51 protein-coding genes (1 of these 51 cut by a window edge) are annotated in these 56,722 nt (G+C 62.7%); 23 read left to right on the forward strand and 28 right to left on the reverse strand.

Translation table 11 applies throughout. The features are described from left to right. Positions 1–180: hypothetical protein (locus tag AC5ZGW_RS25685; RefSeq protein ID WP_496113979.1), on the forward strand; the 180-nt coding region annotated here is incomplete at its 5' end. 326 nt (positions 181–506) lie between these two features. Here the strand turns inward: AC5ZGW_RS25685 and AC5ZGW_RS25690 are convergent. Next, a complete protein-coding gene (locus tag AC5ZGW_RS25690; protein WP_349645145.1) occupies positions 507–1,241 on the reverse strand; it encodes a hypothetical protein in 735 nt (244 codons plus the stop codon). A 430-nt stretch (positions 1,242–1,671) separates the two neighbouring features. Here AC5ZGW_RS25690 and AC5ZGW_RS25695 point away from each other — a divergent pair, with 430 nt between their 5' ends. The 3 genes from AC5ZGW_RS25695 (at position 1,672) to AC5ZGW_RS25705 (ending at position 4,879) form a co-directional block, all read left to right on the forward strand. Then, a complete protein-coding gene (locus tag AC5ZGW_RS25695) occupies positions 1,672–2,493 on the forward strand; it encodes a CHAD domain-containing protein (protein WP_130231628.1) in 822 nt (273 codons plus the stop codon). 122 nt (positions 2,494–2,615) lie between these two features. Beyond that, the gene (locus AC5ZGW_RS25700; protein WP_130231626.1) at positions 2,616–3,896 is read left to right on the forward strand and encodes a SulP family inorganic anion transporter; all 1,281 of its coding nucleotides are present in this window, start codon (positions 2,616–2,618) and stop codon (positions 3,894–3,896) included. Between the two features lie 224 nt (positions 3,897–4,120). Next, positions 4,121–4,879, forward strand: a complete 759-nt coding sequence (locus AC5ZGW_RS25705) for an SDR family NAD(P)-dependent oxidoreductase (protein ID WP_496113980.1) — start codon at positions 4,121–4,123, stop codon at positions 4,877–4,879. 78 nt (positions 4,880–4,957) lie between these two features. Here AC5ZGW_RS25705 and AC5ZGW_RS25710 read toward each other — a convergent pair whose 3' ends face one another. Further along, a complete protein-coding gene (locus tag AC5ZGW_RS25710) occupies positions 4,958–5,317 on the reverse strand; it encodes a hypothetical protein (RefSeq protein WP_028165689.1) in 360 nt (119 codons plus the stop codon). 107 nt (positions 5,318–5,424) lie between these two features. Then, positions 5,425–6,012 carry a TetR/AcrR family transcriptional regulator gene (locus tag AC5ZGW_RS25715; RefSeq protein ID WP_245474629.1) on the reverse strand — a complete coding sequence of 196 codons (588 nt, stop codon included), beginning with the start codon at positions 6,010–6,012 and terminating at the stop codon, positions 5,425–5,427. Between the two features lie 257 nt (positions 6,013–6,269). On the opposite strand from AC5ZGW_RS25715, the gene AC5ZGW_RS25720 reads away from it, so the two are divergent. Next, positions 6,270–7,472: an HlyD family secretion protein gene (locus AC5ZGW_RS25720; protein ID WP_130225047.1), complete on the forward strand. Its 1,203-nt coding sequence runs from the start codon at positions 6,270–6,272 to the stop codon at positions 7,470–7,472. A gap of 4 nt (positions 7,473–7,476) precedes the next feature. Then, a complete protein-coding gene (locus tag AC5ZGW_RS25725) occupies positions 7,477–9,081 on the forward strand; it encodes a DHA2 family efflux MFS transporter permease subunit (RefSeq protein ID WP_165435127.1) in 1,605 nt (534 codons plus the stop codon). A 48-nt stretch (positions 9,082–9,129) separates the two neighbouring features. Here AC5ZGW_RS25725 and AC5ZGW_RS25730 read toward each other — a convergent pair whose 3' ends face one another. The 4 genes from AC5ZGW_RS25730 to AC5ZGW_RS25745 form a co-directional block, all read right to left on the reverse strand. Then, positions 9,130–9,282: a hypothetical protein gene (locus AC5ZGW_RS25730; protein WP_165435126.1), complete on the reverse strand. Its 153-nt coding sequence runs from the start codon at positions 9,280–9,282 to the stop codon at positions 9,130–9,132. Positions 9,283–9,303: 21 nt separating this feature from the next. Then, on the reverse strand, positions 9,304–9,507 hold the full coding sequence (locus AC5ZGW_RS25735) for a hypothetical protein (RefSeq protein ID WP_130225046.1): 204 nt from the start codon (positions 9,505–9,507) through the stop codon (positions 9,304–9,306). Between the two features lie 317 nt (positions 9,508–9,824). Continuing rightward, positions 9,825–10,508, reverse strand: a complete 684-nt coding sequence (locus AC5ZGW_RS25740) for an endonuclease/exonuclease/phosphatase family protein (RefSeq protein ID WP_028165693.1) — start codon at positions 10,506–10,508, stop codon at positions 9,825–9,827. Continuing rightward, positions 10,505–12,652, reverse strand: a complete 2,148-nt coding sequence (locus AC5ZGW_RS25745; RefSeq protein WP_130225045.1) for a VTT domain-containing protein — start codon at positions 12,650–12,652, stop codon at positions 10,505–10,507. The genes AC5ZGW_RS25740 and AC5ZGW_RS25745 overlap by 4 nt, the downstream gene beginning before the upstream one ends. A 261-nt stretch (positions 12,653–12,913) precedes the next feature. Between AC5ZGW_RS25745 and AC5ZGW_RS25750 the strand changes: the two genes are divergently transcribed. Beyond that, a complete protein-coding gene (locus AC5ZGW_RS25750; RefSeq protein WP_130225044.1) occupies positions 12,914–13,945 on the forward strand; it encodes an LLM class flavin-dependent oxidoreductase in 1,032 nt (343 codons plus the stop codon). Positions 13,946–14,047: 102 nt separating this feature from the next. Here the strand turns inward: AC5ZGW_RS25750 and AC5ZGW_RS25755 are convergent, their stop codons facing one another. The 4 genes from AC5ZGW_RS25755 to AC5ZGW_RS25770 all read right to left on the reverse strand — a co-directional run bounded on the left by AC5ZGW_RS25755 (position 14,048) and on the right by AC5ZGW_RS25770 (position 19,021). Next, positions 14,048–16,633 carry a two-component system VirA-like sensor kinase gene (locus AC5ZGW_RS25755; RefSeq protein WP_130225043.1) on the reverse strand — a complete coding sequence of 862 codons (2,586 nt, stop codon included), beginning with the start codon at positions 16,631–16,633 and terminating at the stop codon, positions 14,048–14,050. Further along, on the reverse strand, positions 16,630–17,673 hold the full coding sequence (locus tag AC5ZGW_RS25760) for a cytochrome-c peroxidase (protein WP_245474628.1): 1,044 nt from the start codon (positions 17,671–17,673) through the stop codon (positions 16,630–16,632). The genes AC5ZGW_RS25755 and AC5ZGW_RS25760 overlap by 4 nt, the downstream gene beginning before the upstream one ends. Beyond that, positions 17,670–18,095: a hypothetical protein gene (locus AC5ZGW_RS25765; RefSeq protein WP_496113981.1), complete on the reverse strand. Its 426-nt coding sequence runs from the start codon at positions 18,093–18,095 to the stop codon at positions 17,670–17,672. The genes AC5ZGW_RS25760 and AC5ZGW_RS25765 overlap by 4 nt, the downstream gene beginning before the upstream one ends. A 179-nt stretch (positions 18,096–18,274) precedes the next feature. Continuing rightward, positions 18,275–19,021, reverse strand: coding sequence for a response regulator (locus AC5ZGW_RS25770; RefSeq protein WP_282531312.1), 747 nt, complete (start codon positions 19,019–19,021; stop codon positions 18,275–18,277). A 706-nt stretch (positions 19,022–19,727) separates the two neighbouring features. On the opposite strand from AC5ZGW_RS25770, the gene AC5ZGW_RS25775 reads away from it, so the two are divergent. Beyond that, complete coding sequence (locus tag AC5ZGW_RS25775; RefSeq protein WP_130225041.1) at positions 19,728–20,594, forward strand: helix-turn-helix domain-containing protein; 867 nt, start codon at positions 19,728–19,730, stop codon at positions 20,592–20,594. A 464-nt stretch (positions 20,595–21,058) separates the two neighbouring features. Here AC5ZGW_RS25775 and AC5ZGW_RS25780 read toward each other — a convergent pair whose 3' ends face one another. From AC5ZGW_RS25780 to AC5ZGW_RS25790, 3 genes are all read right to left on the reverse strand, one after another. Next, positions 21,059–21,724 carry a response regulator transcription factor gene (locus AC5ZGW_RS25780; protein ID WP_130225055.1) on the reverse strand — a complete coding sequence of 222 codons (666 nt, stop codon included), beginning with the start codon at positions 21,722–21,724 and terminating at the stop codon, positions 21,059–21,061. A 16-nt stretch (positions 21,725–21,740) separates the two neighbouring features. Continuing rightward, positions 21,741–22,139 carry a response regulator transcription factor gene (locus AC5ZGW_RS25785; RefSeq protein WP_207230988.1) on the reverse strand — a complete coding sequence of 133 codons (399 nt, stop codon included), beginning with the start codon at positions 22,137–22,139 and terminating at the stop codon, positions 21,741–21,743. A 69-nt stretch (positions 22,140–22,208) separates the two neighbouring features. Beyond that, positions 22,209–24,158, reverse strand: coding sequence for a PAS domain-containing sensor histidine kinase (locus AC5ZGW_RS25790; RefSeq protein WP_130225039.1), 1,950 nt, complete (start codon positions 24,156–24,158; stop codon positions 22,209–22,211). A gap of 317 nt (positions 24,159–24,475) precedes the next feature. Between AC5ZGW_RS25790 and hpnN the strand changes: the two genes are divergently transcribed. From hpnN to AC5ZGW_RS25810, 4 genes are all read left to right on the forward strand, one after another. Next, on the forward strand, positions 24,476–27,103 hold the full coding sequence (hpnN, locus tag AC5ZGW_RS25795; RefSeq protein ID WP_130225038.1) for a hopanoid transporter HpnN: 2,628 nt from the start codon (positions 24,476–24,478) through the stop codon (positions 27,101–27,103). Positions 27,104–27,333: 230 nt separating this feature from the next. Further along, on the forward strand, positions 27,334–27,540 hold the full coding sequence (locus AC5ZGW_RS25800) for a hypothetical protein (RefSeq protein ID WP_165435125.1): 207 nt from the start codon (positions 27,334–27,336) through the stop codon (positions 27,538–27,540). Positions 27,541–27,713: 173 nt separating this feature from the next. After that, positions 27,714–28,733 carry a patatin-like phospholipase family protein gene (locus AC5ZGW_RS25805; RefSeq protein WP_028165709.1) on the forward strand — a complete coding sequence of 340 codons (1,020 nt, stop codon included), beginning with the start codon at positions 27,714–27,716 and terminating at the stop codon, positions 28,731–28,733. A 4-nt stretch (positions 28,734–28,737) separates the two neighbouring features. After that, entirely contained in the window at positions 28,738–30,192 is a 1,455-nt protein-coding gene (locus AC5ZGW_RS25810; protein ID WP_130225037.1) for a GntP family permease, read from the forward strand. 317 nt (positions 30,193–30,509) lie between these two features. Here the strand turns inward: AC5ZGW_RS25810 and AC5ZGW_RS25815 are convergent, their stop codons facing one another. Both AC5ZGW_RS25815 and AC5ZGW_RS25820 read right to left on the reverse strand, forming a co-directional pair. Continuing rightward, entirely contained in the window at positions 30,510–32,261 is a 1,752-nt protein-coding gene (locus AC5ZGW_RS25815; protein WP_130225035.1) for a PQQ-dependent sugar dehydrogenase, read from the reverse strand. Positions 32,262–32,651: 390 nt separating this feature from the next. Beyond that, on the reverse strand, positions 32,652–33,587 hold the full coding sequence (locus AC5ZGW_RS25820; protein WP_130225034.1) for an AEC family transporter: 936 nt from the start codon (positions 33,585–33,587) through the stop codon (positions 32,652–32,654). A 97-nt stretch (positions 33,588–33,684) separates the two neighbouring features. Here AC5ZGW_RS25820 and AC5ZGW_RS25825 point away from each other — a divergent pair, with 97 nt between their 5' ends. The 5 genes from AC5ZGW_RS25825 to blaBJP all read left to right on the forward strand — a co-directional run bounded on the left by AC5ZGW_RS25825 (position 33,685) and on the right by blaBJP (position 39,393). Further along, positions 33,685–34,566, forward strand: a complete 882-nt coding sequence (locus tag AC5ZGW_RS25825) for a LysR substrate-binding domain-containing protein (protein WP_130225033.1) — start codon at positions 33,685–33,687, stop codon at positions 34,564–34,566. Between the two features lie 265 nt (positions 34,567–34,831). Next, the gene (locus tag AC5ZGW_RS25830; RefSeq protein ID WP_496113982.1) at positions 34,832–35,998 is read left to right on the forward strand and encodes a peptidase M15; all 1,167 of its coding nucleotides are present in this window, start codon (positions 34,832–34,834) and stop codon (positions 35,996–35,998) included. A 127-nt stretch (positions 35,999–36,125) separates the two neighbouring features. Then, positions 36,126–37,640, forward strand: coding sequence for a L,D-transpeptidase family protein (locus AC5ZGW_RS25835; RefSeq protein WP_245474630.1), 1,515 nt, complete (start codon positions 36,126–36,128; stop codon positions 37,638–37,640). A gap of 242 nt (positions 37,641–37,882) precedes the next feature. After that, positions 37,883–38,419, forward strand: a complete 537-nt coding sequence (locus AC5ZGW_RS25840) for a hypothetical protein (protein WP_245474626.1) — start codon at positions 37,883–37,885, stop codon at positions 38,417–38,419. Between the two features lie 86 nt (positions 38,420–38,505). Next, a complete protein-coding gene (gene blaBJP, locus AC5ZGW_RS25845) occupies positions 38,506–39,393 on the forward strand; it encodes a BJP family subclass B3 metallo-beta-lactamase (protein WP_130225030.1) in 888 nt (295 codons plus the stop codon). 222 nt (positions 39,394–39,615) lie between these two features. Here blaBJP and AC5ZGW_RS25850 read toward each other — a convergent pair whose 3' ends face one another. Continuing rightward, the gene (locus AC5ZGW_RS25850) at positions 39,616–39,951 is read right to left on the reverse strand and encodes a PDZ domain-containing protein (RefSeq protein WP_245474625.1); all 336 of its coding nucleotides are present in this window, start codon (positions 39,949–39,951) and stop codon (positions 39,616–39,618) included. A gap of 46 nt (positions 39,952–39,997) precedes the next feature. Continuing rightward, a complete protein-coding gene (locus tag AC5ZGW_RS25855) occupies positions 39,998–40,723 on the reverse strand; it encodes a Crp/Fnr family transcriptional regulator (RefSeq protein ID WP_165435124.1) in 726 nt (241 codons plus the stop codon). A gap of 232 nt (positions 40,724–40,955) precedes the next feature. On the opposite strand from AC5ZGW_RS25855, the gene AC5ZGW_RS25860 reads away from it, so the two are divergent. Then, positions 40,956–41,444: a hypothetical protein gene (locus AC5ZGW_RS25860; RefSeq protein WP_130225028.1), complete on the forward strand. Its 489-nt coding sequence runs from the start codon at positions 40,956–40,958 to the stop codon at positions 41,442–41,444. A 12-nt stretch (positions 41,445–41,456) separates the two neighbouring features. Here AC5ZGW_RS25860 and AC5ZGW_RS25865 read toward each other — a convergent pair whose 3' ends face one another. Then, positions 41,457–41,915 (reverse strand): CDP-archaeol synthase, encoded by a 459-nt coding sequence (locus AC5ZGW_RS25865; RefSeq protein ID WP_245474624.1) that lies wholly within the window; start codon positions 41,913–41,915, stop codon positions 41,457–41,459. Positions 41,916–42,184: 269 nt separating this feature from the next. Between AC5ZGW_RS25865 and AC5ZGW_RS25870 the strand changes: the two genes are divergently transcribed. Then, the gene (locus tag AC5ZGW_RS25870; RefSeq protein ID WP_130225027.1) at positions 42,185–42,601 is read left to right on the forward strand and encodes a DUF3775 domain-containing protein; all 417 of its coding nucleotides are present in this window, start codon (positions 42,185–42,187) and stop codon (positions 42,599–42,601) included. 188 nt (positions 42,602–42,789) lie between these two features. On the opposite strand, the gene AC5ZGW_RS25875 is transcribed toward AC5ZGW_RS25870, so the two are convergent. From AC5ZGW_RS25875 to AC5ZGW_RS25890, 4 genes are all read right to left on the reverse strand, one after another. Beyond that, positions 42,790–43,158, reverse strand: coding sequence for a hypothetical protein (locus AC5ZGW_RS25875; RefSeq protein WP_130225026.1), 369 nt, complete (start codon positions 43,156–43,158; stop codon positions 42,790–42,792). Positions 43,159–43,292: 134 nt separating this feature from the next. Beyond that, the gene (locus tag AC5ZGW_RS25880; RefSeq protein WP_130225025.1) at positions 43,293–45,332 is read right to left on the reverse strand and encodes an NAD(+) synthase; all 2,040 of its coding nucleotides are present in this window, start codon (positions 45,330–45,332) and stop codon (positions 43,293–43,295) included. A 150-nt stretch (positions 45,333–45,482) separates the two neighbouring features. Beyond that, the gene (locus AC5ZGW_RS25885; RefSeq protein WP_130225024.1) at positions 45,483–47,138 is read right to left on the reverse strand and encodes a CopD family protein; all 1,656 of its coding nucleotides are present in this window, start codon (positions 47,136–47,138) and stop codon (positions 45,483–45,485) included. A gap of 2 nt (positions 47,139–47,140) precedes the next feature. Then, entirely contained in the window at positions 47,141–47,500 is a 360-nt protein-coding gene (locus AC5ZGW_RS25890; protein WP_130225023.1) for a copper resistance CopC family protein, read from the reverse strand. Positions 47,501–48,006: 506 nt separating this feature from the next. On the opposite strand from AC5ZGW_RS25890, the gene AC5ZGW_RS25895 reads away from it, so the two are divergent. The 4 genes from AC5ZGW_RS25895 (at position 48,007) to AC5ZGW_RS25910 (ending at position 52,593) form a co-directional block, all read left to right on the forward strand. Further along, positions 48,007–48,300 carry a hypothetical protein gene (locus AC5ZGW_RS25895; protein WP_496113983.1) on the forward strand — a complete coding sequence of 98 codons (294 nt, stop codon included), beginning with the start codon at positions 48,007–48,009 and terminating at the stop codon, positions 48,298–48,300. A gap of 488 nt (positions 48,301–48,788) precedes the next feature. Further along, positions 48,789–49,925, forward strand: coding sequence for a serine hydrolase domain-containing protein (locus AC5ZGW_RS25900; RefSeq protein ID WP_130225021.1), 1,137 nt, complete (start codon positions 48,789–48,791; stop codon positions 49,923–49,925). Positions 49,926–49,987: 62 nt separating this feature from the next. Continuing rightward, positions 49,988–51,676 (forward strand): S53 family peptidase, encoded by a 1,689-nt coding sequence (locus AC5ZGW_RS25905; RefSeq protein ID WP_130225020.1) that lies wholly within the window; start codon positions 49,988–49,990, stop codon positions 51,674–51,676. A gap of 86 nt (positions 51,677–51,762) precedes the next feature. After that, positions 51,763–52,593: a C1 family peptidase gene (locus AC5ZGW_RS25910; RefSeq protein WP_165435123.1), complete on the forward strand. Its 831-nt coding sequence runs from the start codon at positions 51,763–51,765 to the stop codon at positions 52,591–52,593. 141 nt (positions 52,594–52,734) lie between these two features. Here the strand turns inward: AC5ZGW_RS25910 and AC5ZGW_RS25915 are convergent, their stop codons facing one another. The 5 genes in view from AC5ZGW_RS25915 to AC5ZGW_RS25935 are tightly spaced (at most 14 nt apart) and all read right to left on the reverse strand, a layout consistent with a single transcriptional unit that may run on beyond the window. Then, positions 52,735–53,880 (reverse strand): acyl-CoA dehydrogenase family protein, encoded by a 1,146-nt coding sequence (locus AC5ZGW_RS25915; RefSeq protein ID WP_130225018.1) that lies wholly within the window; start codon positions 53,878–53,880, stop codon positions 52,735–52,737. A gap of 14 nt (positions 53,881–53,894) precedes the next feature. Next, a complete protein-coding gene (locus AC5ZGW_RS25920) occupies positions 53,895–54,722 on the reverse strand; it encodes an SDR family NAD(P)-dependent oxidoreductase (RefSeq protein WP_130225017.1) in 828 nt (275 codons plus the stop codon). A 13-nt stretch (positions 54,723–54,735) separates the two neighbouring features. Further along, positions 54,736–55,146, reverse strand: coding sequence for a MaoC family dehydratase (locus AC5ZGW_RS25925; protein ID WP_130225016.1), 411 nt, complete (start codon positions 55,144–55,146; stop codon positions 54,736–54,738). Further along, positions 55,143–55,598 carry a MaoC family dehydratase N-terminal domain-containing protein gene (locus AC5ZGW_RS25930; protein WP_130225015.1) on the reverse strand — a complete coding sequence of 152 codons (456 nt, stop codon included), beginning with the start codon at positions 55,596–55,598 and terminating at the stop codon, positions 55,143–55,145. The genes AC5ZGW_RS25925 and AC5ZGW_RS25930 overlap by 4 nt, the downstream gene beginning before the upstream one ends. An 8-nt stretch (positions 55,599–55,606) precedes the next feature. Continuing rightward, positions 55,607–56,722: the 3' portion of a lipid-transfer protein gene (locus tag AC5ZGW_RS25935; RefSeq protein WP_130225014.1), read on the reverse strand. 66 nt of this gene lie beyond the right edge of the window; 1,116 of the gene's 1,182 nt are visible here — the last part of the coding sequence; its start codon lies beyond the right edge, outside the window — the gene reads right to left on this strand; the stop codon is at positions 55,607–55,609.

Consider the following 56,722-nt stretch of genomic DNA (forward strand, 5'->3'; position numbering starts at 1 on the left):
GTGATCTTCGCAATCACCGGACTTACCATGACCGCTCCAGCCTCTCAGCCTTTTGCAGAACCTTCCGCACACTACCTTTCCGCTGTTCAGCCCCATCGCGGTCGGCGACGCCATATTCCAATGGTGAGTTGGCAGCCTTCGAGAATCATAACCGACATGAGCAAACGCGGCGATGACTAAACACCACCCTGCCATCGCACACACCTGCGAACCGCGTCCTTGCCACGCATACGCCGTTGACTCAGGTCCTGCCCGGTAGGTGTGAAAGAGCTGTTCGAGTGTTGTCTCAGCTTCGGGAGCGCTGGTCGATTCTCGGATGAAAGATCAATGGCGGTTGGTCCGTAGAGAGGCGGCTCCAAATAACCGCCTCTCTCGCTGCGTCTATAAACAGCGCTCAACGCGCACAGCGGCCGCCACACCCTCAACCACCCTTGCCTCACCCCAAGGGACTGTCATCCCAGCCTGAGGTGAAGGCAAGACGAAGATGGACGACGAGAGACCAGATGCTATTGATTCACGATGTTACCGGTCGCGTTGAAGTCCTTCTTCTTATCATATCCGGAGTCGCGTAGATTTCGGAAATACAGGTCGCGGTCTTGGCTGCTCATGCCGCCCTGCCAGCCGACCGGATACGGACCCGCAAATGCGTTCCGGTACATCGGACGCGCAGAGTACGGGGCACCGTAAGCGCCTGAATAGTAGGGGCCACCTCCATAGTAGCCTGCCCCTGTGTAGTAAGGGCCGCCTCCCCATCCCCAGGAGGGTGAGGTGGCACCGACCGCCGCAGCCGTTCCGACTGCCGCAGCCGTTCCGACCGCCGCGGCGCCTGCCATACCAGCACCGTATGCGGCCCGGCGCGTTTGCCGACGCGCAACACCCGCAGCGCTCACGGGCGTCAACGGGCGGCCGACCCGTGCCTGGGCGCTCTCAACCGACAGCGTCACGCCGCGCTGTTCAGACCAGTTGAATGAAAGCAGCGCCGCACAGGCGAAGGCCGGGATCGCAATGGCAACTTTTGTCACAGTGGTCTGCGTCATATTGCTTCCTCCATTTTTTCTGCCCCATTTTTTCGACGTCTTGTGGTTGGCACGCATTGGGCGGGTCAGAGAGATTGCCCGCACAGAGTTGAAGCAATGAAAGTTCAACTGGAAAAGGTTGTACTCGACGGGATGAGCCGGCATCGGCGTAAATCTCTGCATGTTGGTACGGCAACAGCAGACTACTTGCAAAACCGCCATCATATGCTTCTGCGCTTCAGAAATCCGGCGAAAAAACTGACAGTGAGACTGTCATACTTCGAGCCTTGTTGAAGTTTCGAGGTACTTCTTCGGCGTGAGCCATCTCAGAACTTTGCCGAAAGACATCCTGAAGTTTGAAGATACCCAAAGACACGTCGTCGTTCCGGATGTTTGTGTCGTCTCGCGCCAATGTGATGCAGGCGGCTAACGCACCGCGCGACACTGTTCGCGGGTGCGACGCATTGCTGCTTGATCTGGCGCAATGTCTATTTGACAGCCTGCCGTCAAAAACCATTTGATCGAGGCAGGAACCGCCGGACGAGGATTCGCGGGTCCTCATCCGGGACGTGAGCCACTTATGAAGCGATCGAAAAGGTCCGCGAAGGAGCGCATTTTCCGCCCCAAGAGGACCCGTGCACGGCTGAGCGGAGAGATGCCCTGCGCGACCGTGTTTCGTCTCGTGGGCTCCGCCTGCCTCGAAGACGTCAAGGCTCATCATCGCGGCGCCCGTAACGGCGATACCGTCGCCGTGCATCAGACGCGTGTGGCGCTGACCCGTTTTCGCGCGGCGATCGCTTTCTTTGAGCCCATGGTGCAGGATTCCGAATGGCCGCGCCTGAAGTCCGAATTGAAATGGCTTAACGGATATCTTGGCGCCACGCGCGACCTTGATGTCGCGATCGGGAACGCTCCCCGCGAACGGCTGTTCAGGACAGCCCGGGCCGAGAGCCAGCGCCAGTTGAGACGGGCGCTGACATCAGATCGCTATCGCCGCTGGTTCAAGGATATGGTCGATTGGGTCAACCATGGCCCATGGTCTCATATGAGCGAGCACCGCCTGGTGCGGCTCCGCGCATCGCCAGCTTCCGAGTACCACGCGCGCCGGCTCGCCGGCTGGCATGAAAAGCTCGTCAAAAAGAGCCGCGGCCTGCAGGAAATGGGCGGGCGCAAGCAGCACCGCGTTCGCCTGGCCAGCAAACGGCTGCGCTATGCGATCGAGTTCTCCGAAGACGTGCTGGCAAAGAAGGACTTCGCCCCATGGCGCGCGATCGTGAAGCAGCTACGCAAGGCGCAGCAGATTCTCGGCGAACTGCACGACGCCGAGGCTGCGCGGGCGCTCGTGGCAGGCCTGCAACAGCGCGTCGGGACCCGCCCTGCGGGCCACCAGCGGAAACCGCTCGAGCTGCTGGACAAGAAGGAAAAACAGCGGCTGCTGCGGCGCGCTGCGGTCGCATATCGGAGGATTGCAGCCTAGGCGGGAAATTGCGGTCAACCCCGTATTTGTCCGGGCAGGATTGTTGATCGAGCGCATTTTCTTGCCCTGCTCGATTCGGCTAGTTTGCATTCAAGAAACTCGCATTTCTCCTGGTTGACACCATGCCCGACGGTTCTTCGACGGCCCATCTCTATCGCCCCAAGCTCATGACCGCCCTGGGCGAGGGCTACAGCCTCGACAAACTCCGCCAGGATGCCGTTGCGGGCCTCACCGTGGCCGTAGTCGCGCTGCCGCTCTCGATGGCGATCGCGGTGGCCTCCGGCGTGACCCCAGAACGGGGGCTTTTCACCGCCATCGTCGGCGGTTTTCTGGTCTCGGCGCTCGGCGGAAGCCGATTTCAGATCGGCGGACCGGCAGGCGCCTTCATCGTGCTGGTGGCGGCGACCGTCGCCCAGCTGGGCGTCAACGGCCTGTTGCTTACCGTGCTGGTGTCCGGCGTGATGCTGACCCTGGTCGGCGCGACCGGTCTCGGCTCGCTGATCCGTTACATGCCGCATCCCGTGACCGTCGGCTTCACCTGCGGAATCGCGGTGACCATTTTTGCGAGCCAGATCACGGACCTGTTCGGACTGACGCTCGCCGGTCCCGAGCCGGGGCCCCTGCTCGCAAAGCTGATTGTGCTTGGCCGTGCGCTTCCGACCCTGAATTGGGCCGCACTCGGCGTTGGTGCCGGGACGGCGGCGATCATCTTCGCGGTGCGGCAGTGGCGGCCGACCTGGCCGGGAATGCTGATCGCCATTGCGATCGCCTCGGTCGTGGCGCTGGTGCTGCAACTGCCGGTCGAGACCATCGGCACCCGTTTCGGTGAAATCCCCCACAGCCTGCCGGCGCCGCAGGTGCCTGATATCTCCTACGACCTTCTGCTGAAGGTCTTGCCGGCGGCGTTCTCGTTCACGTTGCTCGGCGGCGTCGAGAGCCTGCTGTCGGCAAAAGTCGCCGACAGCATGACCGGTCGCAGGCACCGTTCCAACATGGAGTTGGTCGCACAAGGCATTGCCAACATCGCCTCCGCCTTGTTCGGCGGCATCAGCGTCACCGGCACCATCGCGCGCACGGCAACCAATATCCGCGCCGGCGGCCGCAGCCCGCTGTCCGGCATGCTGCATTCCGTCTATCTGCTGCTGTTCATGCTCGTTGCAGCGCCCCTGGCGCGCTACATCCCGCTCGCGGCGCTCTCCGGTGTCCTGGTCGTGGTGTGCTGGTACATGGCGGAGAAGGAGGAGTTCGTCCGCGTGGTGAAGGACTGGCGCAGCGGCGTGGTGCTGGTGCCGACCTTCGCACTGACGATCTTCAAGGATCTCACCTTCGGCATCGTCGCTGGATGCATCCTCGCCGTCGTCTTCGCGCGGCTCGGAAATCCGCAGAAGCCGGAGGACGCGTAGAGCGCGGTTCCGAGCTCCCCGTCATTGCGAGCGAGCGAAGCAATCCACCTCTCCGCTTGTTGCGGCATGGATTGCTTCGTCGCTTCGCTCCTCGCAATGACGGGCAATCAGCCCAAGCGCATGCCAAAAAGATGATCGGCGGTGGGACTTCGCATCGACCGGACGTCCGCCTATATCAGCCCCTCTTGTATTATGCCCGTCATTCAAAGCCAGGGGAACATATCATGGCGAGCCCATCCATTCTCGAACCGACGGCGCCGCAGGGCAGCGTGCTGATCGCGGGCGTCGGCGCGTCCCAGGGGGTGGGCGCGGCGATCGCTCGCCGGTTCGCCGCGGGCGGATACCCGGTCGCAATCGCAGGCCGCAATGCCGAGAAGCTCGCGGCGACCGCGGCGGAGCTTGCGGCCGCCGGCGCCAAGGTTGCCCATGTCGTCGGCGATGTCTCCAAGCCCGGCGATGTCGCCCGCTTCGTGGCAGCGGCGCAACAGCTCGCGCCGCTTGCAATGGCGGTGCACAATGCCGGCTCGAACCGGTGGGCGCCCTTCCTGAAGATAAGCGAAGAGCAGTTCGAGTCACATTGGCGCGAGCATGCGCTCGGCGGCTTTCACCTCGCGCAGGCGGCGATTCCCGCATTGCTGTCGCGCGGCGGCGGCACGCTGGTGTTCACGGGAGCGAGCGGTTCGCTGCGCGGCAAGGCTCATTTCGCGCCCTTTGCCGCCGCCAAGGCGGCGCTGCGCGCGATGGCGCAGAGCATCGCGCGGGAATTCGGACCCCAGGGCATCCATGTCGGCCATGTCGTGATCGACGGCGGCATCGCGGGCGATCGGCTCATGAGCCTGCGGCCGCAATTGAAGGAGGAGCGCGGGCCGGACGGCCTGCTCAACATCGCCGCCATCGCCGACGCCTATTGGGTGCTGCACCATCAGCACCGCAGCGCCTGGACCCTTGAGCTCGACCTCCGCCCCTGGGCGGAGTCGTTTTAGCGGTGTGTAACTCTACGATACCCATGCAGGCGTCCCGGGTTACGCGTTCGCTCCACCCGGGCTACGCGCACAAGACCTCTACGTCATGCTTCCCGGCATGAAGCAGCGGATCGTGATTCCCGTGGTGCCCTTCATCGGCCAGACCATGGTCCGGCCAGCGCGGTTCGGCTCGGTGATCACGGCCTCATCCGGCACCATGATCCATTGTCCCTCCAGACGGACCCGGTAATGCCCATCCTTGGACTCCCAATCCGGATCGGCCACCGCGACGCCGTCGGCGTCCGAGCAGCAAGGGCCGAGTTTGCTCTTCAGACTATCGAACCAGGGTTTGAGTGGCGAGTTGGAATAGCGCCCGTCATCGCGGGCCATCGAGGCTCCCGCTGGAACGACGAGGAGAATTGTCAGGATTGACGTCCGAACCAAATTTTTGCGAGCCATGTCCGTGCCGTGACAAGATGCCCGTCCCCAACTTTGACAAACTGGGAACTCGGCACAAAGTTCCATTTATGGACCCGATTGGGACAGCTCTCCACAGGACAGGCGGGTCAACGCTGGACGGCACAGCCTTCGAGGAACAGAGTCGCGCAGGCCTCAGCGCGGCGCTCGAGTTCGGCACGGTCGGGCGGTGCTTCACGGCCGAACAATACAGCACGCTGCGGCGCGAAGACGACCATGCCAAGCAGCATGCCGGCCGCCGCCTCCGGATCGATCTCCCGAAGCGCGATCAGGCCGCGCTCCTGTTGCGTCCGCAACCAGTTTGCCAGCGTAGTCACCGTTCGCCGCATCGCACTCTTGTAGAAGCTCTCCGCTATATCGGGGAATTTGTCGCTGTCGGCGAGGATCAGGCGCTGCAGCGCGATCACCTCGCCATCCAGGATCAGTTCGGCGCAGGCAAGACAGGCCTCGCGTAACGCACCTTTGATGTTGCTGCCGTCGCAGGCGCGCAGCCGCACGCCCGAAATGAACCGGTCCATCCGGTCCGCGACCATCCCCTCGAACAGGGCCTGCTTGCCGGAAACGAGCCGGTAGAGCGTCTTCGTCGAAACGCCGGCGCGACGCGCCACGTCATCCATGCTGGTCGCCGCGAAGCCGCTGGCGGCGAATTCCCGCCGCGCGGCATCAAAGATCACCATCCGCGTCTCGTCATCGGAACGCAGCGGCGGCCTGCCCCGGCTGCGACGCTCGGGTGCCGCAGCGCCTTTGTCCACTCTGCCCTGTCTTGTCGTGACCGTCATGCCATTGAGCCATGCTTTAAGATGACGCCTGTCATTCCATTGACAGACCCAATATGGCGCCTATTTTGGAAAACATCAAGTTTCCTAATTGTCCCATGCCCGTGACCTGAAATTATCCAGTCCTGGCAAGGGGATAGAAAGTCAGGAGGGCCGTCATGAACCAGCATTCCCCGACGCTAGAGGTCGAACGCCCGCTCTCGGTCGCCGAAGTGCAGCGGCTCGCGCCGACGCCGGAGCCGGTCGTCCCCGCCCCGGTTGCCTCGGCATCGATCAAGGGCAGGCTGCGGCGGATCGCTTTCGCGGGCATCGCCGTCGCCGCGCTGTCGGGCGCCGCCTGGTACGGCTGGGACTACTGGACCATCGGCCGCTTCCTCGTCTCCACCGATGACGCCTATGTCAAAGCCGACAACACCACGATCGCGCCGAAGGTGTCGGGCTATCTCAGCGCGGTGCTGGTCGGCGACAATGAGCGCGTGAAGGCCGGCCAGGTGCTGGCGCGGATCGACGAGCGTGATTTCAAGGTGGCGCTGAACCAGGCCAAAGCCGATGTCGAAGCCGCCCGGGCCGCCGTTGCCAGCAAGCATGCGCAGCTCGACGTCCAGCAGGCGGTGATCGAGGCCGCGAAGGCGACGCTCGACGTCGACACCGCGACGCAGACCTTCGCCGCGCAGGAGAACAAGCGCTACACCGACCTCGCCACCACCGGCTATGGCAGCGTGCAGAACGCGCAACAGGCGCAATCGCGCCACGCCAGCGCGCAAGCCGCCGTCCAGCGCGACATCGCCAACCTCGCTTCGGCGCGAAAGCAGGTCGAACTGCTGAAGGCGGAGATCACGCAGGCGGTGGCGGCGACCGCGCGCGCCGAGGCCATCGAACAACAGGCCGAGCTGAACCTCGGCTACACCACGATCACAGCGCCGATCGACGGCGTGGTCGGCAACCGCACGCTGCGCGTCGGTCAGTTCGTGCAGGCCGGCACGCAACTGATGTCGCTGGTGCCGGCGACCGGCGCCTATGTGGTGGCGAACTTCAAGGAGACCCAGCTCACCGACGTCCGCAAGGGACAGAAGGCGGACATTTCCGTCGACATGTTCCCGGGCCAGGTCGTGCACGGCCACGTCGATTCACTCGCGCCGGCCAGCGGCCAGGAGTTCGCATTACTGCCGCCGGACAACGCCACCGGCAATTTCACCAAGGTGGTGCAGCGCATCCCCGTGAAAATCCTGCTCGACTCCACGCCGGTCGAATTGCGCCCCGGCATGTCGGTGATCCCGACGATCGATACACAGTCGCACAGCGACGCCCTGCAGCAGCCGGTCGCAACGCCGAAGCCAACGACTTCGATTGCCCAGAGGTGACGTCATGTCGGACCTCACATTATCGGCCACAGCCCCCCTGCCGCGTGCGGCTGTCGACCCGAACCGGGCCAGCGCCACGGTGTGGATCTCCATACTCGCGGCGATGATCGGCGCCTTCATGGCGATCCTCAACATCCAGATCACCAACGCCTCGCTCCTCAACATCGAGGGCGGCATCGGCACCGGCGTCGACAACGGTTCCTGGATCTCGACGTCATACCTGATCGGCGAGATCGTGGTGATCCCGCTCACCGACTATCTCAGCCGCGTGTTCTCGTTCCGCAACATCATGATCGGCCACGCCACGCTGTTTGCCATCTTCTCCGTCGCCTGCGCCTTCACCCATGACCTGCCATCGATGATCGCGATGCGCGCGCTGCAAGGCTTTTTCGGCGGCGTCCTGATCCCGATGGCGTTCACGCTGGTGTTCACCAAGCTGCCCAAGGCGCAGCAGCCGATCGGCCTTGCGATGTTCTCGATCGCCGTGACCTTTGCGCCGGCAATCGGCCCGACCATCGGCGGCTATCTCACCGAGAACTACGGCTGGCAGACCATCTTCTTCGTCAACGTGGTGCCGACCGCGGTCATGGTGACCATGCTCTATTTGACGCTGGAGCGGCAGCCGATGCAGCTCGGCCTGTTGCGCGAGGGCGACTGGCTCGGGATCGCGACCATGGCGATCGGCCTCTCGGCGCTGCAGACCGTGCTGGAGGAAGGCAACAAGGACGATTGGTTCGGCTCGCCCTTCATCGTGAAGCTTGCGATTGTCGCCGCGGTCAGCCTGTCGCTGTTCGTGATCATCGAACTCGTCGTGGAGAAGCCGCTGATCCGGCTGCGGCTGCTCGCCCAGCGCAGTTTCGGCTTCGGCACGATTTCGGCCGTGTTCGTCGGCTTTGCGCTGTTCGGCTCGGTCTATCTCTTGCCGGCCTATCTCGGCCAGGTGCAACTCTACAACGCCGAGCAGATCGGCCAGGTGCTGGCGTGGACCGGCCTGCCGCAGCTCATCCTGATCCCGCTGGTGCCGAAACTGATGCAGCGCTTCGATGCCCGCTATATCGCGGCCGTAGGGATGGCGCTGTTCGCGGCAAGCTGCTTTATGAACACGCAGATGTCGCTCAACTATGCCGGCGACCAGCTCTTCGTCCCCAACATCATCCGCGCCATCGGCCAGGCCTTGATGCTGGCCCCGCTCAGCGCCGTGAGCCTCGGCAGCGTCGCGCCGCAGGATGCAGCGGCCGCTTCCGGCATCTCCAACATGATGCGCAACCTCGGCGGCGCGATCGGCACCGCACTGCTTGCGACCATCGCCACCAAGCGCGAGCAGTTCCATTCCAACATCATCGGTCAGTCGGTTGACCTCGCGCGCGAGGAGGTGCGTCAGCGCCTCGCCGAGATGACGAACTACTTCATGGCCCATGGCATGGCCGATCCGGCAGCCGCAAGGCACCAGGCGATCATCGCGCTCGGCAACGCCGTGAAACGCCAGGCGCTGGTGATGGGATACAGCGATACATTCGCCGTGCTGGGCTTCGTGCTCGTGCTCGCCGGCATCGCGATTCTCTTGACCGGCAAGCCGAAGGGCGGCGGCGCCGCCGGCGGCGCGCATTGAAGATTGCCGTACTCCCTCTCCCGCGAGCGGGAGAGATGACCTCGCGGCCTACACCGCGATCGGCACGAAGTGATTGATCGCGACCAGGATCATCAGCGCCACCACGCCGATGCAAAGGCTCCAGCCGATCAGTTGGTTCTCGACCGTCAGCAGTGGCTCGCCACACATGCTACGAACCCGGCGGCCTTGTCTTGCGGTCATGATCCGTCCTCTCATGTGCGGTCAGAATGCCGTTCGATTGTCGGGGCGTCGCCGCCGCTCGATCAGCGCCCGTGCTGCGCGTTCCGCGGCGCGGGCCGAGCCGAAATGGCCGCCCTCGAGACTGTCGAACGCGCGTTCGGAAGAAAAGAAGCGGAAGCCGCGCTCGTCACCCACGACGATGCCGGCGGTCTGGTTGGAAACTTCGATGACATAGGCTTTGGACATGTGTGCTCGTTCGCCGCTGCTGCGGCGCTCCCGTCTGATTCATGGTTGAGGTCGGTAACTAGGCGGGAATCAGCAACAGGCTCCGGTCGCCGCCGAGACACAGCGACGGGTCATGCGCTTGCGCATATCGCCCACCACTTTCCGGTCTCTTGCTCTCATGCGGTAACCCCGAAGCAGCACAATCTGCTGCATCGAATATCCCGGGAAAGCCCGTTTTGGTCAATGAAATGGCTATCCAAATTTTTGAAGCACGGCGCGAGGCGCCTTCTACGCCGATCATCAAAAATGGACGGAATGATCCCGCGCCGCTCGCGCGCCTATCCAGCGAACACGATATCCGCCACAACGGGGAGATGGTCCGAGTAGCGCCTCGCTTCGCGATCGGTCCAGGCTTTGAGGATGTCGCCGTCACGATCGACATAGATGCGGTCGAGACGAAGAAGCGGCAAGCGGGAGGGAAAGGTCCGCAGCCGTGTCCGCACCGGACAAGATCGGACCAGCACGCGCCGCACCGATTTCACCCAGAACCAATCGTTGAAATCGCCGAGCACGATGGTCCGCGGCGCCTTGGCGAGATCAGCCAGCGCCAGCGCCTGGGCGTGCCTTTCATGGATGCTCAATCCAAGATGCGTCGCAACGACCGACACGTGACCGAGGGGTGTATCGACCGTTGCGGAGATCGCGCGGCGCGGCTCGCGTTCCTGATAGGATACGTCGGTGATGATGGGAGAGCCAATGAAAGGATAGCGGCTCAGGAGGACCTGACCATAATCGCCATCCTCGGTGACGATCGAGCGCGCTTCCACGCGATGCACGCCGATGACGCCGACGAGCCGCAGGAACGGATCCTCCGTCGCACCACGCGAATCGATCTCCTGCAGCGCCACGATATCGGGCGACCATTTTCGTAAGATAGAACAGACGCCATCGAGGTCGAACCTGCTGTTCAGGTTGAACGTGCCGTGCACGTTCCACGTCATCACCCGGATCACGTCGGTCATCTGCGCCGCCCGGCAAACCATGTCACGACGAATTGCGCTGCCAGGCAGAGCGGCAGCCAGATCGCGATGATCAATCCAAGCTGCAGCGCGCCCCACCAGGAGGCGTGCCTCGCAAAGTCCGCAATCTGCGCACCAAGCGCGGCCATCGCGATGATCCCGGGCGCCATGCCGAACGCGGTACCGATCAGGAAATCGGTCAGCCTGAGACGGCTGGCGCCGGCCAGCACATTGACCACGGAGAATGGCGCCACCGGCACCATGCGAATCATCGCGATCGCGAGCACGCCTTTGCCGATGATGCGTTCCTGGACCCGCAGGGCGCGACGTCCGAGCATCGATTGCAGGCGCTCCTGGCCAAGAACGCGCCCGATGAAGAACAGCAATGTGGCGCTCGACAGCACGCCGACGGCAGCCGCGACAAACCCCTTGACGGGCCCAAGCGCGGCGGCGGTCGCGGCGATCAGGACGACGACAGGGAAGATCACGAGGCCGCCGACGAGGAACGCAAGAACGGCAGCCGGCGGACCTAGCCGTGATTGCGCATATTTTCCGATCAAGCCCGCCACGTAACCGACATCCGTATAGCTGCTCAGGAACGAGTAACGCCAGGCCAGCGTCAGCAGCACGAGCGACGCGATGATTCCCAGGACGACCGCCATCGTCCTTGCCGTCCACGTCCGATCCGCCGCGCGCTGCAGATCGAGCGGCTCCTTCGGATCGGCGATCGGCTGCAGGATCTCGGTGAACGGACCAAACCGGGCATCCTCCAGATCCACGGGAAGCAGCACCTTCTCGGCGCGCGATGCGACATGCGCGTCAAGGAATTCAAGCAGACATTCCTCATTGGCCGCGATCGCGCTTTCGCTTAACCCGCAGTGATGCGCGAGCAGCCGATGGCGGACATTGCGGATGAACCGGCGATGTCCGTCATCGGTGGCCTCGAAGCACAGATCGCATTCGGTATCAGCCCCCATCGAGCGGTTGTTGATATTGGACGAGCCGATCCGCAGGAATTCATCGTCGATCGTCATGAGCTTGCTGTGGACCATGACGGGAACAGCATCGTCGCCGTCTCTTGTCAGCGGATAGAGCATGCGAATGCGCGAGGCGACCTCGGCGCGATGGAACGGACCGACAAAGTCGCCGCGACCGCTTTGCATGGTCCGCGACTCCAGCCATGATGCGTGCCGCTTCGGGGTGACGATCAGGACGCGCAGCTCCGGTACCTCGCGCATCCGCCTTGCGAGCGCCTCGGCGATCTCGGCTGAGCTGGTGAACTGGTTCTCGATGTAGATCAGCTTTTTTGCCGTGGCGATCGACGCGTAAAACAGCCGCTCGACCTCGTGCACCGGGGGCCCAAAGCGCGTTCCGAGTTCCGTTCGCGCGATGCCGAGCGGAATGTTTTCGGCTTGCGAAGCGACCGAGTCTGGCCATCGCTCTGCATGGTAGATCGCGATCGGCATCGTGCCGCAGCCCGCCGCGTTCCAGCGCCGGATCGCGAGTTCGCCAAGCGCTCTCGCCGCGGCGCCATCCACCATGCACTGCACGTCGTGGAACGGCGGATAGGCAACACCGGCCGGATCCTTGCGGAAAGAATGATGTAGCGCATGTTCGGATGTGTCCCAGCGCCGGATCGTGAGGTCGAGCCCGCCGACGAAGGCGAGCGAATTGTCGATCACGACGAATTTCTGGTGCTGCGCCGAGCCGAGCGGCAGGCTGGAATCCAGGCAGATGTGGACGCGGTTGGTGGGGCTGGCCAATTTCCTGGCCGAATGGCGCTCCCGCTCCCGCGCATAGAGTGCCGCGAAATCCCAGACCAGGATGTTGATGTCGAGATTGTCCTTCTGCTCGACCAGGGCCTTGAGGAACGGACCAAGCGTATCTGGCAAGCCGTCGTCGGCCACGCCGGATGGCCCGACAAGCGGAGTCTCGGAGTGGATGTCCCACCCGATGATGAAGACCTGCCTCTCGGCGAGCAGCAGCGCCTCCCGCAAGACACCAAAATATTCCGCGGCGTCGTTCAGGACGGCGACGCGACCGGCGTCGCATTTTCTCCAGATGGTGGCGCCCGGAACGAGCACGGATGAGCTGCGGGGCAGCAATATTGTCTCGGCCGATTGCACCTTCTCTATCCGAACGTTCATCTGCTCCCACCGCTCGGTTGAAACGCCCCAGCGGAAGTCAGGTTCCTGCTCCAGGTGATGGCTGATCGGGAGCGCAAGCGCCGATTGTTGGGCAAAAGGCCGGAAACCGAGCGTTTCACGGCCTGGGCTTGCCAGTCACCGGCCAGTCATTATGTCGCGGTGAAGTCAACCGACGCCTGCCCGTCCGGGCCGGCCCTCCCCTTTTTGCAGATTGGAAGCTCGCGGCGCGCCGCACCAGCCGTGCCAAACCGGAATATGACAATGACCACATCGCTGGAATTTGGGCTCGATACTTTTGGCGACGTCACCCGTGATGCCGCCGGCGCACCGCTGCCGCATGCGCAGGTGATCCGCAATGTTATTGACGAAGCTGTTCTTGCCGACGAGATCGGGATCGATTTCATCGGCCTTGGCGAGCACCATCGCGCTGATTTCGCGATCTCCGCGCCCGAAGTGGTGCTGGCGGCGATCGCAGCACGCACCAGGCGAATCCGGCTCGGCTCCGCCGTGACGGTGCTGAGCTCGGATGATCCGATCCGCGCGTTCCAGCGCTTTTCGACCGTCGATGCGGCCTCGAACGGCCGCGCCGAGGTGATCCTCGGCCGCGGCTCGTTCACCGAATCCTTTCCCCTGTTCGGCTTCGACCTCAACCAGTACGAGGCGCTGTTCGAGGAGAAGCTCGACCTGTTCGTCGAATTGTTGAAGCAGGAGCCGGTGACCTGGCAGGGCAAGCTGCGCGCCCCGCTGAACAACCAGCTCGTGTTTCCACAGGTCGAGCACGGCCGGCTGAAAACCTGGATCGGCGTCGGCGGCAGCCCGGAGTCGGTGGTGCGCGCCGCACGCTATGACTTGCCGCTGATGCTCGCGATCATCGGCGGCGACCCCAAGCGTTTCGCGCCCTATGTCGAACTCTACCACCGCGCGTTCAAGCAACTCGGCCGCCCGGTCAAGCCGATCGGGGTGCATTCGCCGGGGTATGTGGCCGACAGCGATGAGCAAGCGCGCGAAGAGCTGTTCGCCGACTACAAGGCCATGCGCGACCGTATCGGCAGGGAGCGCGGCTGGCCGCCAATGGGCCGCGACGAGTTCGTGCGCGAGGCCGACCACGGATCGCTCTATGTCGGCTCGCCCGAGACGGTCGCACGAAAGATTGCCGCCACCGTCAAGGCGCTCGGCATCGCGCGCTTCCAGCTCAAATACTCGGCCGGCCCGTTGCCGCACGAAAAGCTGATGCGCAGCATCGAGCTCTACGGTCGCAAGGTCGTGCCCCTGGTCCGCGATATGGTGGCGTAGGGGCCAGAGCGTTTTCGAGCGAAGTGGACACCGGTTCGCGTGAAGAAAACGCGTCAAACAAGAATCTACCGCTTCGGTTCTGATTCCGTCAGAACCGAAGCGCTAAGACTTGGCATAAGGCTGCCGCCGCGGGCCGATCGGACGCCGTAGCCGCGACGACAGCGATGGCGAGCCCGCGTCCGCGGGTTCGGGACGCGACGCACGCAATGAGCGGACTTGCGGTTTTGCTTCCGGCTCCCTGCGTGCTGCGCAATTGCTGAGCGCAGCCGCGACTTCCGACGTGACAAGCGGCCAATGCACGACGTCGCTGATGCCGGCGGCCACCAAAGTGTCGGCGCCGATCTCCTCGGTCGATCTCGCCGCTAACACGATCGCAAGCTGTGGCGCCGCTGCATGCAGCGCCGCCGCCGCTTCCAGCGACGCCGCCGTCGATCCGAAATAGCCGACGATCGCCGCATCGAACCGGTCGGGCTTGGCGCTGCATGCGGCGCACGCCGCCGCAGCGGTGCCGAATCCAACCGGCTCGTAGCCGATCGCCGCCAGCGTTTCCTCGTCCCGCAGCAATCGCGCCTGATCGCTGGTGACCATCATCACGGTCTCGCCTTTTCCCACCGGCAGCATCGCCGGCTTGATGTCCGAGATCGGCGCGGCCATCGCCACGCAAGGCAGCCAAACCTCGAAGCGGCTGCCCTTGCCGGGAACGCTCTGCACGTTCATCGCCCCGCCATGCTCATGTACGATCTCGCGCACCGTCGCCAGTCCCAATCCGTTTCCGGAAGAACGGGTGGTGAAGAACGGCTCGAAGATCCGCGCCAGTGTCGCATCGTCCATGCCGCGGCCGGTATCGGTGACCACGATACAGACATAGCGGCCCGGCTGAAGCGTGTCGTGACTGAGCGAACGGATTTCGGTGATTTCGCGGATGTCCATCGCTATTTCGACACGGCCGTGATCGCCGATCGCCTGCGCGGCATTGTTGCAGAGGTTGAGGATCACCTGCTGCAACTGCGCAGGCTCGCCCGACACGATAGCGGTCGCCAGCGGCTCGCGGATCGCGAGATCGACGTTGCCGGGCAGCGAAACGTTCAGCAGCGAAACCGCTTCCGTCACGAGGCTATGCGCACTGAGCGGCCTGCGCCGCGCGTCGCGGTGCCGTCCGAACAGGAGTATCTGCTCGACCAGGTCGCGCGCCCGCTCTGCCCCGCGGCGGATCGCACGGAGATTCTGCGCGAAGCGGTTGTTCTGGCCGAGCTGTTCCTCGATCACTTCGGAGTGGCCGAGGATCCCGCCGAGGATATTGTTGAAGTTATGGGCGATGCCGCTTGTGAACGTGCCGATCCGCTCCATGCGGCGCGCCTGCTGCAGGCGCTCCTCGAGGCGCCATCGTTCCCGTTCCATCGCGTGCCGCCCAACGGCGTACATGATGATATCGAGCGCCATGCGCAAAAGACTGAGTTCGACGGTATCCGTCACCCGGCAGGGGCGGCCAATCGTGTCAAAACCCAGCGCAACGCTGGTGCCCTCCTGGTCGACGCCGGTCACGCAGGCCCACGCACCGAGGCCAACATCCATCAACGCCCTTCTGTCTGCGCCGACCGGCAACGAATTGACGTTCGGGACGTGGACCACGCCGTCCACGGTGGGCGCGAATCGAGCCGCAAGTGCCGGCGCGCCTTCCGGCCAGCCGGGAGGAAAGTCCCTGCCCGCCCTCGACCAGCCGTACAGCCGAGGGGTAGTCCCGGACCACACAACATAGGTACGGTCGCAGCCGGTGCACAGCATCAAGTCGGCAAGGGCGCGTTCGATCTCGCCATCCAGGTTCTCGGGCAGCACGTCGATGAAGCGCATCGAAATGCCCGCAATCACATGCTCAAACGTCGCGCGGCGTTCAAGCGCCCTCGCATGCGAACGCACGCGAAGACCGAGGTGCACCAGGAACGCGACAAGGACCAGCGATGTCACGTAGAGCAGCCAACGAAATTCCCGTGCCGTGGCTCTCGACTCGTTTTGCCGCACGAGGAGCAGGCTGCGGAGCTGATCCTGCTCAAGCCTCGGCTGGATCGCCCGCATCTCCTTCAGCACGCCATCGACCGCGGGCAGCAGGCCCTGGAGCAGCCGTCCATGCGCCAGCAACGGTCCGATGACATCGCCATCGAACGGGCGCGCCCGATCGGCGAGGCTGTCCAGTCGATCCTTGACCTCGCGTACCGCGCTGTCCGACGTGTCGAGGGTGAGCTGCAGCATCGCCGCCGCGGCGGCGCTGATCGAAGGCCCGAGATCGCCCGCCGTCGCGTGAAGGCTGAAGCGCTCGAAGAACGTCAGCGAATTGTGCAGGAGTGCATTGTCGCTCTTGAATCGTTCAACGAGCTCCTCCTGTCGCGCAAGCGACGCCTCAAGGCGGCCCACCGCCTCGCTCGTTTCGGCGTCGATGGCCGCCGACTGTCGCAAGCGGTCGAGCGATTTGTGCATCGCATTGATCTCACGAACCAGCGGATCGTAGTTGCGCAGGGTGCCGGCGCGCGCAGTGAAAACGTCGCGATAGAGCGAGCTGTCCAGCATTGCAAAACGCTCAAGTTCGGCGAGCGCGCGATCGAACTGCTCGGCCTCCGGATTGATCGCGCGCAGCGACAGCCAGGTCAGCAGCAGGACGAGCGCGAATACGATCGAGAGGGCGCGAAGCGGCGTCATGGCGGCGATCCCTTGACGGGTATGCCACGGTAGTTTCCTGTCAGCGTCTGCAGGAACGCGACGAGCGCGGTGACCTGGTCATCGGTCAAGGTGCGGTCGAGCTGCGCCGCCGCCATCTTGCGCACCGCCTCCTCGAGCGTGGCCGCACTGCCGTCATGAAAATAGGGCGCCGTCGTCGCCACATTGCGCAGGCTCGGCACGCGGACCACATCAGGCTTCGCGTGGACCAGCGGACGGAATATCCCCTGGCGCTGGAACAGATTGCCGCCGATATTCACTCCCTGGTGGCAGGAGATGCAGCCAAACGACTTGAATATTTCGTAACCGCGAAGCTCCGCGGCTGACAATGCGGACGTATCTCCGGCGAGCCAACGATCAAAGCGGCTTCCCGGCGTAATCAGCGATTTCTCAAAGGTCGCCAATGCGTCGAGGACGCACGCGCGGTCCGGCGCCCGGCCGTAGGCGGCACGAAATTGCCGCACCATTTCGGGATCGGCATTCAGCCTGGCGACGATGTCCTCCATGCTGGTCGCCATATTGGCCGGATTTTCCAGGGACGATTCGGCCTGCGACTCGAGCGTGCGGTAATTGCCTTCCCAGTTCAGGCGGAAGCTGAGCGCCGCGTTGAAGATCGTCAATGTATCAAATGGAGCATCTGAACCGTCATGTCTCACCATCGCGGAATCGCGGCTGGCGCCATTGGTAGTGATGTCATGACAAGAGGAGCACGCCAGCTTCCCATCATTCGACAGGCGGGTGTCCGCAAACAACCGCTCTCCGAGGACAAGCTTGAGCGGATCGGTCGCGGTAGGCTCTGGAATGGGCGTGATCGGCTCCTGATCGGCGATGGGAATTGGGCGCGAAGCGGGAGCGGTCGGGATGGTTTGCGTAGCTGCACCGGTGGCGATCAAGAGGAGCGCTGCGCAAGCCCATGGCGGCCAGCGGCGCGCACGCAGCATTTCCGGCAGAGCGGAGGCCTGCGCAGCCGCAAGATTCGTTCGGCTTCGCCGATATCCGACCAGCGACCATAGCCGCATCATTGCCGACGATTCCCGCGGCTTTCCAGGGATGCGACGTTGCTATTCTCGGCATCGCCGCGGCTTTCGAGGCTTCGCAATTCGATGATAGCAGGCGGATGGTGGCCGCGCAGCTCGTCGGGGTCCAGCGCGTAAGGATACATGCCTTGCGCGTAAGCGGCGCACCCCTCCAACACCTGGGCAACCGTCCAGGACATCAACGAGAGAATGACGCTGTGGAATGCAACGTCGCTGCAGACGGCGAACGTCCCGACCGCTTTCAGCATCAGCCTTGAGGGCCACCACAAGGCACCATTCACGGACGGCCGCTCGCTGGCGGGACTTGCGTGCGTCGTAACCGCGCGCATCGGGTACCGGCGCACGACGCTCGTGCGACGGTCGGTCCGCCATCGGCTGGCGGGCAGTTTCTTCCTGTCCAACTTCATTGACATCTCCCGAGGATTTTTCACCCTCGAGAGATTGCCGTTTGCATGTTGCGACAGCATTCCAGCCCCGGAATTAAGGGCTACCATTGTAATGGAACCCGCTGCGCCCGCGGCCCCGACTGTGAGATGCGTCGAAGCAGAACTTGCGACCATCCGCCGCATGGCGCGATTGGCCATCGTCAGAGCCGCTCGACCGAAAGCGCGAACACATAGCCGACGCCACGTTCGGTCAGGATGACCTTCGGCGTGCTCGGATCGCCTTCCAGCTTTCGGCGCAGACGCAAGACCTGCACGTCGATACTGCGGTCGAAGACATCCTCGTGCACGCGGGTGGCCTGCAAGAGCTGTTCGCGCGAGAGCGGCCGTTGCGGCGCGTCGAGGAAGGCAACCAGCAGCGCGTATTCGCCCTTCGTCAGCGCGACCTGCGTGCCGCTCGGATCGGAAAGACGCCGGCTGCGCCGATCGAGTTGCCAGCCGCCGAATCGATAACGGCCTTTCTCCGGATCGCGCGGCGCGGTCTGTCCGGTCTCGCGCCGGCGCAGCACCGCGCGGATCCGTGCCAGCAGCTCCCTGAGGCCAAATGGCTTCGTGATGTAATCGTCGGCGCCGAGCTCCAGGCCGACGACGCGATCGATCTCGTCGCGGCGATGGCCGGTCGTGATGATCACGGGCACGTCGGAGTGTGAACGGATTTCGCGCAATAGATCGAGACCATCTTCCTGGCCAAGCCGCAGGTCGAGGATGACGAGATTAGGTTCGCGCGTAACCAAGAGACCAGTGACCTCGTCCCGCCCCGACGCGGACAGCGCACGAATGTCGTGCTCCTCGAGATAGTTCATCACGAGGTGCCGCATGGTGCGATCGTCCTCGACCACGAGGCAGGTCGGCTGGCCGCGCTCCGCACTCGGGTTCTGATCGGACCGCACGTTCGGATCGGATCCGTTTCCACCGGCTCCGTTTGCTTCACTACGTTCGGGCCGACCATTACGGTTAGCCGCGGCAATTGCGGCATTCAAATTCATTTGCGTCACTCCCGACGCCCCCTGGCGGCGGGGTATAAAGCACAGTATTGCACGCTACAGCACACATTTCAGCGAGCGCATCCGGCATCAAATATCGTTGAATGCGTCGGTGACGACGCTGTCCTTCACAATGTTGTGGCCGCGCTGAACCATAGCATGATTCGCGCGAGTGAGTGGGCACTCAACGAAACGACGCTCTTCGGCTGTTCTATCTTACATTCTTAGAATCGTTCAAATCAGCCGACCCTTGATTGGGCTTCCCTTCGCTGCCGTTGAGCGAAGCTCTGCTGTTCTGAGGCTTAGCTTTCTGCTCGTCCGATAGCTCGAACGGCGTCCGAGTGGCTGCGGCGTTCGCCAACGTGCGCTTTTGCAAAAATGTCTCTGCACAAAAATCATCGCTCCGATTTTCGAATGACCGTATTGACTGGATTGCCATCGACGGCTGCGGCGCTAGCGTCCGTCAGCTCTTCGTGAAGACCTCGCCGATTGCTTATTCGTTACTTCTCACGGTCCATACCAATGTATGACACCATCGTGAGACAAAGCGGTCCATATTGTTAGCCATCCGATAGTCGACGCCAGTCGAGCTTGAGATTTCAGGAGGCCAGATATGTCGTGCCATCCCGCCCAGCTTCTTAGAGAGCGATCCGTATCGATATCCGCTGCCGAACTTTTGGATAACCGTTCTGCAGTCCAGCAATCGCCGGAGCACGCGGCACGGCCGGATACCCCGGTCATTGGCATCGATCTCAAGCATCTCGGCGTTTCTGTACGCGTCGTGCCGAATGCAGGTGCGCCTGAGACCGAGCGCGCCCTTCAAATCGCAGGCGTGGGAAGGGATGTCGAGGCGTCACTGAGCTTCGATAGTCTCGTGAGCAAGGCAATCCGGGAGATGCCGAAAGCGCGAATGGACCAGGATCCGGTGGTGCGCCGGCTCTCCGAGGCGCTTGCCGCCGCGGAGCGAGATCAGTCGGAGTTCGGCAGGATCTACGCGGACGCGATCAGGCTCGTCACGGTGGCGAGGATGATCAGCGCCGATGCGAAACCGGCCTCCCCTGTGCAGGCCAACCGGGACGACGGACTATCAAAGTGGCGCCTCAAGCGCGTCGTGGAGTACGTGGCCACGCATCTCGATGAGAAAGTGACGTTGGCAGACATGGCCGGAGCAGCCCGGCTGAGCCGGATGCATTTTGCCGCGCTGTTCTTCCGCGCAACCGGATTGACGCCGCATCAATATCTGCTGAAGCAGCGTGTCTCCGCTGCGCAGGACATGCTGCGAACGACCGACAAATCGATCGTCGACATCGCACTGAGTGTCGGGTTCAGCACCCAAGCGCACTTCACCACCGTCTTCAAGCGTATCGTAGGACAAACGCCCTTGAAGTGGAGGGAAGGCAGGCCGACCGAGCCGCCGCAGCCGTCATACAGGCGAATTGGCGCTGACGAGCGAACCGTCGAGGGACCACGGCCGATCTGACGAGCCGGCGCCTCGACATAAACCTTGGTGTTAACCGCGCACGCCGCGAGAACTGCGCGACTTAACCAACCAGTATAATCGACGATATCCCGCACCCTTCGTAAAACACGACATCGAAGCATTGTAGTGACCCGGCGATCGGGATTGTGGAAGCCATGAACCGTCGACTGAAAAATTTCATTCTCAGACGCCTCGCGGTTCTCCTGGTGTCGTGGCTGCCCGCGTCGTCTCATTCGTTTGGAATCGAGAGCAGGGACGTCGCTGCGCTACGCCACGTTCACCAAGCTCGCCTGAATTCGCTGGCAAAACAAAGCATGTTGCTTTCTCTGGATACGAAGTGCTGCTCGAAGGCGGTCTTGCAACGGCAATACGATCGCATCGTAAGACTGGACGCAAATCCGGTCCGCATCACTGTCTAGAGCCGTGAAAGACGGCCCGCGGACCGAAAGCCGCTGACGCTGCCCTCAGTTGTCCCGGGCGGGCTGCTGACTGGCCAACGCCTGCCGAACGCCAAGCAAATCGGCCATGCGCACGAGCTCGGCGAGCGATTTGGCCTGCATCTTGCGCATCATGTTGCCGCGGTGAATCTTCACCGTGATCTCGCTCAGCGACAGGCGCCAGGCGACTTGCTTGTTCATCAGTCCTGCCGTGACAAGGCCCATGACTTCCCGTTCCCGGGGCGTCAGCGAATCGTAGCGCAGGCGGATGTCTTCGTCCCGCCGCGCTTCTGCGCGCCGCCGCTGATCGCGGGAGACGGCCTCTTCGACGGCCGCAAGAAGTGCTTCCTCTTCGAACGGCTTGGGAAGGAAATTGACCGCGCCGGCCTTCATGGCGCGGACGGTCATCGGTATGTCCCCGTAGCCGCTGATCAGGATCACCGGAATCGAGGCGTCGCTCTCAACCAGCTCCTCCTGGAATTCGAGCCCGTCGGCTTCCCCCAACCGGATATCCAGGATCAGGCAGGACGCGGAGTTGATGGCATCGGATGCCAGGAACTCGCCGGGCCCCGCGAACGTCTCGACGGAGTAGCCGACGGCACGCAGCAGGCTGCTGAGCGAATTGCGCACGTCGGTGTCGTCGTCGACGATGCAGATGAGGGCGGTGCTGATCGAGCTCTGTGATGCGCTCATGCTGTCCAGGGCCAAGTCATTGGAATGTCGGGGGAGGTCCCTGGGAAGAGTCGCCCAGGATTGCCTCCACGTCGTGGAGCAGAATCTCGGGATCGACGGGCTTGTCAACAAAAGCCGCGGCTCCAAGACTTTTTGCCTCGGCGCGCGCTTCCGGCGTCGAATAGGCCGTCATGACGATCACGGGGACGCCAACTCCCCGGCGCCGCAGTTCCCGGTGCAGGCCGAGGCCATCCATCCCCGGCATGTGCAAATCCGTGATGACGCAGTCGACATTCGCGACGGAGGACGACGCCAGGAAGTTCTCGGCCGCGCCAAAACTCTCCACGCGCAGGCCTACCGAGCGAAAAAAGCTCGATATGCTTTCCCGCACGTCGTCGTCATCGTCAACGATGCAGATGGTGGATCCTTGTGGCACTAGACAGCTCCTCCCGGGCAATTTGCCCGGTGTTTCCGTCGGTATGGCCGGATTCTGTCCATTTTCCCATCATATCAAGATATTAGGTTTCGACCACCGCGCCTCCGCCGGGATGTTCAATGGCAGCGTGAACCCCACCGTTGCCCCCCATCCGTCATTGTTGGACGCCGAAACGCGGCCTCCCTGCCCTTCGATGATCGTCCTGCAAATCGACAGCCCAAGGCCCATTCCATCGGACTTGGTGGTGAAAAACGGCTCAAAGATACGCTCAGGGTTGCCCTCGATCCCGGTGCCGCTGTCCTCGACAGCCACTTTGATGAAATTCTCGGCGGTGCCGTCGATCCTGACGCGGATCTCGTGCGGGCGGTCGGCGATTCCCCTGGTCGCATGGAGCGCGTTCATCAACAGGTTGACGATCACCTGCTGCACCTGCACCCGGTCACAGATAATCGGGCCTCGGATATTGGCTTCCTCAACCCGGATAGTCGCCGCCGCAGCGCGCGCTTCCCGCGCCAGCAGGGAAACCGCATCCTGCACCAGGGCGCCCATATCGACGGAGCTGACCTGCGGCGCGGTCTTCTTGGCGAGCGCGCGCACCCTTCCGACCACCTCTGCGGCCCGGTTGCCGTTCGAGACGATCTTCTCCAGGCAGTCGGCCACCTCCGTGAGGTCGGGATCTGGCCGGGTAAGCCAACGCTTGCCCGATTTGCCGTAGTTGATGATGGCCGCGAGGGGTTGGTTGACCTCATGCACGATCGAACCCGCAAGCTGGCCCAGCAGAGCCACGCGCCCGGCGTGAGCGAGTTCGACGGAGGTCTGCTCGATCTTCGCCCGCGCCTCGTTTCGCTCGGTGACATCGAAGGCCATGAGCAGCACCCTTGACCAATCCTGTCCGTCCGGAAGGACGGACACCCGCAGCACCGCATCGATGATGCGCCCATGCAAAGTCGCGCACCGCGTCTCGATCTCCGCGAGCGAAGAACCGGCCACTAACGAGGCAAAGATGTGCGCCAGGGCCGGTTCGGAATCCGGCAATTGTCCGAGCAGTGCATTGCCGTCGGTCAGATCGGCGACCGTATCGGCCTCGAACATTGCAAGCGCGGCGCTGTTGGCGTTGTAGATCTCGATCTCGTTGGCGGCCGCGCGCAAGATCTGCGGATTCGACAATAGCCACGCTTCGCAGTCTTGGCTTGGTCCTCTGCTGTCCAGAATCAGCCGCATGGCCTTGCTCAGGTCGCATTCCAGGGCAGCAAACCCCGCCGAGTTGAAGATGGTGCTGTAGCGCTGCTCGGAGCTCCGTCTTTCCGCCAGGGCACGGCGGCTCTCGGTCAGATCGGCACTGGTTTCGATGATGCCGACAGGCCGGCCGTCCGGATCTCGTCGCTCGAGCCAGCGGCTCGCCAGAATGAGCCGCGTGCCATCTCGCCGCGTTCGGATGATTTCGCCCGACCAGGTTCCATTCTGCTCGAGAGAGGCGCTTATTTCCTCTGCCGAAACGATCGACTCGAGCAGGTCGCTGCAACGCCTGCCCAGCGCCTCGCCGCGCGTCCAGCCATAGAGCCTCTCGGCGCCTTCATTCCAGTAGCGGATGATGTCCGATCGGTCGCGGACGACGACGGTGTCGTGCGAGAGTTCGAGGATTCTCGCTTGCTCAGCGAGAGTGGTTCTCGCGGACCTGTCCCTGAGCGACAGCAATACTGTGATCGCGATCGCGACAAGACTTACGATGTAGCGCAGCAGGGCGCCTCCCAGGGGATCGTCCGCGTGCCCGATCAGGAACGCGATCGTCGTGAGCACGGCCGTGATACAGCCGCTGCCGATCACGAACCTGCGGCCGAGCGGCGCCAGCGTCAGCACCACGCCCGTGTACAGGACCGCGACGGCGCCATCGATCGGGCTTAACGCATCCGCCAGGAAAATCAGCGCCGACGCAACGATGGCCGCCGCGAGCGCGAATTGACCTCTCCGGCGGCTGATCGCCTTGAAACTACCCTGCTTTGGACCAGTGTTGGCCGCCATGTCATCCTCATCAAACCCCGTTCCAGGGCCGACTTTTATCGTGTCTGCTCGCAAGAATGATCATACCTAGGTTTGAATTCTCGTTCCGCTGTTTTGTCTGTAGCTGGGAGCTTGAGCCGCATCCGCGGGCACCGTGCGAATTTGAAACGCTTATGCGAACCTCGGAAGACAGGATTTCAATTGGCCGCGCAACCTTCGGTGCACGCTTCGCCCGAAGCCGCACCATGCCGCGAACGAGTTTCTGCCAAAGATCAATCCAGCATTGACGCGTAGTTCGTGACCGAGGGCGATACACGCGTTGGGAAAGCCGATTCATCATGTTGAAATCAGCAATCGTTGGAGTCGTGGATTTCTGTGCGCGGCGGCGCTGGTGGGTTCTCATTATCGGAATCCTGCTCGCGGTCGCAGCGCTCGTCTATGACGTCACGCGCTTCTCGATCACGACGGACACCGACAAGCTGATCTCGAACAACCTTGCATGGCGTCAGCGCCAGGCGGCGTTTTCCGAGGCATTTCCGGACAAGGGAATCCTGGTCGTGGTCTCCGCACCGACGCCGGAAAATGCCGAAGCGGCGACAAGCGCGCTGACGCAGGAACTCGCCAAGCACCCGGATCTGTTCCGCGCGGTGGTTCAGCCGGACGGCGGCGAATTCTTTCAGCGCAACGGTCTCCTGTTCGAGCCGCTGCCCAGCGTCAAGCAGTCCATCACGGGATTGTCGAGCGCCGATTTTCTGATCGGCTCGCTGGCGGCCGATCCGACCCTGCGCGGCGTGGCGAAGGCGCTCGGCTATGCGCTCGATGGTGTCGAGGGCGGAGACATCAAGCTCGACCAGCTCGTGTGGCCGCTCTCGCTTGCCGACAAGACCCTGAATGACGTGCTTGCCGGCAAGCCGGCGACATTTTCATGGCAGGCGCTGGTGCAGGGCTCGCAGCCGCAGACGGACCGATTGCGCCACTTCATAGAAGTCGAGCCGGTCCTGGATTTCTCCGCGTTGCAGCCGGGCCGCAAGGCGACGGACGGCATCCGTCGAGCCGCCACCGATCTGAAATTGGGCGAGACGTTCGGCGCCACCGTACGGCTCACCGGCACAGTGCCCATGAACGACGACCAGTTCTCGGTGATCCGGCAAAGCGCGCTGCGCGACACGTTGACGGCCTTGTTCGGAACGCTGATCATATTGTGGCTGGCGCTGCGTTCGTGGAAGATCGTCACGGCGGTGTTTTTCAGCGTGATCGTCGGCCTCACTGTGACCGCTGCCCTTGGCATCGTCATGGTCGGGGCCTTCAACCTGATCTCGATTGCATTCTTCGTTCTGTTTATCGGGCTGGGCGTTGACTTCGGCATCCAGTTCAGCGTCCGTTACCGCTCCGAACGGCATGAGTGCAGCGATTTGCGGGAAGCGCTGCGACGGGCCGCGCGCAAGGTGGGAGCCCCGCTTTCGCTAGCTGCCGGCGCCACCGCGGTGGCCTTCTTCTCATTCCTGCCGACCAGCTATCGGGGCCTTTTCGAACTGGGGCTCATTGCCGGATGCGGCATGTTGATTGCCTTCTTCTGCAGCATCACCCTTGTCCCGGCGATGTTGACGCTGCTGAAACCGCCCGGAGAACTGGCGCCGGTCGGTTTCAGCAGCCTCGCCCCACTGGATAATTTCCTGCAGCGGCATCGCATCGCGGTGATCGCCGGCACCATCCTCGTCGTCCTCGCCGGAACGCCGCTGCTCTCTCGCCTTCCGTTCGACTTCAACCCGATCAACCTGCAAAATCCGCACGCCGCGTCCGTCGTGACCTATCGCGAATTGCAGGGCAATCCGCTGACCAGCGGCGACGATGCCGAAGTGCTGGCATCATCGCTGAGCGAAGCCGGCAGAATCGCAAAGCGGCTGGCGGCGCTGCCCGAGGTCTCGCGCACACTCACGCTCAACAGCTTTGTTCCCGATGGCCAGGACCAGAAGATCGCCGTCATCAAGGCCGCTGCGCCGCGCCTCCATGGCGCGCTCAATCCGCCGCGCGATCCGGCGCCGACGGACAAGGACACCGTGGATGCCATTCGCGCGACCGCGCAGCATCTTACGAAAGTCGCGGGCACCGCGACCGGCCCGGGCGCTGAGGTCGCGCGACGCGTTTCCGATTTGCTGACGCGCCTGGCGCAAGCCGACGCCGCGACGCGCGCAAGCGCCGAAGCTGCCTTCGTTCAGCCGCTGAACCACGATCTCAACCAGTTACGGAACAGCCTCGATCCGCAACCGGTGACCATCGAGAATCTTCCCGCCGATCTTGTTCGCGACTGGCTGTTGCCCGACGGCAGGGCGCGCGTTGAGGCCCTGCCGAAAGGCAACGCCCAGGATAGCAGCGTCATGCGGCGGTTTGCGACGGCAGTCATGGCCGCGGAGCCTTCGGCCACCGGCCCCGCCATCAGCCTCTATCAATCGGGCCGAACAGTCATCGACGCCTTCATTGAAGCGGGCGCGCTTGCGCTTGGCGCCATCGCGATCCTGCTCCTGATCGCGTTGCGCCGCGTCACGGATGTGCTGTTGACGCTGATACCGTTGCTGCTGGCCGGCGCGGTCACGCTGGAGATCTGCACGCTGACCGGCACAGCGATGAACTTTGCAAACATCATCGCCTTGCCGCTGCTGCTCGGCGTCGGCGTCGCGTTCAAGATCTATTACATCATGGCCTGGCGCGAAGGGCAGACGGGCTTGCTGCAATCCAGCCTGACCCGCGCGGTGATCTTCAGCGCCATGACCACCGGGGTGGCGTTCGGAAGCATGTGGGCATCGAGCTATCCGGGCATGTCGAGCATGGGCAAGATGATGGCGCTCGCGCTGCTCTGCACAATGGCCGCTGCCGTGCTGTTCCAGCCGGTCCTGATGGGACCGCCACGCCAGGTCAGAGCGGCTTCGGCGCAGCGGTCGGCCGATCCATTGCCTCGCCCGGCGGAATAAATCTTCCCCTGGTCTGATCCAGGCATCAGTAGCGACGGTTTTTCTGAAAGCTCGGCTGCATGATAGCGAACCGGTTCACATTCAACGTCGGCTCTGTCATGCTATGTTCACATATCGCAGCCGGACGGAGGACTGGGCGACTGCTGCTTGAAGGGGCGAAGCTGCATCTGGCCATCGTGACCGAGCGAAAATGGTGACGTGCTCGCTTGCAACATTGCTGGAGGTTGACCATGCATTCCGTTTCAGCCGAATGGCAATCCGCTTCGACAGCCCCCTCTGACGAGGATCTGGAAATCTGTACATTGAATTATGATGGCATGGTCCGTGCGCTTCCCTTTCCTTGCCGCAGGGACGGAACCAACTGGGTCGATCGTTTGGGCGGAATGCACGCCGACATTCATCCGACCCAATGGCGCAAATGGATCGAGCCGAACTAGCCCCCGGGTGAGGGCGACGCGGACTGGCCCTGCGCTACCGGGATTGCGTCCTAACGCAGCCTGGTCTGCAGCCGAGCGGAGTCGGTCTGGGAACATCGACCACAAGTTTGTCTCGCATGTTCCCGCTACCTCAGACATAGTGAGCCTCCCGTACGCCGCGGAAGTGAGGGCTCATGAACCGAAGCCCGGTGCTCATAGACCTGGCCCTCCAAGGCGGAGGCTCGCATGGTGCATTCACCTGGGGCGTCCTCGACCGGCTGCTTGAAGAGCCATGGTTTCAGATTGCGGGCATATCCGGGACATCTGCCGGGGCGATGAACGCTGCCGTGCTGGCGGACGGCTGGACGGAGGGCGGCGCTGCCGGGGCACGTGAGGCCCTGGACAAATATTGGCGGAGCGTCTCGCGCGCCGCTGCATTCAGCCCGCTGCAACGCTCGCCGCTCGACCATCTCATGGGACGATGGTCGCTCGACACCTCTCCCGCCTATCTCTTCACCGATTTGATGTCGCGGATGCTGTCGCCCTACGACCTCAATCCGCTCGGCTTCAATCCATTGCGAGAGATACTGGCCGGCGCCGTCGATTTCGATCGTCTTGCCCGCGCGCCGATCAAGCTCTTTGTCACCGCCACGCGGGTGCGGACCGGTCGCGGACGGATCTTCCGCAACGCGGAGATCAACGCGGATGTCCTGCTGGCGTCGGCCTGCCTGCCAACGATGTTCCGCGCCATCGAGATCGATGGCGAGCCCTATTGGGACGGCGGTTACGCGGGCAACCCGACGATCACGCCGCTGGTTCGCGAGACCGATGCGCACGACACCATCATTGTGCAGATCAACCCGACCGAGCGGCCGGAGCAGCCACGCACCGCCGCCGAAATCCTCAACCGCCTCAACGAGATTTCATTCAATTCGCCGCTTGCGAAGGAACTGCGGATGATCGCGCTGCTCCGCCAGGTAGCCGACCCCGGCACTGGCGAGGGCGCCCGTTGGGCGCGGATGAAGACGCACCGCATCAAGAGCGACATGCTCGCGACGTTCGGCGCGTCATCCAAGCTCAACGCCGAATGGGCGTTCGTATCCAAGCTGCGCGAGGAAGGGCGGCGGGCCGCCAACGAGTTCCTCGACATGCACGGCGCCGATCTCGGCATGCGTTCGACCGCCGATCTCGATATCCTGCTGGCGGAGTGCTGAGGTCATGGGGCTTCTCGGCATTTTGGTCGGGCTTGGTCTGCTGATCTGGCTTGCTTTTCGCGGCTGGAGTGTCCTGCTGCTGGCGCCGATCGCCGCACTGATCGCCGCAGCCTTCGATCGTCAACCGCTGCTCGCCAACTGGACGCAGACGTTCATGAGTAGCGCGGCGGAATTTCTCGCACAATTCTTCCCGATCTTTCTGCTTGGCGCCGTCTTCGGGAAGCTGATGGACGACAGCGGTGCGGTGGTCGCGGTCGCGAACTTCATTACCCGCAGTCTGGGCGAGCGCCGGGTGATCCTTGCCGTGGTGCTCGCAGGTGCATTGGTCACTTACGGCGGCGTCAGCCTGTTCGTCGCGTTCTTCGTGATCGTTCCGATGGCCCAGACGCTGTTTCGCAAGGCGGCGATTCCGCATCGCCTCGTGCCTGCGGCGGTCATTCTCGGCACCTCGACTTTCACCATGTCGGCGATGCCTGGCACACCGTCGATTCAGAACGCCATCCCGATGCCCTTCTTCGGTACGACGCCCTTCGCGGCGCCAGGCCTCGGCCTTATCGCGTCGATGATCATGCTGGGCATCGGGCTATGGTGGCTGCATCGCGCCGAGAAAACGGCGCGACGCGCGAATGAGGGCTATGGCGACGCGCCATCGTCAACTCCCGAATCTGCGGCCGATGATGAACGATTGCGCGGGCGGGCTGCAACCGCGCGGGAATTCGATCCCGCGGAGATCCACCACGGACACCACAGCGAAGTGGCGGCCCCGGTTCTCAACACCATTCTTCCCTTGATCGTCGTTGTCGTTATCAATCTCGTGATGTCGCTCGTTGTCCTGCCGCGGCTCGACTTCTCATTCCTGGCCGAGCAGCGCTGGGGGAACACGTCGCTATCAGCCGTTGCCGGTGTCTGGTCGGTCATCGTCGCCTTGGCGGCAGCAATCGCGGCAGTCATCCTCTGCAACTGGACGCGACTGCCTGCACTGCGGCAAACCATGGATGCCGGGGCCAATGCGTCCGTCCTGCCCGCCTTGAGTGTCGCCAGCCTCGTCGGCTTCGGCGCCGTTGTTGCGTCCCTCCCCGCCTTCGACATGGTGCGGGACTGGGTGCTCGGCATCGAAGGCGGGCCGCTGGTCTCGCTTGCCGTCGCCACAAATCTGCTTGCGGCGTTGACAGGGTCGGCTTCCGGCGGCTTGACGATCGCGCTCGATGCGCTGGGTCAGACCTACATGGAAATTGCCGCGCAGGCCGGGATTGATCCCGGCATCTTGCATCGCGTGGCAGTGATCGGCGCGGGGACCCTGGACATTCTGCCTCACAATGGCGCCGTCGTGAGCCTGCTCGCGATCTGCGGCCTGACGCATCGCGAAAGCTACTTTGACATTGTGATGGTCGGGATCGTGAACTCCGTCATCGCTCTTGCCGCGGTGATCGCGATCGGCACCATGTTCGGGTCGTTTTGACGCCGCCAAGCGACGACGCACTGCCCGATGCTTACGACCAGGGCCTGCACTCATTTGTGGACGCCCTGCATCCGGCCTCTGATGCAGCGATGGAGCTGACGATATCCAGACCGATTGTGATAACCTCTGACACGGATGCCTCCCTTAAGTGGTGCTCAACACCTCCACTTTGGCACATCGATGCCGTCGGGCGGGGCGTTCCCCCATCATAAATCGGGAAGCTACGGATCAGGGCACGTTTCGAGCCACTCCCGCTCGACGTCGTGCCTCCAATGGGCGCCCCATGCATGCAAATGCAGATGACATGCAGTCGATGTTTATTGTAGCGTTCCAAGATAACCGATGATTGCAGCGCGTTCGGCATCATTGACGCCCGTGTAATCCATCGAGGTCCCCGGGCAGGCCTCGCGGGGTCGCTTGAGGAACTCGTCCAGTCGCGCGTCAGTCCATACTCCCCCCAGTTGGCGCAAGGCGGGCGAGTAATCCGGGTAGTTCCTGATCGAGGCGACCCGCCGACCAACCACGCCGAACAGATTCGGGCCGATCCGATTGCCGCTGATTGGCGCCGACTGGTGGCAACCGCTGCACTTCTCCGCAAACAGTGTCTCTCCGATGCTACCTTCTTTCGGGCGCACCGAGACCAAGGTTGCGGCGTCTGTCCACAGGATGACGCGACCGTCATGCCCCTCGATGAGGTCGCGGATTCCACTGCCGATGACGATCGACTCGAGATAAGCGACATGGCCGTCGCGCACCCGCGCGCGAAATAGCGTACCGGCCTTGAGCGAGCCGATCAACAGATCGCCGCGCCATTGCGGAAACAGCCCGCCCTCGACAGCCAACAGGTTTGAAGTCGCGATCGAAGGGACCCAGGCAAACACCGGCGTCTGATAGCGCTGCTGCGCGTCAGGCTTGTTCAGAGGCCAGGAGAATGAACCATAATCCGTCCCGTCGGTCGTGTACGGCCAGCCGTAGTTTTTGCCGCGCTCCAATCGGTTGAGTTCGTCGCCGCCTTGCGGGCCGTGCTCGGTGGACCATATGGTTCCCGACCGATCAACGAAGAGGCCCTCCGGATTCCGGTGACCGAGCGTGAAGACCGCTGCGCGGCCGTCGGCAATATTGATGGCGATGGTCTTACCGTACGAGGTCGCAGAATTCTGCGCCTGTGCTTCAACCGAGGCGACACCGTCGAACCCGAAATCGCCGACGGCAAGCAGCAGCGTCTGTGTATCGAGCAGCGCCATCCGGCCGCCCCCGAAATAGCCGACAAACGCGATGCCGTGACGTCGGCCCTCTCCGCGGACCGGCAGACACGGCGTAGTCTCGTAAAGCATCTTCCATTCCGGACCCGCCGCGCCGCGTAGAATGGTGGTACGATCTGAGTGCAGCATCGAGACCCGCTCGACCCAGCACTGCTGAGCAGCCTTCCAGTACGGATGTGAGACGAACACTCGCACGTCGGGGCCGGTCTCCTGCACCAGCAGAGCATAGGTCCGAAACCATTCGGTATTGAGAACCTCGCCTGCGGCCTCGACCCGCTGGCCTTCCTGCGGCAGCCATTCGTCTCGGGGAGCAGCCCAGGGGCGCCCGGCTGCCGCGGCAAACTCATCGCCGTTGATGGGAACGCGATAGGGCAGTGGGATGATCTTCAGACGGTCTGTCTCCGCCTCCCAGCCGAAGACGTAGAGATGACCATCCCCACTCAACTGCAGGTAACGATCGCCGATGCGCGCCAGCCCTCCGCCGCGCACCACGGATTTCGGAAAAACTCCCGAATAAGTTTCGACGTTGAGATTATAGTACTCGGTCCTGATCACGGCTGCAGTTTGCCGCAGCGACACCTGCGCTGTCAGACTCGGTGCGACCAGGCCAACCACGATCGTGGCGAGCAGCGCGCCTAGCGCGATAGCCCGGTGCAGCAGCGAGGTTCCGACTAGATATGGCGCCGGAACAAGCACCACGGCGGATAAGAACGTGGCAACCGTGATGGTACGCGGAAAATTACTCTTGGTGACAATGAAACCTAGGAAGACCACGCCGAAAATGGCGACCGTCGATACGACTATCAACCGCAGAGTCTGCCAACGTCGGGCGGACCGGAGCAGCGCAGCAATGCTGGCGCTGGCGACAAACGCAGTCGCAAGACACGCGAAGGGCAGCCACAGAGAACGCGGCAATTGCCATACTGGCAAGCCGAATCTCCACGCTGCTAAAAGCAATAGCAGACCGACAGACGTGGCGTACCACGCTGTGAGATAGCGCCATGACGGCGCTGCGCTCGCTTTCACTCTACCCTCTGGGCCGCGCCCCCCGTCGCACTAGTAGGCTAGCTTAGCTTGCGCGCATGCGAGAATTAAATCGACCGCCTTGGTTAACAACCAAACTTCAGATGGATCGTGAGGTGGTAGTGATACAAGGAACTACTGCTTTCCAGAGATCTGCGCCGTCACGAGTACACACTAAGCGGCCAAAGCGAGATACCCGCTCACGGTCAGAATCGATGCCGCAGTGGAAGCAAGGATGACGTTGGACGTGATATCAGCCTCGCGCTGGTAGAACTCCGCCAGCATGAACGGGCCCGTCCCGGTCGGAAGAGCGGCCAGCAGAACCGCAACGTGAGTGAGCAACGGTGACAGGCCGAACACGGCGGTCGCCATGATCCATGTGACGGCCGGCTGCAGGACAAGCTTGAAGCTCACGAGGAGCGCTGCCGATCCGATATCCTGCTCTGAGGTCTCGCGCTTGGCTGCCAGGAACAGTCCGAGCGCAACAAGCGCGCAGGGCGAAGCCGCGCCACCCAATAGTTTCAGGAAGCTTTCGGCCGGCGCAGGGACACTGAGACCGGCGAGCGGAACGATCGCGCCGAGAGCAGGTGCGACCAGCAAGGGATTGCGAAGCAGCGAGCCGCCCACCTTGATGAGAAGGTGCTTGCGTCGCTTTTCGGTTTGCAGGCCAGTTTCGATCAGCACGATGGCAATGGCAAAGAGGATGCAGACCGTGATGATCGTGGCAATGAGGGTCGGGGCCAACGCGTCGCGGCCAAGCGCCACCAGCGCCAGCGGAAAACCGACAAAGCCAACATTCGCGTAGCCCGCGTTCAGGCCGTCGATGGCGGCGTCGGCCAGGTGCCGCGGGTGGCGTAGACGAACGGCAATCGTGAGGCAGAAGACCAGCGCCGCGCCGATGCCGAATGCCGCGATAAAGCCCGGCTGCCAGACATCGGCCCATTGGGCGTGCGCGATGACGTCGAAAAGCAGGGCCGGGAGCGCGAGGTGCACGACGAAGCGGTTCAACTCGGTAGACGCGTGGGGGCCGAGGACGCCGAGCCGGCGAGCGAACCAGCCCGCGAAGATCAGTGCGAAAATGGGGAGGACGGTGGTGAGGGTCGAGAGCATTGGAGAGCCTGACTTTGAAATTGCCGGTTAGCTCTATCCAGCCGTTCTGATATCATCCAATACCAATTCACGCCGCTATCCATACCTTTTCGGTATCATGATCGACATCAGGCAGATGCGCTATTTCGTGGCCTTGGCCGAGACGCTCCACTTTGGGCGCGCGGCCGAGCGCCTTCACATCAGCCAACCGCCGCTGAGCAGGCAGATCGCAGCGCTGGAAAAGGAGCTCGGCGTCCGCCTGTTCGAGCGTCACTCTCGGCGCGCTACGCTGACCCATGCAGGTCGGCGCTTCCTGGAGGACGCACGCGCGGTCCTGATCAGCTTCGATCAGGCCTGTCGCAACGCGCGTCTGGCCGAGCGCGGCGAGCTGGGCGAGCTTTCCATCGGCTTCATGATGCACGCGGCCTACACCGTCCTGCCGGGGCTGGCGCGGCGTTACATGGCCAATCATCCCGGGGTACGCGTCGAATTGCGGGAGATCGTTCCCGCCACTTTGGCTGATGCTGTGCTGGCCGGGCAGTTCGATGCCGCCATCATGTTCAACGCCGGCCCCATTCGAGGCCTCGAGACGCAAACGATCTATCGCGAGCGGCTGTGCCTGGCCGTGCACGCCAGCCATCCTCTCGCCGGCCATGAGGTGATCCGCGCCAAGCAGCTCAATGGCGAGCCCCTGATCGCTGTCCCCACCGATGTCGCACCGAAGCTGCGCGAGGCCATTGTCGGCTACTGTCGTTCGGGCGGGTTCGAGCCGACATTCAGGTTGGAGGTCGCACTTCAGCAGACAATCGTGAATCTCGTGGCGGAGAACCTTGGCATTGCCCTGGTGCCGCAATCCATGGGGCAGCTCGGCATTGCGAATTTGGTCCACCGTAAGCTTGAAAAAGCGCCGACCATCGAGCACGTGGTCGCCTGGCGGCCAAGCAATCTCAATCCGGCGCTCCAGCCTTTCCTTGCGGAAGCGCGGGCCGTTGCCCCGTAACAGGTGAGTGCGTAGCTGCCCTTCCCTGCTTCGATTGGCTACAATTCAATTTGTATTTGTCTGAAAGCGCGGCGTTCTGCCTGCCAACCAGACGAAATCGCTTGCTGCGTCAGCAGCGCGTTGCACCCGGGCAACAGTCCCAGGAAAAAGTGTCAACCGGCACTTTTCGCCATTGTGCGTCCACAACTCGATCGGAAAGATCAGCGCTGTCGCATGCTTGGCTGTGTAACTCGGCTCAAGTGGAGCCCTTTGGAGGCTACGGGACATGAACCCGCGGCAATTTGCGACGGTGGCGCCGGCGCTGTGCGGAACGATCGTTCTCGCAGGTTGGGTCGTTGCATCGCTCGGCGGCTTAGGTTCCGCCAGCATCGAGCACTCCGGCGCGCTGCCGATCGAAGACCACCCCGCACCCTCTCTTTCCACCAACGCCGAGCCCGCGGATGCACCACAGGCAGCCGCGGCGGGAAGCGCCACTATCGTCGCGTCCGCCGATGTGGCAGCCGCCGTCGAGTCGGTGAAGGGGATCGTTGCCGATGCGCCGGCGGCCTCGGTTGCGGCGGAACCGATCGTCGAAGCCGCGCTGCCGGATTCGTCGCCGACGCTGCCGGCCGAAACACCACCCATGCAGGTGGCAACAGCGAACACGCCTGACCCGGTGCTGAACGACAACGGCACGGAGGCGGCAAACCGCATCGAAATTCTCGACGAATGCCTGGTGGTGGACATCTGCGTCGACCGATACCTGTGGGCGCTCTACCAACGCACGCCCAAGGAAGACACCAACAAGGTGTCCGAGCAGAGGAAAGTGACAATCAGGAAGAGAGGCAAGACGAGGACTGTCACCAGAACTTTTACAAGGCTCGTCGATGCCGACTTTACCTGGAAGGATCCGAAGGCGGCGGAAAGAGCCGGCATGCCGATGATGGACTACGTGATCGGAGGCATGGATCGGGGCTTCAAGCTGAAGCTGTTTCATGCGCTTCACGCGGCGGAGCAAGCCGGACTGTCGCCGGGCATCACCAGCGCGTTCCGCGATGACTACCGTCAAGCAATCGCAAGCGGCCTGAAGGCGGCAAGCAACAGGTCATATCATGGCGGAAGCTTGCGCGGCGGCTATGGCCACGGGCTCGCGGCCGACATCGTGAGCGTGAAAGGCACGACACGGGGGCAGCGGTGGATTGCCAGTGAAGCCCTCTGGAAATGGGTCGATGCACACGGGAAGGAGTTCGGCATCGGGCGACCGTATCTCGATCGAGATCCGCCGCACGTGGCACCGATCGACGGCAGAGAATATGCCTCCCACCACGGCGGAACGAAGGTTCGCCACGCGGAGGCGAACACGAAAAAGCACACCAAACTGGTTATGCGCGCCGATCGCGGCGCGGCGAAACGCACAAAAAACGCAAGAGCGTCGAAGGGGAGAACGATCTAACCGTATTTCAAGCATGCGCTCCAACGACGCGAGCAAGCTCTGCCAAATTCCTTAATTGCGCCGCGCGAATGTCCCAAGAACCATACGAGTTTGGATCGGGGCGACTGGCGCCGCAGATGGTGTGCGCATGATTTCGCGTTTTGTGAGACGGCAGCGCAAACAGACGCGGCGGCAGCCAGCATATCTTATCATCGCCGCTTTCGCCGCACTTATCGCGGCTGGAGACCCTGCGGACGCCAGGGGGGCTCGGAGCGAGCGCTCGGTCGAATCCGTCCAGTCGCGCATCGCCGGCGAACCGATGATGGCCGTCGTTTCGCTCCAGGACCAGCGGATCACCGTTTACGACGCCAATGGCTGGATCCTGCGCGCGCCGGTGTCGAGCGGCCAGAGAGGACGCGAAACGCCAGCCGGGATCTTCAGCGTTATCCAGAAGGAAGCCGAGCACTACTCAAACCTGTATGACGATGCGTACATGCCCCACATGCAGCGCATCACTTGGTCGGGCATCGCACTCCATGGCGGCCCCCTGCCCGGCTATGCCGCATCCCATGGCTGCGTGCGGATGCCTTTCGATTTCGCGGCGCGCCTGTTCGAGGACACGCGGATCGGCTTGCGGGTGATCGTGGCACCAACCGATGTGGCGCCGATCGAGATTGCCCATCCGGCTCTGCTACAGCCGAAGCCGGGCGCCATCGCTTCGGCCGCTGCCCGGCGGGCAGAAGCCGATGAGGCGGCCGCAAAGGCGGATCAGGCAAGGCGCGCCGCCGCGAAGGCTTACCGGGAATCCACACAGGCATCGATGCCGGTGCGCGTTGCGGACAATCTGAAGCGCAGGGCCGAGACGCAACTGGCCGCCGCCGAGGCCGCGCTTGGCTCCGCCGCCTCGCCCGAGGCAAAAGAACAGGCCGAGCGCACCAAAGCGCAGGCGGTCACCCGAGTAGCCGAGTTGCAGGAACAATGGACGGCGGCAAAGGCGGAGCTGCAACCGAAGCTCGATGCCGTCGCCGCCGCGCGTGAGGCCGCGCTCGCCGCGGAGAATGCGCGGATTGCGGCAGTCGACGCCGCACGCCAGGCGGCGCACGAGCTCGAGCCGGTATCAGTGCTGATCAGCCGCAAAACCCAGCGGCTGTATGTCCGGCGGGCATTTGAGCCCATCCTGGACAGCCCGGTCACCATCCAGGACCCCGATCGCCCGATCGGCACACATGTCTTCACCGCCATGGAGCCGACCGATGGCGGAAACGGCATTCGATGGAGCGTTGTTTCACTGGAAAGCAGCCATCCGCACGGCGGCGCGGCAGAACCTCACGATCCGGCGCGCGGCCACAGAGCTCGCGAGGTCGAGCCAAAGAAGACGGAGCCGGCCAGCGCAATGGCTGCGCTCGACCGGATCGTCATTCCGCAGGACGTGCTGGATCGCATCGCCGGGATAACGCCGCGCTCGTCGTTGATCATCACCGACGAAGGGTTGAGCTCTGAAACCAGCAAAGGAACGGAATTCGTGGTCCTCATGAGCGGCGAGCCGCAGGGAGGAATCAAGATGCGACGACGCGCTCCGGCAAGCGAGTATCCCTATGCCCGCGCACGCGACCGTCAGCTTTTCTGGGGCCGGCCGTTCGCGGGACCGTTTTCCACGTGGTGAGGCCGTGATTTTCGCACTGGTAACGACACAAATGCGCACTGCCAAACCGGACGTATCGCGGCGAAATTTGATGATGCGACGGCAAGCGGCGTCGCACTGGTGTTCTTGATATCCGGAGCGTATAGTTGCGGGAGACTTGGCGGTAGTGCGGAATGTCAGTTTTCTCAGGCAGATTAAGTTTCGCGGTCACTTTAGCAGCGCTCTGTCTGGGCGGGCAAACGGCCCACGGCCAAGTTGTTCCGATGACATATTGGACTCCAGGCTGGCCCATCGGCTTTGACAATGTGACGGTCGACCAGAGTTCGAGCACATACGGCAACTTTCCGAGCTTTGACGCCAGTGACGCTCGCGGCGGCCGCTTTTCCTATACGCGCTACAATTTCCCGAACGGCTGGTTCGTCGGCAGCGAACGCGGTGCCATGAGCTTGAGCGGCATCAACCAGTATGCAGCCTTTGGCAATTTCGGCTCGCTCTATACTGAGGGCGTGCAGTTCGGCTACAGCTTCAAGAACGCGGGCGGGCTGCCGCTCACGGTCTATGCCGGTTTCGACACCTTGAAATATAATACAGGCATCGGTAGCCCCTTCGCTCCCTTCGACTCCGTGTCCGGCACCCTGCCCGGCTATAGCGCGCATGCGGGCATCGAAATCCAGCCAGCGTCGAATCTCAGCCTCTCATTTGGCGTCGGCTACACCCAACAGTCGGGGCGCATCGACAGCGACATCAATTCGTCCTTGCTACCGGGCGCTTCTCCGTTTGCCTTCGGCGCTCGCCGCTAACGCACGCGAATGATGCTTGAGCTGGCGGCTCAAATCGCGCATCAATGCCCTTATTGCGCACCATAAAAAACAAAGGGGAGGCAATCATGAGGACGCTCACAGCCGTGCTGTGCGCCTTGGCGCTGTTCGCAACCGGCGCGCAAGCGCAAACCGTCAAGGATTTCCTGGCGCAGGTCACCAAGAAATGGACCACGCCGTTCGAGCCGTTTCAACTGATCGGCAACATCTACTATGTCGGCACCGACGGCATCGCCGTCTACGTGATCAAGACGTCTGAGGGTTTGATCCTCATGGACACCGCGCTTCCGCAGTCCACCGGCATGATCAAGGACAACATCGCCAAACTCGGCTTCGAGCTCGGCGACATCAAATACATCCTGAACACGCATGCACATTTCGATCACACCGGCGGCTTTGCCGAAATCAAGCAGGAGACCGGCGCGCAGCTCGTCGCAGGCGAACGTGACAAGCCCCTGCTGGAAGGCGGATATTATCCCGGCGATGAGAAGAACGCCGATCTCGGCTTCCCGCCCGTGAAGGTGGACCGCGCCGTCAAGGAAGGCGACAAGGTCACGCTCGGCGACACCACGCTGACGGCGCATGCGACGCCCGGCCACTCACCCGGCTGCACGAGCTGGGAGATGACCGTCAAGGAGGGCGGTCAGGATCGCGATGTGCTGTTCTTCTGCAGCGGAACAGTCGCGCTCAACAGGCTGGTCGGCAACCCGACCTATCCCGGCATCGCCGACGACTATCGATCGACATTCGCCAAAGCCAAGGCGATGAAGATCGACGTGCTGCTCGGCCCACATCCGGAAGTGTACGGCATGCAACAGAAGCGCGCGCAAATGAAGGACGGCACCCCCAACCCGTTCGTCAAGCCCGGCGAGCTCGCAGCCTACGCGGCAGGCCTCGAACAGGATTTCGATAAACAGCTCGCCAGGCAGACGGCCGCGCTCCAGAAGAGCAACTAGAGCGCAATGTCTTTTGGTTGAAACGCCGCTTCGCCGCAAGTTCACCTCTCCCGTAGGGAGAGGTCGTCCCGAAGGCGCGGGTGAGGGGTTACGGTGCCTCGATAGAGCAAATCCCCTCACCCGGCGTTACACGCCGACCTCTCCCTACGGGAGAGGTGAAGAGACGCAGCGCCCATCGCGGACACAATTCGACCTCATCTTATCAGACTCCAGACGCGGCAGTTATAGCGCCGTGCCGCCGCCAAACTTGGACGGATCGTTGTAGCTCGGCGTGTCGTCGTAGTGCATCAGCGGCCGAGGTGCTGCGAACTCCCAGCGCGGAACCGCGTAGACCGGGCCGGGTGGAATGATGACATGCTCCGGCCTGAAGTGATGGAGGGAGGCCGCACTGGCAGATGCAGACAGGGTGATCAACAGGCCTAAGGCCAAGAAAGTACGCATCGCGTTTACTCCGATGAACTTGTCGCCCGCTCTCATCCCATGAAGTGCGCTGGGGCCGCCATCGTACCAAGGTATGGCGGCATCACGATCGGTCACATCAGCGATATCGGCGGGCATGCCTTCTCGTGCCCGGCGCGGTCTGGCTCATCAAAGCCTCGACGGCTCACGCATCGGCCATCTTCTTGAAGGCTTCACGGTCAAGAACCTTGACGTGATGTCGGCCTCGCGTGGTTATGATCTTCTTCACGACGAGCGCCCGGAATGCGCGGCTGAGCGCCGGAAGTGTAATGCCGAGATAATCGGCGATGCTCGAACGATCCATCGGCAGATATATTTCCGAGATCGACTCGTTCCGCGCAATCTGCAGGTGCTCCTGGAGCTCAAGGAACATGGCGAGCCTCTTGACCGCTCTTTTCTGGACAAGGAGAACCGCATGATGCTGCGCCTGACGCAATTCGTCGCAGAGCTTCACAATGATTTGCACGTCGAGATTGGCGCTGCTGCTCAGAATCCGCTGCACCGACTGCAGCGGCATCTTGTAGGCGATGATGGGTGTTGTGGCCCTCGCCGTGTTGGTGTACCGCGCCTCCTCGGTCAAACCGAAGAGATCGCCGGGATAGAGAAAGGACATGACGGGCGGTCCGTCGGCAAGCATCCGATACGCGGTGACGACCCCGCTTATGATGTTGAACACCGCATCGGCGCGATCGCCTTGATTGTAGATCCGCTCGCCTTTCTCGAAGCGAACGATTGCAGCGATCTTTGCAAGCTGTGCGCGCTCGTCGTTGCTCAACAATTGATGCCGGACACGCTTTTTCGGATGACCCGGCGTCCAGGGATCGGTCGCATGAATCGCGGGTCCCGCCATGCGGGTTGCGTTCGTCGGCATATGTTGTCCACCTCTTGCCATCGCCGATGAGTAGCCGATCTGCCGCGTTTCCTTTTTGATCGCCGTCAAAGAGTACCTACGTTTGCCGGCGTTGGCGCGACCGGAACTGGCCGCCAACATGCGCGCTGCACAAATTTGATCCTGATCAAACTTTCGCCCACCAAGGAGGCTGCCTTTTTTCAGTCGGTACGCGATAACTTTGGCGGTGATGGCGGAATGGGGAAAGCGGTCGATGTCGTCGGATTCAAGTGATCCCCGCCTGACCTATGCACAAAATATCGAACGATACCGCCGGCTCCTGAAGACCCAGTTGAGCGATGCCGAGCGGGAATTCATCGAGCGACGGATTTCCGAAGCGCATCGCGCTTACGAGACACCAACCGACAGGTTCGTCGTTCGCGCCAATATCGATCACTTCCTGAAGGCCCTGTGGGACGGCAACCTGACGCCTGAAAAACGCTCCACCATTACCAAATTGCTGATCGAGGAGCAGAACAAGCTGAGCCATGACCTGGAGCAGCTTCGGTTCGCGGAGGATCGAGTACTGGCCGGCCGCAAACGTCTCGAGCATCTCAGAAGCAAATTGAACGACCCACGATCCGATCCGGCCAATCGATCGCAGGCAACCCGCCTGCTTGCGACAATGGAAGAAATCCAGCGGTTGCTGGAGGAGTTCTGCGAACAGCTGCGCCGCAAGGTCATTGGCAGGGACGGCATCTAGCGACCTTGCGCCTCAATAAGGCTGATCGCGGATGTGCAGCATGTATAACACGCGGGAGATCATCAGCTCCCCTACCAGAAAAATGCCGACACAGATGATGATGTCGACCCATGTCAGCGCTAGCGCATTCTGACAAACCACCAGCGGCAGAAGCGATTCCGGAATCTGGTCCAGCCCAACCGCCTGGGCGCTGGACGGCAAATTGAGACGACGCTTGATGAAGCTGGAGATGACATCGCCGAGCATGGCAAGGCATGCCACCAGAGCGCCTGTGGCGACGCTCACGCCAAGCACTGGCGCGGCCGCCGCAGTGGCGGCCACGGAAAGGACGACACCTCTGATCGTCTTTGACTGACCCAGCAACGGGCGGCCATCGACGAAATGCACCTCCGCATCCAAAGGAAACTCCAAACGGGAGCCGAATATCTTCTTGGCGATAACCGACGTGCCGTTCGCGAAGGTCAAGAGCACGAGCGATTGCAGGATTGGCCAAAGGTCCATCTGAATATCCTGCGCCGGCGCACGGCAGGTCCGGTGCAAAAGGATAGACGCACCGCACCTGCCAATTCAACCTTCAGCGTTTCCACGATTTCTCGCAATCGCCTTGCGTCAGGCATCGGAGCGACGGACGACACACTGATGGCCCCTGGCGCGCCCACGGTTCGTCGCCGAGTTTGACCCGCATCAATGGTGTACCATCACAGAACGGTTAGCTTGGCGGTCTCAGCGAGGAGTCTGCCATGAACGAAATTCCCCAAATTACCATTTCCTCCGCGAAGGTCGCAGCGATCCTCGCGAAGGCACGGCAGTTCGACGTCAAGGATGCGGTGACCGACCCGGAGCCCGCCTCCAACGCGAGTGACGATGCCATGCTTTCGGTCCTTGAGGATCATCGCGACGATCCCGTCAGCGGCGAACTGACGGCTATCATCCGCGGCCTGAACGAGGACGAACAGGTCGACCTGGTGACGCTTACATGGCTCGGCCGCGGCGACGGCGAACTCGACGAGTGGGACGACCTTCGCGCGGAGGCCGCGCACGCGCACAACAAGCGCACGGCGGAATATCTCTTGGGAATGCCGTTACTCGGTGACTATCTGGAAGAGGCCCTATCGCAATTCGGGCATTCCGCGGAGGAGTTTGAGCAGCCGCTCTAAAGCATTTTCGGTTCTGATAGCATCAGAACTGAAGCTCTAGATTCTTGTTTTGATGCGTTTTCTTCACGCGAACCGGTGTCCACCCTCGGATCAAGTCCGAGGGCATGCTTCGCTCGAAAACCCTCTAGCAAGGTCCGGAGAGATGCCTCAGGCACCGAAGGGCGCGACCGCATTGGATGCGCTGCCCGTCACTGATGGCGTCCAGTCGCGGCAGCCTTGCGCGGCGTTGCATTGCCGTGTCGGTTGTGATTGGAGCCATGCCGGCCGTTCGGCAACTCGATGGGCGTGTGCCGCTGCGCCTTGGCGTCGAACACCGTCACATGAAGCTTCGGATGTCGCTTCTTGATTTCGATCGCGGCCTTCTCGGCGGCCTCGTAGCTTTCGTGCTCGGACTTCAGTTGCCGATCGACGGCAACATGAAAAGGCTTGGTGAGCGATGGCTTGACGGATTTTCGACCCGAACCTGCGACATTGTTGGCGACCGGCGTCGTTACCGGCCCGATTCGAGTCGAGAAACCGGCTTTCCGTGAGGAACCGCGTTGCTTGTTCCTGGGCATTGGTCGACCTTCTCGAGAACATGCCCACGTCTACGAGCGGAAACCTTCATTCAGCGCATTTCCACTATCGGGACGTTGAGCTTGGTCAATAACAACGCAAATCAGTTCCGGCGGTGCCTATCGATCTGTCCTTGTCAGGCGGGCGGAACGTTTCGTTCCAAATCCTCCAGCCAAGCCGCAGCGCTGGCGTCCGAGGGCGCGCGCCAATCGCCGCGGGGCGAAAGTGACCCTCCGGCCGAAACCTTGGGGCCGTTTGGCATCGCGGAACGCTTGAACTGGCTGAACGCGAAAAATCGCCGCAGGAAGACCTCCAGCCAGCGCCTGATATCGGCAAGCGGATAGGCTTTGCGCCGGTCATTGGGAAACGCGGCTGGCCATTCGCCCTTGACAACGTCGTTCCAGGCATGCCAGGCGAGGAATGCGATCTTCGACGGCCGGAAGCCGAACCGAAGCGTATAGAACAGATTGAAGTCCTGCAGCTCATACGGCCCCACGGCCGCTTCCGTGCTCTGCGGGGTCTCGCCGGCCTGAACAGGTACCAGCTCGGGCGAGATCTCCGAGGCGAGAATGGCGCGCAACGTTTTTGCGACTTCATCGTCGAACTGTTCGGTCGCGATGACCCAGCGGATCAAGTGCTGGATCAACGTCTTCGGCACGCCGGCGTTGACGTTATAATGCGCCATCTGGTCGCCGACGCCATAGGTGCACCATCCGAGCGCCAGCTCGGAGAGATCGCCCGTGCCGATCACGATCCCTCCGCGATAATTGGCGAGGCGGAAGAGATAGTCGGTGCGCAGCCCCGCCTGCACATTCTCGAAGGTGATGTCATAGACCGGCTCGCCCCGTCCTGCGGGATGATCGATGTCGCGGAGCATCTGCGTGGCGGCTGGGCGGATATCGAGCTCGCCGGCGCTCACCTGCAGCGCCTGCATCAAGGCCAGAGCATTGGCCTTGCTTTCGCTGCCGGTCGCAAAGCCCGGCAGCGTGTAGGCAAGAATGTTCGATCTCGGCAATCCGAGAAGATCTATCGCCTTGGCGGCAACGATCAGGGCGTGCGTGGAATCGAGCCCGCCGGACACGCCGATCACGACGCGCTTGGTGCCGATGGCCCGCAGCCGCTGCACCAGGCCCGCAACCTGGATATTGTAGGCCTCGTAGCAATCCTGATTGAGGCGGCGCTGATCGCTGGGCACGAACGGGAAGCGCTCGACCTTCCTCGCAAATCCGATGTCCGTCATCGGAGGCCGCAGCGCGTAACCGATCCTCCGATAGGAGCCGGCACTCTTCTGCCTTCGATTGTCGTCGAAGGTGCTCATCAGCGAGCGCTCCTGACGCAGCAGATCCAGATCGATGTCGGCGATCGTGATCTGTCCGTCCTGCCGGAAACGCTCACCCTCCGCCAGCAGCACGCCATTTTCGAAAATGGAGGTCTGGCCATCCCAGGCCAGATCGGTGGTCGATTCCCCGATTCCCGCCGCGGCATAGACATAGGCGGCAAGGCAGCGTGCGGAGCAGGATCGCGATAAGAGATCACGCGACAGCGCCCGGCCGATCGTGATCGGACTGCCGGAGAGATTGGCGAGCACGGTCGCTCCGGCCAAGGCAAGTTCCGATCCCGGCGTCACCGGGATCCACATATCCTCGCAGATCTCGACGCCTATGGTCAGTCCCGGAACATCGTCGGCCTCAAAGAGCAGGTCGACGCCGAAGGGAGCGCGAACATCGCCAATTGTGATCTCCAACCCGGTCAATCCCGCGCCGGAGGCAAAGTGACGGGTTTCGTAAAACTCCCGATAGGTCGGCAGGTACGTCTTGGGAACGACGCCGAGAATGCGACCACGGTGAATGACAACAGCGCAATTGTAGATCCGCGCCCCATGACGCAGCGGTGCGCCGACGATCAGCACGGTCATCAGCTCGGCCGATGCCGCCCGGACGCTCACCAGCCCTCGCTCCACCGCATCCAGGAGCGGATCCTGCATGACCAGATCTTCGATCGCATAGCCGCAGAGACACAGTTCGGGAAATACCGCTGCTGCCACCGACTGCTTGTGGCAGGCGCGGGCCGCCTCGATGATCGCGGTCGCGTTGGCGGCCGGATCGGCGACACGGGACACCGTGACGCAGGCAGCGGCCCGGGCGAAGCCGTGGCGGTAGATCGAATGGAAACTCATATGGCTCGGCTCCGTCCCGCGAGACCCAGTTTGCAAGATAACTCCCCGGCCGATGCTGCGCCGTCAAGTCATCTCAGTTAGGTCTAGTCTATTCGAACACGGCGCCTTGCCAAGCAACCGATGGCCGCGAAACGTTAACCGACGTTTGGATCAAGCCTCCCGATAATCGAGCAGGATCAGCCCGACCAGAATGAATGCCACGGGCCAGATCCAGGAGGCGAAGCGGCTTGCCTTGCCGTCGAGACGGAGCTCCAGCCAGCGCGCCCATCCGGCGAGGATTCCGCATAGCGCCAGCGGCGTGTGGCTCATCTCGATCAGGAGCTGGTCCTTGATGTTGGCGATGGCATGGGAATGGGTGAGCAGCAGTGCGCCGCCGATCGCGGTGGTCAGAGGAAACACCAGCGCCGCCTTGCTGTTCCTGAGCCCGCCGACCTGCACGCGCCACTCGAACAGACCAAACACGACGATCAGCAACACGAAGATGCGATGCTGTGCGATCTCGGGATCACGCAGCGATTCGAAAAAGCCGAACTGTCCGAGCGGCCACGCCGCCTCGTCGGCACGGAAGAACAGAAACGTTGCCATCGCTAGAAAAAGCAGCGGCCAATGCCTTGCCCACCGGCCCCAACGAAAATGCTGGATCAGGGCGAGAAGGCCGATGAGGACGACGAATATCCCCGCCCAATGGTGGTTGAATTCCGACCAGGCGACATCCGCGGCGTTACGGGGCAGGATCGTGCCTTCGCCTGGGACATAGGCCAGCGGTGCCGTTGTCCGCTGCGCATCGGCCGCAGCAATCTTTGCCTGCAATTCCGCGACGGTGAGCTTGTCGTAATCAGGGCTTGACAGGCGGATCGGGAATTGCGGCGTAAACCGCTCGACGATCTCGGACCAGCTCACCCGGTCCTGCGCCAGATCGATGCCCGGCGGCAGCGACGTCAGGGAGGCGGCGGCAAAGAGCACAGCCGCACCGATGCCGATTTCCACTTCGGCGAACCGCTTCAGTCGGAGGATCGGTGTTGACGCATCGCGGCGCAGCCGGTCGACGGTGAAGAAGTTGAAGGCGCCCAGGGCGAGCAGCATCAGCAGCAGACAGACCTTCGCGCTTGTCATGACGCCATAGGCGGTGCCGTAGATCGCCTCGAAGGAGCCGATATAGCCGATCGACATCACGGTGCCGCCGACGAGGATGGCGCCCACTGATGCCATCGACATCACCGAATAGCGCCGCCCGATCAGCTTCCAGTCAACCGGATCTTGACAGAGGTTGAGCGCGATCAGGAAGCAAGGCAGGCCTCCGATCCAGACCGCGGCACCGAGCATGTGCAGCCCGCCCGCGACGAGGTAGGGCCATCGCAGTTCGAGACGACTCGCCGCGTGAGTGACCGAAAGCTGCGCGATCAAGATCACGGCGGCGAGGCCGACAAGAAAGAGAAGTCGTGACGTTGTCCACGACCTCCTTGCGAGGAGAGCAATGAGGAAGGCGCAAGCGGCGATCACGAGGTCCGCTCGTACGAAACCGGCCCCGGCCGCCTCCGCCCACGACAGCTCGAGCGTGCCGACAAGCGCGAGCGCGTTAAGTACGAGCGAGCAAAGCGTGAAGATGCCCAGGAGGAAGGAGCTGATAACAAGAAAAGTCCGGCAGTGGCTGCCAATCTTGGCGCTCTCGACGGAAAGCCAGGGCTGGAGCGGTTGCAGCAGCACAAGCAGGAAGGCAAGCGTGCCGAGCGTGAAAGTCTGGCTCGTGAGAATCAGACCCCGCAGAACGACGGACAGGTAGCCGAATATGTCGAGAAAGAGCGACACGGCTATCGCACGGTGAACCGAATATCGCCGCGCGTGATGTGCCCGTCGACGCTCAGCACCTGCCAGCGCAGACGCCAAGCACCAGGGCTGAGACCTTTTGCCTCCGCATCCAGCGCGTCGGGTGGCGAATCGGCCGCCGGTGCGAGCCGCTGCTCTGTCCCACCAGCGCCGATCAGCGTCACTTTCGAACGATCGCGATCAATTCGACTGTTGAACTGCAGATGAACCGGCACATTGCCAGCAGGCACAACCGCGTCAGCCGCGGGCGACGACTTGATCACGATGGCGTGCGCGATAGCCTCCTGGAGAGAAAGCAAAACAAGGAGCAGCACCGAAAACGGCAATGGAATGCTGAGTCTCATGCGCGGCGGCTATTGTTGAGGAGAATGCAGGTAATCATTCACCGGTTCTCGTGACCTGGTCACTGACGTGACTGTACGAACCAGCTCAATATCGCAGTTGACCATGTGCTGGCTGAACTCGGCTTCAACTATCCACTGGTTATGGGTAAAGACCGCGTGAGCTTAGCAAGGAGCGCCAAGCCGATTGGGCGGGAAGCTCCGCTCATCATCCCAGACTCCCAAAAATGATACGGCATAGTTTTGTTATGTCAAGCGCATTCCACCCCGGCATCTGCGGCCTTGAAGACGGCTAGCGCGACGCCGCTGCGCGCAGGATGTATCGCGCACCTTAAGCGGCGGTGCGTCTCGGTTACCGATGTAGCCGCTCAGTCTGCAGCACGTCATGATCCGGTAGCAGAGTTGGCTAAAATTTCGAAAGTACAGCGATCGACGAGCGGCGCACCGCAAAGCGGGCCGAGCGTTCATGAAGAGCTCTCGTTGAGATCGAACAAGAGCCGGGTGCACGAATGATGTTTTCGGATGTAACGTACTACCTGTTTACGGTCTTCAACGCTCTGCGGGTCATTTCCTATCTGCCGCAGATCTACAGGATCGCGCATGATACCAATGGCGCCTCGGCCATTTCCTATTCGACCTGGTTTCTGTGGACTGCCGCGAACGGATCAACGGCCGTCTACTCGTTTTCCAATCTCGGGGACATGACGCTCGGCTTGACCAACGGGTTCAACGCGCTGTGCTGCGTGATCGTCGTCGCGCTGACGGCGTTCAAGCATCGCCAGTTTCAATCGCAGATCAGGTAGGGCACAAGCTGAACTGCGGGCTTGAACCAGAAAAGATGAAAACGCGACCTTCATTGCGGATACACCGAATGAAGGGGGAGGTGATTCCATCGACCGGCAGCTAGCGAGGCAACAGACCCTATAGCGTGCCACTACGAAAGCATTCGGTATATATTTTCTTTGAATCCCATCTCCCTACGTTACCATCCATAAGTTGTGCAGCCCGATTGTCTGCGCGACCACCCTAAAGGGTAGTGGTATATCATCGGCGATGATCTAAAGTTGTTCGCTGAATAGCGCCAACCGAAGCACTCAAGCGCAACGACCTTACAAAGTTCTCCGGCTCCCGGCGACGCAAGTCGCCGAACAGAAGGATTGTGCCGATGACCTTCCGGTTTCTCGCAAGTGGCGCCACGGCGTCGGAGGCACTCGCGGCGACGGCGTTTTCCTAAACTGCAACAGATACGTCGCCTCAGCGTCTGAGGCTGGCACGCGACTGGAGAACTGCGATGCAGAACGCGAATGGAATCAGGACAATAGTCGATCGCATCTTTTCACCTCTTGTCGCACCTCTCGGGATCCCCGAGCCGAAGAAGTCCGTCGGAATTCTGGTCGGCGTGACGGTCGCCGGCCAGCGTTATTATTTCCGGTTCGGACAGGTCGACCTGCATGAGGGCGGCACCGGTTCGATTGACGACACCGTGGTCTTCATCGGCTCGAACACCAAGGTCTTCACGGCGACACTTCTGGCGCTCGCGGCGTCGCAAACCTCGGCGACGCAGGACACCCGCGTCACCGATCTGCTGCCGTCCGACATCATCCTGAAACAGCCCCACGGCGACATCCTGCTCTGGCACCTCGCCACCCACAGCGCCGGATTCCCGACCCCAGTATGCGGGCAGCGGCCTGCGTTCGGCGACTATCCTCTCTCGTCGCTGGGCGCATTCCTGAACGACTTCACGCCGCCTTATGCGCCCGGCAGACACTGGGTCTACAGCAATCCGGGCTTCGCGCTTCTCGGCGTGCTGCTGTCGCATGCCTATGCTGGCGGCAATAGCGCGTTCAACTGGGACGCGACCTACCAGAACTGGCCGGCGCTTGTGGTCGACCGCGTGACGGCGCCGCTCGGCATGACGTTGACGCAGGTCAATTACAGCGCCGTGAAGGCGAAGGTCGCGCAAGGCTACAATTATGTCCCGCCCACGAGCCTGCCGCCGTCCTATAAGGCGGTCAAGCCGCCGGACTGGGTGCTGACTTCGGCGGGGCTCGGCGCCGGCGCGCTGTCGTCGACGCTCGCCGACATGCTGACGTTCCTGGAGGCCGAAATCAGTCCGCCGGAGGGACATCTTGGCCTGGCGATGAGACAGACCCAGAAGGTCCACCCGCCGTCCAACGTGCTGTCCATGGGGCTCGGCTGGCAACTGTCCAACGACTACTTCGACAAGAACGGCGGCTTCGAGGGCTACGAGACCTACATGGCCTTCGATGCCACGCACAAGGTCGGCGTGTTCGTGTTCGGCAACACCAGCGGCGGCGCGGGCGACGCGATCACGACCAGCGGGCGTATCCTGCTCGGCGAGCTGCGCGGCATCGCGGCGATGCCCTCGACATTCCCGACGCCGGACAAAGTCCCGCACTGCCCGTGAGGCCAAAGATCGCACCATCGCGATCCCGACACGGTTTTTCATCGAAATGGAGCCTGACAACCATGACGGATCATCGAGACCTATCGATTGTTCAAGATAGCGGGTTGCCGAAGCATCTGCTGCAGGCCCGCGAAGCTGTGGCCGATCCCGATCAGGTGCTGCGCGCCACGCTGCGGCTTGTACCGCGCTGCGGCGACGAGGCTCTGCTGGCGCGAGCGAGCGCGCTCGGCCGGCAGCCAATCGCAGGCCGCACGTTTCTCGCGCGCGGCGCGCTGGCTGACGAGGTGATGCCTGCCCCCGAGGCGCTCGCCGCGGTGAAAGCCTTCTGTCACGAGCACGGCTTCACCTTGAGCCGAACCGCGCTGGGCGGCCTGTTCGTCACCATCGAAGGCAAGGCCGGCGCTCTCGCGTGCGCCTTCGGCGTCACGATCGGCCGCTATCGCTACGGCGACCTCGTCCTGCGTGCCTATGAAGGCGTCTTGCGCTTGCCGGCCGCGCTCGCACCTTATGTGCGCGCCGTGCTCGGCCTCGACGATCTCTCCCGGATCGCCGCCCAGCCGAACGCCGCGGACTTCATCGAGCCGCCCTCACTCAAGGGCAATCTGCCGACCACGGTCGCGTTCGACTACTATCAATATCCCCAGGATCTGATCGGCCGCGGCGCCACCGTCGCCTTCATCGAGCAGAATCTCAAGGTCGACCTCGCCAAGATCCAAGCCTACTACACCAAGCTTGGCGTCGGCCCCGTGACCATCGTCCTGGTGCCGGAATGGGGGCCGCCCAACACGCCGGAGGACCCCGAGCCGTCAAAACTCAACGGTGAAGCAATGATGGATCTCAAGCTCACCGGCGCGGTCGCGCCTGGCGCGACGCTCGTGGGTTACAGCATCGTCCAAGACTACGGCTACTCGTCCGACCCGTGGGTCGACACCCTGATCGCGGCACTCGAGAACGAGAAGCACCCCTGCGACGTCATGTCGATCAGCCTTGGCCAGCCGGAATCGGCCTGGTCCACACAGACAGCGCTATGCGTGGATTTTCTGTTCGCCATCGCGGGCCTGCTCGGCGTCACCGTGTGCGTCGCTTCCGGCGACTTTGGCGCACCTGGTAATCTGAATCGTGGCGGCACCTACAAGCAAAACTGCGCGTTTCCGGCATCCTCGCCGTTCTGCCTCGCCTGCGGCGGGACCGAGCTCGTGCTTTCGCAGCAGGGCGACCAGCGCATCCTGAACGGCGAGGTGGTGTGGAACGAGATGGCCGAGATCGGACAGAAGCGCGCGACCGGAGGCGGCATCAGCATGCTGTTTCCGGTCCCTGACTTCCAGCAGACGCTCACTCTGCCGGCGCCGTTCAATGAGGGGCAGACATCCGGCCGCGGCATGCCGGACGTGGCCAGCAATGCGGCTGCGAACAGCAGCTATGATGTCGGCTACGGCACGAGCGCGGCGGCGCCGATGTGGGCGGCCCTGATGGCGCTGCTCGTGGAGGGAAATGGGGGAATGCCAATCGGCTATCTCAACCCACGGCTCTATGAGCTGCAGCTCGGCGGCACCGAGTGTTGCAAGCCGATTACCGAGGGCGACAACGGACCGCCCGATTCGAACATCTCATTTTCGGCCGGTAAGCCCTGGAACGCCTGCTGCGGGCTCGGCTCGCCGCTTGGCTCCAGCCTCGCCGCGGCGCTCGGGATCGGCGCGGCGACGAGCCAAAGCCGGGCCCAGCGCAAGACGGCGGAAGCCGTATCATTATGACGGATTCGCCGGCCGCAAGACCCCGCCGGACGGCATGACCGCCCGGTCTCGTCCCGATCATTCCACATCACACAATGGAGGTTTTCATGTCGACGCAGGAAGCTGCTCTCAACGCTGTCTTCAATCCAGGGTACGATCCGACAACCGCCGAGACCGGGCGCTCGATCCGGCCAGCGTTCACCGGAGCGCTCCCCACATCTGCAACCGTCAATCCCGACTATCTGCCGCCACCGCAGGCGCAGGGCACGGCGCAGCACCAGGGCAGTCCCGGCAGCTGCGCTGCGTGGGCCTCGACCTATGGTCTTGCCACCTTCACCGCCGCTGCCGCGTCGAAGCAATCGCCGTCGACCTCGCCGCTGCAGGCGAGCCCGGCCCACATTTATATCCAAGTCATGAAGAGCTACGGCGTCAGCACCTGCAATGGCTCGCGGCTCGACTCCTATCTCAACCTTCTGACCCAGGCAGGAACGCCAAACTGGGCAACGGCGCCATATTATCCGAGCTGCCCCGAGCTCTGGTCGAGCTATGATGCGAACGCGACGGTCGACGCGAGCTTCCAGATTCCCGGCTGGGCGATGGTAGACACGTCCGATCTCGATTCCATCAAGGCGGTGATCGCCAATGGCGGCGCGCTCTGCTACGGCACCGCGCTGAACGAGGGCTTCGGGAGCTACAGCAGCACCTCGCCGAGTCCGATGACCGGCCCCTTCAACAAGGACAAGAGTCCGGACGGCAAGCTCGTCGGCCACTGCATGCTCATCATCGGCTACGACGACGACCAGCAAGCCATCCTGATCCAGAACAGCTTCGGCCCGGATTGGGGCCACCAGTGGAACGGCAGCGGCGGCTATATCTGGATGAGCTACAAGCTCTTCCAGTATCTGGCGCAAGGGAAGGCAATGTACGTCACGCCCTGATCGCCGGACGGGCGCTGGATCGCGACGGAGGAAGTGCTGGCACAGTGCCCGCAGGGCCTCCAAGCAGCAGCTCGACGCGGCCGTAGCCGCAGCGAAGGCCGCCTACCCGGCTTGGGCGGCCCCCTATCGAGGATCGGCTCGCTACAACGACCGCGCGATCAAGAGCTTCATGATCTCGTTGGTGCCGCCGTAGATCTTCTGGATCCGCGAATCTACGAACATGCGGGAGATCGGGTATTCCTGCATGTAGCCGTAGCCGCCGTGCAGTTGCAGACATTCGTCGGCGGTTTCGACCTGCTTTTGCGAGCACCACCACTTGGCCATCGAAGCGGTGACGGTATCGAGGTCCTTGGTGATCAGGCGCTCGATACACCAGTCGACGAAAATGCGCGCGATCATCGCCTCCGTCTTGCGCTCGGCGAGCTTGAAGGCGGTGTTCTGGAAGTCCAGGAGCGGCTTGCCGAACGCAGTCCGCTGCTTGGTATAATCCGAGGTCAGCTTGACCGCACGCTCCATCGAGGCGACGGCTCCGACTGCCAGCGCCAGCCGCTCCTGCGGCAATTGCTGCATCAGTTGCACAAAGCCTTGACCTTCCTCGGGCCCGAGAAGGTTTTCCGGCGGCACGGTGACGTTGTCGAAGAACAGTTCCGACGTATCGGAGGCGTGTAGCCCGATCTTGTCGAGGTTGCGTCCGCGCCGGTAGCCAGCCGCACCCGCGGTCTCGACCACGATCAGCGAAATGCCCTTGGCGCCGACTTCCCCGGTGCGCGCGACGACAATGACGAGATCGGCGGCCTGGCCGTTGGTGATGAATGTCTTCTGACCATTGATGACATAGGAATTACCCTGCTTTTTCGCCGTGGTCCTGACGTTCTGCAGGTCTGAGCCGGTGCCCGGCTCCGTCATGGCGATCGCGCCGACCATCTCCCCGGTCGCCATTTTCGGCAGCCAGCGCTTCTTCTGCTCCTCGGAGCCGTAGTTCAGAATGTAGTGGGCGACGATGGCGCTGTGCACGGAGACGCCGGTCGTGACTTCCGGCACTGTGCTCTCGAGGTCCTCGAGCACCGCGGCATCATAGGCGAAGGTGGCCCCTAACCCGCCATAAGCCTCCGGCACGCTGGGCAAGAGCGCCCCCATCTCGCCGAGCGCGCGCCAGGCGAAGCGGTCGACCATTTTCTGGTCGCGCCATTTCTCAGCGTGCGGCGCCAGATCCTTGGCCAGGAATTTCCGGAATTGGTCACGGAACGTATCCAGTTCCTCGGTCATCCAGGACGATCGGTATTCCATGAAACCCCCTGCTCTCAGACGATGAGGCCGCCGCCGGCAACGACGACCTGGCCGCTGATATAATTGGATTCCGGACTGCAGAACAGATAGACAGCATCCGCTGCCTCTTCAGGTGTACCGCCGCGACCGAGCGGGATCATTCGTGCCATCATCTCCAGCATCTGCGGCTGTACGCCGACCTTGATCTCATGGCCGGCGACGTCAATGGTCTTTTGTTGCGCCTCGATCGGCTGCGTCAGCCGGGTGTTGATCAGGCCGAAGGCGACGCAATTGACGTTGACCTTGTAGCGCCCCCATTCCTTGCACAGCGTTCGTGTCAGGCCGACCAGCGAGGCCTTGGCCGAGGAATAGCTCGCCTGCCCGGCATTGCCGTAGAGGCCGGCGATGGAGGAGATGTTCACGATTTTGCGAAACACCTCGCGCCCCTGCTCCGCCTCCTGCTTGGCAAACACCCGGATCGGTTCGGCGGCGGCACGCAGGATGCGGAACGGCGCCACGAGGTGCACGTCGAGCATCGCCTGGAACTGCTCATCCGTCATCTTCTGGATCGTGGAGTCCCAGGTGTAACCGGCATTGTTGACGATGATGTCGAGGCCGCCGAACCTTTCCAGCGCAGCGCCAACAAAGCGGTCGGCAAAGCCTGCCTCCGCGACGCTGCCGTTCACTGCGACCGCATCGCCGCCAAGCCCCTTGATCTCCGCCACCACGGCATCGCCCGGCTCGGCGTCAAGATCGTTGACCACGACTTTCGCGCCCTCGCGCGCAAGCTTGAGCGCGATCGAGCGCCCGATGCCGCGGCCGGAGCCGGTGACGAGCGCGATCTTGCCTTGCAGCCTTGCCATGAGCATGTCCTCCTTAGAGCGCGATGACGGCGCTGCCTTCTAGCTTGACCTCGCCGCGCTCGTCTTTGGTGGTAAGTGCGAGCCTGACTCTGCGCTCGCCGTTCTCCTCGAACAACTCGGCCACGGTGCCCTCGCATGTCAGCCGCGCACCGAGTTGGGTGATGGCCACGAACCGCGTCGCGAACGCGCGCAGCCGCGCCGGTGGCACCGCATCCGTCACCGCCTGGCCAAGACAGGCCATGACCAGCATGCCGTGGGCGAACACGTCAGGGAATCCGGCGCTCCTGGCGAAATCAATATCGACATGGATCGGATTGTGATCGCCTGAAGCGCCGCAATAAAGCGCAAGCGTATGCCGGGTGATCGGCGGGAACGTCTTGTGGACGAGGCGGTCGCCGATTCTGATCTCGCCGATTTCCGTCATGGCGCCACCTGGTTGCGCACCACGACGGTGCGCGCGGTGTCGGCGACATGCACGCCGTCCTGATTGGTCACCTCGCATTGGATGACGACCAGCGTCAGCGCGCCACCCTTCTTCTCGGTGACGGCTGTAACCCGTGGGCGGAAGGTCAGGAGGTCGCCGATCACGGCCGGCGCGTGGTAGACGAAGCTCTGCTCGCCATGCAGCACGCGGGCGAGATCAATGCCGAGCGCCGTCAGCATCTCGAACGGCTCTGCGGCATCCATCATTTCCAGGCAGAACAGGTAAGTCGGCGGCACCGGCGTTGCTGCGAACCCCGCCGCGCGCGCAGCCGCCTCATCGCGGTAGACCGGGTTGGTCTCGCCAAGCGTATCGAGGAAGTAGCGCAGCCGACCCGGCTCCGCGCGCGCGGTGACAGGCGTGAAGTGCCGGCCCACGGCGGATTGATCGACCATAGTCGGTATCAATTTCTCTGATAGAGCGTGACGACGCAGGCGCCGCCGAGGCCGAGATTATGCTGCAGCGCTAGCTTTGCGCGCTCGACTTGCGTCGGGCCGGCCATGCCGCGTAGCTGCCGCGTCAGCTCGTAGCACTGTGCAAGACCCGTAGCGCCGAGTGGATGGCCCTTGGACAACAGCCCGCCGGAGGGATTGGTCACGATCCGGCCGCCATAGGTGTTGTCGCCGTCGTCGATGAACTTCGCCGCCTCGCCCTCGCCGCAGAGCCCCAGCGCCTCATAGGTGATCAGCTCATTGTGGGCAAAGCAGTCGTGCAGTTCGACCACGTCGAGATCTTCAGGCCCGATGCCCGCGCTATCGTAGACGCGCTTTGCTGCCGCGCACGCCATGTCGTAGCCGACCAGGCGCATCATGTCGCCGGCGCCGAAGGTCGAGGGCGTGTCGGTTGTCATCGCCTGTGCGGCGATCCGCACCGTCCTGGCAATGCCGTGCTTGTCGGCGAACCGATCCGACACCAGCACCGCCGCCGCGCCACCGCAGGTCGGGGGGCAGGCCATCAAGCGCGTCATCACCCCAGGCCAGATCACCTGATCGTTCATCACGGCATCAGCGGTGACCTCCTTGCGGAAGATCGCCAGCGGGTTGTTCGCCGCATGGCGGCTCGCTTTCGCGCGCACCTTGGCAAAAGCGTCGAGCGGCGTGCCGTATTTCTGCATGTGGGCAAGGCCCGCCCCGCCGAAATAGCGCAGCGCGAGCGGAATGCCGGGCACGTCGATCAGCCGGTCCGCCGCCGCGTCGAATTCCTCGAACGCGCTCGGGCGGTCGGTGTAGACGCTGCCGAGCGCGCCGGGCTTCATCTGCTCGAAACCAACCGCCAGCACGCAATCCGCCGCGCCGCTTTCGATCATCTGCCGCGCCATGAACAGCGCGGTCGAGCCAGTCGAGCAGTTGTTGTTGATGTTGAAGATCGGAATGCCGGTCATTCCGACCTGATAGAGCGCGCGCTGCCCGCAGGTGGAATCACCATAGACGTAGCCGACATAGGCCTGCTGGATCGCGCTGTAGTCGAGCCCCGCATCAGCCAGCGCCAGCTTCGTCGCCTCCGCACCCATCGCATGATA

Source organism: Bradyrhizobium sp. Crot121, assembly GCF_059512385.1.

Excerpts from the sequence above, each read along its gene's own strand:
- AC5ZGW_RS25915 (WP_130225018.1), bottom strand. The coding sequence starts at position 53,880 with ATGGAATACCGATCGTCCTGGATGACCGAGGAACTGGATACGTTCCGT.
- hpnN (WP_130225038.1), top strand. The coding sequence starts at position 24,476 with ATGTTGAAATCAGCAATCGTTGGAGTCGTGGATTTCTGTGCGCGGCGG.
- AC5ZGW_RS25700 (WP_130231626.1), top strand. The coding sequence starts at position 2,616 with ATGCCCGACGGTTCTTCGACGGCCCATCTCTATCGCCCCAAGCTCATG.
- AC5ZGW_RS25905 (WP_130225020.1), top strand. The coding sequence starts at position 49,988 with ATGACGGATCATCGAGACCTATCGATTGTTCAAGATAGCGGGTTGCCG.
- AC5ZGW_RS25715 (WP_245474629.1), bottom strand. The coding sequence starts at position 6,012 with ATGGTGATCTTTGATGCCGCGCGGCGGGAATTCGCCGCCAGCGGCTTC.
- AC5ZGW_RS25830 (WP_496113982.1), top strand. The coding sequence starts at position 34,832 with ATGAACCCGCGGCAATTTGCGACGGTGGCGCCGGCGCTGTGCGGAACG.
- AC5ZGW_RS25880 (WP_130225025.1), bottom strand. The coding sequence starts at position 45,332 with ATGAGTTTCCATTCGATCTACCGCCACGGCTTCGCCCGGGCCGCTGCC.
- AC5ZGW_RS25695 (WP_130231628.1), top strand. The coding sequence starts at position 1,672 with ATGCCCTGCGCGACCGTGTTTCGTCTCGTGGGCTCCGCCTGCCTCGAA.
- AC5ZGW_RS25820 (WP_130225034.1), bottom strand. The coding sequence starts at position 33,587 with ATGCTCTCGACCCTCACCACCGTCCTCCCCATTTTCGCACTGATCTTC.
- AC5ZGW_RS25690 (WP_349645145.1), bottom strand. The coding sequence starts at position 1,241 with ATGATGGCGGTTTTGCAAGTAGTCTGCTGTTGCCGTACCAACATGCAG.
- AC5ZGW_RS25855 (WP_165435124.1), bottom strand. The coding sequence starts at position 40,723 with ATGCCGACGAACGCAACCCGCATGGCGGGACCCGCGATTCATGCGACC.
- AC5ZGW_RS25890 (WP_130225023.1), bottom strand. The coding sequence starts at position 47,500 with ATGAGACTCAGCATTCCATTGCCGTTTTCGGTGCTGCTCCTTGTTTTG.
- AC5ZGW_RS25750 (WP_130225044.1), top strand. The coding sequence starts at position 12,914 with ATGACCACATCGCTGGAATTTGGGCTCGATACTTTTGGCGACGTCACC.
- AC5ZGW_RS25860 (WP_130225028.1), top strand. The coding sequence starts at position 40,956 with ATGTCGTCGGATTCAAGTGATCCCCGCCTGACCTATGCACAAAATATC.
- AC5ZGW_RS25835 (WP_245474630.1), top strand. The coding sequence starts at position 36,126 with ATGATTTCGCGTTTTGTGAGACGGCAGCGCAAACAGACGCGGCGGCAG.
- AC5ZGW_RS25825 (WP_130225033.1), top strand. The coding sequence starts at position 33,685 with ATGATCGACATCAGGCAGATGCGCTATTTCGTGGCCTTGGCCGAGACG.
- AC5ZGW_RS25725 (WP_165435127.1), top strand. The coding sequence starts at position 7,477 with ATGTCGGACCTCACATTATCGGCCACAGCCCCCCTGCCGCGTGCGGCT.
- AC5ZGW_RS25705 (WP_496113980.1), top strand. The coding sequence starts at position 4,121 with ATGGCGAGCCCATCCATTCTCGAACCGACGGCGCCGCAGGGCAGCGTG.
- AC5ZGW_RS25875 (WP_130225026.1), bottom strand. The coding sequence starts at position 43,158 with ATGCCCAGGAACAAGCAACGCGGTTCCTCACGGAAAGCCGGTTTCTCG.
- AC5ZGW_RS25740 (WP_028165693.1), bottom strand. The coding sequence starts at position 10,508 with ATGACCGACGTGATCCGGGTGATGACGTGGAACGTGCACGGCACGTTC.
- AC5ZGW_RS25810 (WP_130225037.1), top strand. The coding sequence starts at position 28,738 with ATGGGGCTTCTCGGCATTTTGGTCGGGCTTGGTCTGCTGATCTGGCTT.
- AC5ZGW_RS25760 (WP_245474628.1), bottom strand. The coding sequence starts at position 17,673 with ATGATGCGGCTATGGTCGCTGGTCGGATATCGGCGAAGCCGAACGAAT.
- AC5ZGW_RS25745 (WP_130225045.1), bottom strand. The coding sequence starts at position 12,652 with ATGAACGTTCGGATAGAGAAGGTGCAATCGGCCGAGACAATATTGCTG.
- AC5ZGW_RS25780 (WP_130225055.1), bottom strand. The coding sequence starts at position 21,724 with ATGAGCGCATCACAGAGCTCGATCAGCACCGCCCTCATCTGCATCGTC.
- AC5ZGW_RS25920 (WP_130225017.1), bottom strand. The coding sequence starts at position 54,722 with ATGGCAAGGCTGCAAGGCAAGATCGCGCTCGTCACCGGCTCCGGCCGC.
- AC5ZGW_RS25730 (WP_165435126.1), bottom strand. The coding sequence starts at position 9,282 with ATGACCGCAAGACAAGGCCGCCGGGTTCGTAGCATGTGTGGCGAGCCA.
- AC5ZGW_RS25800 (WP_165435125.1), top strand. The coding sequence starts at position 27,334 with ATGCATTCCGTTTCAGCCGAATGGCAATCCGCTTCGACAGCCCCCTCT.
- AC5ZGW_RS25910 (WP_165435123.1), top strand. The coding sequence starts at position 51,763 with ATGTCGACGCAGGAAGCTGCTCTCAACGCTGTCTTCAATCCAGGGTAC.
- AC5ZGW_RS25710 (WP_028165689.1), bottom strand. The coding sequence starts at position 5,317 with ATGGCTCGCAAAAATTTGGTTCGGACGTCAATCCTGACAATTCTCCTC.
- AC5ZGW_RS25790 (WP_130225039.1), bottom strand. The coding sequence starts at position 24,158 with ATGGCGGCCAACACTGGTCCAAAGCAGGGTAGTTTCAAGGCGATCAGC.
- AC5ZGW_RS25805 (WP_028165709.1), top strand. The coding sequence starts at position 27,714 with ATGAACCGAAGCCCGGTGCTCATAGACCTGGCCCTCCAAGGCGGAGGC.
- AC5ZGW_RS25870 (WP_130225027.1), top strand. The coding sequence starts at position 42,185 with ATGAACGAAATTCCCCAAATTACCATTTCCTCCGCGAAGGTCGCAGCG.
- AC5ZGW_RS25840 (WP_245474626.1), top strand. The coding sequence starts at position 37,883 with ATGACATATTGGACTCCAGGCTGGCCCATCGGCTTTGACAATGTGACG.
- AC5ZGW_RS25850 (WP_245474625.1), bottom strand. The coding sequence starts at position 39,951 with ATGCCCGCCGATATCGCTGATGTGACCGATCGTGATGCCGCCATACCT.
- AC5ZGW_RS25775 (WP_130225041.1), top strand. The coding sequence starts at position 19,728 with ATGTCGTGCCATCCCGCCCAGCTTCTTAGAGAGCGATCCGTATCGATA.
- AC5ZGW_RS25925 (WP_130225016.1), bottom strand. The coding sequence starts at position 55,146 with ATGACGGAAATCGGCGAGATCAGAATCGGCGACCGCCTCGTCCACAAG.
- AC5ZGW_RS25755 (WP_130225043.1), bottom strand. The coding sequence starts at position 16,633 with ATGACGCCGCTTCGCGCCCTCTCGATCGTATTCGCGCTCGTCCTGCTG.
- blaBJP (WP_130225030.1), top strand. The coding sequence starts at position 38,506 with ATGAGGACGCTCACAGCCGTGCTGTGCGCCTTGGCGCTGTTCGCAACC.
- AC5ZGW_RS25895 (WP_496113983.1), top strand. The coding sequence starts at position 48,007 with ATGATGTTTTCGGATGTAACGTACTACCTGTTTACGGTCTTCAACGCT.
- AC5ZGW_RS25720 (WP_130225047.1), top strand. The coding sequence starts at position 6,270 with ATGAACCAGCATTCCCCGACGCTAGAGGTCGAACGCCCGCTCTCGGTC.
- AC5ZGW_RS25735 (WP_130225046.1), bottom strand. The coding sequence starts at position 9,507 with ATGTCCAAAGCCTATGTCATCGAAGTTTCCAACCAGACCGCCGGCATC.
- AC5ZGW_RS25900 (WP_130225021.1), top strand. The coding sequence starts at position 48,789 with ATGCAGAACGCGAATGGAATCAGGACAATAGTCGATCGCATCTTTTCA.
- AC5ZGW_RS25765 (WP_496113981.1), bottom strand. The coding sequence starts at position 18,095 with ATGAAGTTGGACAGGAAGAAACTGCCCGCCAGCCGATGGCGGACCGAC.
- AC5ZGW_RS25930 (WP_130225015.1), bottom strand. The coding sequence starts at position 55,598 with ATGGTCGATCAATCCGCCGTGGGCCGGCACTTCACGCCTGTCACCGCG.